This window comes from Amorphus coralli DSM 19760 (genome assembly GCF_000374525.1).
In the GTDB taxonomy this organism is placed as follows: domain Bacteria; phylum Pseudomonadota; class Alphaproteobacteria; order Rhizobiales; family Amorphaceae; genus Amorphus; species Amorphus coralli.
On record NZ_KB894577.1, the window covers coordinates 1 to 57,671 of the forward strand.

Below are 57,671 nucleotides of genomic sequence, written 5' to 3' on the forward strand. Positions count from 1 at the left end.
CTCGTGCCGGTCCTTGCGGCCGGCGACATCGTCATCCTGGACAATCTCGGCTCCCACAAGTCGGCCGCCGTGCGCGAGATGATCCACGACGCCGGCGCCGAGCTGCGCTTCCTGCCGCCCTACTCACCCGATCTCAATCCGATCGAGCAGGCCTTCGCCAAGATCAAGCACTGGATGCGCCACGCCCAGAAGCGCACGATCGAGGACACATGGCGCCACCTCGGGCAGCTCGTCCACACCATCGAACCCGACGAATGCCGGAACTACCTAACAAACGCAGGATACGCTTCCGTCAAAACATGAAACGCTCTAAGGCCGCAGAGCAGATGATGGAAAGATCTGCCCTTTGAGACTGCGTCCGTTCAACTGGTTTCCAGACGGCGCTCATCCCGACGCTTGCGGAACGTCGAAGCAGTAATGACGATAAGGCATATCAGGCTTACCGACACCATGAACCATACGTTGATGAGGAAGATTTGCACCCAGCGGTTCTCATACCGCAGGGTAAACTCGTGCGTTCCAGGCGGAATGGTGACGAACGCCGGCCAGTTTCCCACCCGCTCCCACGCGATGGGCTCTCCGTCCAGATAGGGTCGCAGCGAGGCGTTCGGCCAGAGTTCGTAGACCAGCCGCGATTGCTGATCCCCGTCCACGACAGCCTTTACCTTGGTCGAGAAGTTCGTCGTGAACGATTTGAGCTCGGCACCTTCCGGCCCAGCCTCGAGGCGGACGATGCCGTTGTCTGCGACCACCGTCGAGAACTCCTGAAGGTCGGCGTTGACCTCGCGAACCACGATATTGGTGACCGCGCCGTCGAAGTCAGGGGTCGCCGAAATCCAGAGATCGTTCAGGCCGTCGACGCGGAACGTCTGTCGATGGCGACCGGGCTCCGTTCCCGGGATCGCATCACCCCTTACCCCGCCGAACGCAACATAGAGGGTGCCAGCCGTCGAGTCCTCCACGTCCAGGCGCACTTCGTATTCGGTGCCCTTTTGATGCTTGAGGACGAATCCGAAGTGATTGGCAGTGCTTCCCGGCACCCGGACCATCCGGCCGTCCTCTAAGTTCCAACCGTCGGCAACCTGAAAGTCCCACGTGTCCGGTTGCTCCTGAAGATACTGGGCGAGCACCGAATCCTGGCCCGTGCGTGGCTCCTCCCCATAGACGAGGTGCGTCAGGAAAAAGCCGTCTCCAATCGCGTGCGTCTCTCCAAGACTGACGGTATCGGAGGCCAGCATCGAGAGGCGCGAACGGCTGGCCTCATCCCAGAGGACGAAATTGGCGCCCGTGCGCAGCACCCATTCTCGGTTGTATCGCCCGAACCAACCGCCCATCAGATTATGATAATCCCGCTCCATCGCCAGCACGGCATCGTAGCCGGAAAAAGTCATAACCTTCACGCGGTCGCTGATGAGCCAGCCGCCATTGAGCGGAAAGAAGGTATCCACTTTGTCGGTCAGATAGACGACCTTCGTCAGGAACTTGTGGTCGGGGTACGACGCAAATATCGCCGCGATCCGATCCAACGGGCCGTTCACATAGCCGACCATGTCGTCGAAGACGCCTTCCTGTCCAAACTCGCGCTGAATGTCGAACAACGGATAGGCGGATACCGCGGCCATGGGAACCGCAGCGAACACAAGCGCACGCGATGTGCGCCCCACCAGAATGATGCCGATGGCAATTGCGGAAAGCAGGACTCCGCCGAGCAGAGGATCGATCTCAAAATACTTGGCAGCGGCGGGATCGAAAACCAGCCAGAGACTAAACACCAGCCAGATAAAGGCGGTGGCCCAAAAGCCCCAGCCGCGGACATGGGGTGTAGCATGCTGAACCACGAGCTCGGCCAAGAACGCAAGAGACAACGCGAGCGGCAGACCGGCAAAGAGGAGGTAACGGAAATAGAGGTGCATCCGCCCGAGCACGGGAATGCCGTAGTAGAACGCGTCCGACCCGATCGTATGGGAGCCTAGCGAGATAATGGTGACCAAGATGAACGGGACGAGCATAAGTCCGGCAAAACGAGCCTTGCGCTGCGGGATACTGCCGCGCGCGCTGGCCAGCACAATCACCCCGAGGAGGATGAGCGCAATTGGCACCAGGCCCAGATAATACTGGGTCTCAAAGGCAGCGCCGAACTCGCTGAACTGCGAGATGCCGGCAAGCAGGCTCCGGCCGTTGAAGGTGTCGGCATGGGCGACGCTCGACAGGTTCTTCTGGGGTTCGGCGACTAGCTCGACGTGGTTGATTTGCCCGATATAGAACGGCAGAACCGCGAGAACAGCTAGGCCGGTAGCCAAGAAAGGCATAAACAGACGCTGTAGCGCCACCCGAGTTTTAAGAGGGCGATGAAACCGGTCATAATAGAGGTTTGCGGCAATGAAAAACGCGACCAGTAAACCGCCGAGCATCATGGGCGCATAGCTGGTGAGCATGTAGATGATGAAAATCGGGACCACTGCCACCGTCACCAGCCAGCGCCGCGCGAACAGAAGCCAACAAAGCAGATAGGCGATAACCGGCAGCCACATCGCCTGGAACCAGAAGGGCGTGTAGGCCAGGTAGGTGGACGTCTGGAAGGACAGAACGAAGGCGAGCGCCGCGAACACGCTGGCACCGATACTCAGCCCAAAGAAGTGGCGCGCCAGCAGCACCGTGAAGTAGGTGGCTGCGAGAAAATGCAGAACATGGATGAGTGTAAAGGCGAACACGGCCGTCGACAGGTCGGATACGTCGAAAACCAGATAAGCCAGCAAGTAAGGCGGATAGACCGTCAGCATGTTCGGCCGCAGACCGAAATCACTGGCCCCGCCATGGGTCAGGAAGTCCACGCCAAAGATTCCGCCACCCCAAAACCTGTTGTAACCCTCAACGAACTGGGGAAACCATGCAAGACGAACATCCCCGACCAGCGCGTAGCCTGGCCAGCCGGCGGTGGCTCCCTGAAAGACGCCCAGGACAGGCAGGAAGGCAAACAGCGTTGCGAGGACGGCCGTCGCTGCCGCAACCGCGTGGACGTTCATCCTCGAAGTCAGCGGCGTTCCGGCGGGCCTGCGATACGGATTGGCGACGACTTCCGGTTGCGCCGGCACACGATGGTCGGAACGGACCTCCCCCATCAGGCTTTACCCGCTACGTCCTTAGTCGATTTCAACATCATGACCATGGTGGCGCCTCACGCTGCTCGCGGCTGCCGCCGGCGGCGGCTGCGCGCGGCAGTCACACCAGCTCCCACCACCGCGACCGCGACAACCCCGATCCCGGTCCACACGGTGATCCCGAACAGAGTCGTCCAGATGTTCTCGTAGCGCAGCTTGAAGAAGTGATTGCCTGCGGGAATAGTGACGAACGGTGGCCAGGTCCCGATCATTTCCCATTCCACCGGCTCACCGTTGAGATAGGGCTGCCACGAGGCGTTGGGCCACAGTTCGAAGACCAGTTGCGAAGGCTCGGTCCCTTCCACACTGGCTGTAACCTTTTTTGTCCAGTTGGTGGAAAAAGAGGTCAGTGCGGCGGTACCGGGATTTCCTTCCAGTCGCAGGATACCATTGTCGGCAAGCACAGTCTGCGCTCGCGGAACCTCGCTGCTGATGTCCCGCACGACAATGTTGGTGATCTCGCCGTCAAAGTCCGACGTGGCGGTAATCCAGAAGTCGCCCTTGCCGTCGGACGTAAAGGTCCGCGTGTGAACGCCCGGTTCTTCGCCGGGGAGGCCCTCGCCAGTCGTCCCGCCGAGTGCGACAAACACTTTGCCGACGCTTGAATTGCGGACCTCGACGCTGACTTCGTAGGTCGCGCCCTCAAGCGGCTTGATTGCGACACCCGCGCGCGCCTGCATTCCGTTGTCGGGTTTGACTAGAATTCCGTTCTTGATGTCCCAGCCGTCGATCACGTGCGGTGACCAGCCGATGGGCTCGCCCTCCCGCACCCGAACGAGCGCGCTACTCTGACCAATCCGTGCCGGTTCCGAATAAATCAACTGGGTCAGGTACATGTTGCCCACGGGATGGGTCGCGCCAAAGGTGACTGTATCCGCGGCAATCATCGACAGTTTGTGGCGGCTCGCCTCGTCCCAGAGGATAAAGTCTACACCCGTGCGCAGCACCCATTCGCGATTGTAGCGGCCGAACCAGCCGCCCATCATCGAATGATACGCGTTCTCCATCGCGAGCACGGCGTCATAGCCGGAATAGCTCATGACCTTAATACGATCGCTTAGCAGCCATGGCTCGTTCAGCGGGAAGTAGGTGTCTACGCCCTCGGACAGGCTCAAAACCTTGGTCAGATCCTTCTGTTCCGGGTAATCTCTAAAGATGCCGACAAGCCGGTCTTTCGTCGCATCCTCAAAATCGACGAAGGCCTGGAAAGCGCCGTGCTGCCCATAGAGGCGCTGGATATTGAACATCGGATAGGAAGAAACGAGGACCAGCGGAATCGCGGAGAGTGCTACTGTCAGTGAGGTTCGACCCATGACAAGAATCGCGACGCAAAGCATCGCTAGGAATGCCTCCACCAGAACACTGTCAACAATGAAGTATTTGTGCGCCTCGCCGCTCAGCGCGAGCCAGACGCTGAAGGCACCCCAGAAGATCACCACTGAGAGGAAGATCGCAGTGCGCTGCCTCGCACTCGCCAACCGCGCAATCCAGTCTGCGCAGATGGCGAGGGCAATGGCGAACGGCAGGCCGGCGAACAGAAGATAGCGGACGTACAAGTGCATCCGGCCGAGTACCGGCACGGCGTAGTAGAACGCATCGGAGGCAACAGTCGCAGCGCCAAGGGCTGCGATGGCGAAGACCAGGAATGTTGCAAGCGTGATCGAGAGGACGGTCCGCGAACGCACAGAAGCGCTAAGCCCTCCGGCTAGAAGTGCGAGGCCGCAGACGATCACTAGAAGGGCTGCAAAGCCGAAAAAGAGCCGTGACTCGACAGGCGGTGCGACTGTGGAAAATTGGGACAGTGCCGCGACGATGCTGTGACCGTTCAGGGCATCCATGTGCGCGACGGCGTTGAGGCTTTTGTGCGGCTCTGCGACTAGTCGCATGTAATGAAACTGGGCCAGATAATACGGCGCGACAATAAGGACGGAGAGGACCGAGGCTACGGCCGGTGCCCAGATCCGCGGTGCGGCGGAGCGCCAGCGAAGCGGTCGGATGAAGCGGATGTAGTAGACTGCAAGACAGAGGATCGCAGCGACCGCGAGGCCGCCGACCATCATCGGCACATAGCTTGTCAGCATGTACGTCACGATAACGGGAACGGCGAGCAGCGGTGCGAACCAATGGCGGGCAAAAAGAAGCCAGCACAGGACATAGGCCAGCACCGGCATCAGCATCGCCTGGAACCAGAACGGCGTGTAGGCGATGTAGCTCGAAACGTGGAAAGAGAGCACAAAAGCAATGCTGGCGAACAGGCTTGCTCCACGCGATAAGCCGAGATACCTCCAGCACAGGAGCGAGGTAAACAGGGCCCCCGCAAAGAAATGGAGCGCGTGCAGGCCCGCGAAAACCACACCGGCCGTGGTGATGTCGGAGACATCGAACAGCAGGTAGCTGAGCACGAACAATGGATAGGCGGGCAGCATATTCGGCCTGAGACCAAAGTCGCTTGCCCCGCCGTGCGTTAGAAAATCAACGCCAAAGATTCCACCGCTCCAAAAGCGGTTATAGCCCTCCACGAACTGGGGAAACCAGGCCATGCGGACATCACCGGTCAGCATGAAGCCTGGCCACCCGGCCGTAACGCCCTGGAAAACCCCCAGGACGGGAAGGAACGCGAAGAGCGTCGTCAGCAATGCGACGATTACGGCGACGAGCGGGAACGATCCCCCGTGCGGGGCCAAAGTCGATGTTTTCTTTCGAAAGGGATGCCCGGACGTCACGACAGCCGCAGACCGTCCCGGCAGATCGGCATGGCGCACATTTGTCATGAACGGTCTTCTAAACTCGTACTGGCAACGACTGATCGGGCGGTGATGACGGCGTTTAGCACCTGGAAATTGATCCGACAACGCTATTCACGCCCAGCCCAGGCGGTTGCGATCAAGGTGAAAACCTCTGCACATTGCGCGGAAACGCGCGGCTCGTGACACACCGTTCTGGCAGCAAACTCACCGCGGAATGAAGCGGCGGGGGCTGACCTCGCGCACCAGCTTGAGCGGCACTTCGACGAACGCCAGCCGGGCCCCGATGCCAATCACTAAGTCGGTCTCGTCCCAAAGCTCGTAGGTGTTGGCGATGGTCAGGCCCAGCGGCTCGCGCTCCGAGACGATGCCGCGGCCGCGCGGAAGAAAACCACCGGCGCCCGAGCCGGGCCGAAAGGGCCCTGACCTCCTCGATGGCCACGAGGGCACCGGAACCGACGAAGACCATCGGCGCCTCCGCCTCGTCGATGACGTCGACATCCACCGACCGTTCCGGCCAGACGGCCAGAGGACCGGCGAGATCGACGGGCGCGCGGGCCGAAGACTGCTCCCACGGCATCTCCAGCGCCGCCGGGCCGCGGCGCATCGATCCATCTCCTGAAACTCTCGGCCCATCTGCATGTGACCAGGCTCGGATGGTCAATCCGGCCGATCCGCCTGGTAAGCCCCCCACAGCGTGGCGAGTTGGTCGTACATCTCGTGTAGGTGCCCCCTATCCTTGCCCAGGAACGGACTTGGCACCTGACCGGTCAGGCAGAGAACCGGCTCGTTGGCGCTCTGTGCGGTCACCAGCGCGGCACCGGCTTTTAGGATGCCCGGTCACGGAAACAACGAGTAGACACCCAGCCGACCACTGGCGCGGGCATAGCGGAACGCCATGTAACCGCACGCCTGCTCGTGCCGCGCACCGATCGTCCGGATGGCGTTGGAGCGCGCCAGCGCGTCGAACAGGCCGTAGATCTGCGCACCAGGCAGGCCGAACAGCGTGTCGACGCCGTGCAGCTCCAGTTCGCGGACGATCGCCTCGCCACCGGTCATGTGCGGCATGTCGGGTTCCTCTCCATACGGGGCGTACCGCTTGGGGTGAGGCATCTGGTGGGAGCGACAGCGGAGCCTTGCCGCCAGCGGTTGTCAATGTGCAGACGGCAGGGACCGCTCAGACGGCGCGGGCGCGGGTGCGCAGCTCGAACTTCTGGATCTTGCCCGTCGATGTCTTCGGCAGCGGCCCGAACACCACCGCCTTGGGGCACTTGAAGTGGGCCAGCCGCTCCCGGCAGAAGGCGACGATCTCGTCTTCGGAGGCCTCCACACCGGGCCGCAGCTCCACGAAGGCGCACGGCGTCTCGCCCCATTTCTCGTCGGGCTTTGCAACCACCGCCACCGAGGCCACCGCAGGGTGGCGGTAGATCACGTCCTCCACCTCCACCGACGAGATGTTCTCCCCGCCGGAAATGATGATGTCCTTGGAGCGGTCCTTGATCTGCAGATAACCGTCGGGATGCACCACGGCCAGATCGCCGGAATGGAACCAGCCGTCGGCGAAGGCCGCCTCCGTCGCGGACGGGTTCTTCAGGTAGCCCTTCGCCACCACGTTGCCGCGGAACATGATCTCGCCGACGGTCTCGCCATCGTGCGGCACGTCTTCCAGCGTCTCGGGAAACTTGACCTTGAGATCGGCGAGCACGTGGTAGCGCACGCCCTGGCGCGACTTCAGCCGGGCGCGCTCCTCAGCCAGTTCGGCGTCCCATTCCCCATGCCAGGAACAGACCACGGCCGGTCCATAGACCTCGGTCAGCCCGTAGACATGGGTGACGGCGAAACCGGCCTTCTCCATGGCCTCCAGCGTGGCAGCAGGCGGCGGCGCTGCGGCCGTCATGACCTTCACGGGGTGCGGCAGCTCGGTCTCCTGCGATAGGACCGCGTCGACCACCATGGAGAGAACGATCGGCGCGCCGCAGAAGTGGGTCACCCCCCGCTCCCGGATCGCGTCCAGGATGGCCGCGCCGCTCACCTGGCGCAGGCAGACATGGGTGCCGGCCAGCGCGGCGATGGTCCACGGGAAGCACCAGCCGTTGCAGTGGAACATCGGCAGGGTCCAGAGATAGACCGGGTGGTGCGCCAGATCCCAGGCCAGCACGTTGCCCATCGCCGTCAGGTAGGCACCGCGATGGTGGTAGACGACACCCTTCGGATCGCCCGTGGTGCCAGACGTGTAGTTCAGCGCGATGGCCTTCCATTCGTCCTCGGGCGCGGTCCAGGCGAAGTCCGGATCGCCGCCGGCAAGGAAGGCCTCGTAGTCCGTCTCGCCGATCTGATCGTGCCGGTGGGCGGCCAGCCCGTCATCCACGTCGATCACCGGGATGTCCCGGCCCAGGCGCTCCAGCGCCTCCGCCATCACCGGCGCGAATTCCGTGTCGCAGATGATGAGCCTCGCTTCGCCGTGATCGAGCATGAAGGCGATCGCCGCCGCATCGAGCCGGATGTTGAGCGCGTTGAGCACGGCTCCGGCCATCGGCACACCGAAATGGCACTCGATCATTTCCGGCGTGTTGGCGAGCATCACCGCGACCGTGTCGTCCTCGCCGATGCCGCGCGCGGCAAGCGCCGAGGCCAGCCGGCGCGAGCGCTCATAGAGCTGTGCCCAGTTGTAGCGCCGCTCGCCGTGCACGACGGCAAGCCGCCCCGGATAGACGCTCGCCGAGCGCTCCAGGAACCCGAGCGGAGACAGGGAGGCGAAGTTCGCCACGCGACGGTCCAGATCCTCGGCATACGCAGCCATTCCCATGTCAGGCTTCTCCCTGTTTCCTTCGCTGCCGGAGCGTGTGCGAGGCCGACTCGCTTCACCGTCGAGCCGGACACATTCCAATTCCTCCGGTCGCTCCGGATCAAGCCCGTCTCAATTGCGGGTTGACCCGGCGCACCCGGTTCCGCAGCCTTTCGCCGTCCAGTGGGCATTCGTCGGTCGGGGCGATCATCCTCCCCCAATACGGCGACAGGGGGGACTTGCATCGTGGAAACGCTTGCGCTGGTCGTGCCGGTCTTCGCCGTCATGCTCACCGGCTTCGCCATGGTTCGGCTGGGTATCCTGCCGGCCACGATCGCGGGACCGCTGGTCCAGTTCGTCTACCGCGTCAGCCTTCCGGCGCTGATGTTCCGCATCGTCGCGGAAGACTCCCTCTCCTCCATTCTCGACTGGAAATTCTGGCTCGCCTTCGGCGGCGGCACGCTCCTTCTTCTGATCCTGGCCCGGCTTGTGGCCGGCCGCTGGCTGGGCGATAACGCCGGTCAGCGCGCGATCCTGTCCCTTTCCGCCGTCCAGACCAACACCGGCTTTGTCGCGCTGCCGATCCTGCATTCGCTTTTCGGCGCGGCGGGCGTCCCCCCGGCAGCGGTGGCCAACATCATCATCGCCGGCGTGTTCTTTCCCATCGGCGTGGCCATGCTCGTGGCGGCGCGCGGTTCGACCGGGACCCGACCGTCATGGACCCGGATCGGCCGCGACGTGCTTCTCAGCCCGCTGGTCTGGCCGACGCTGCTGGGCCTTGTCTTCGCGAGCTTCGCCATCCCGATCCCGGCCATCGTCGACGACTACCTGGCCATCCTCGCCGCAGCCCTGACGCCCGGCGCCCTGTTCGCCATCGGCGCCTCGCTGGATCTGAAGGCCATCCGCTACGACATCGTCCGCATTGCCGCCCTCAGCGTGGTCAAGCTGGCGGTCTTGCCGGCCCTGGTCTTCGCCGTCGCCATGGCCCTCGACATGGCGCCGTTCACGATCATAGCGGTGACGATCTGCGCTGCCGTGCCGACCGCCAAGAGCGTCTACTTCCTCGCCGAGGAATATGACGTGGCACAGCGCGACGCCGCCGCCGTGATCTCCGCCACGACGCTGGCCTCGGTGGTGACGCTGTCCCTTTGGCTGGTTGCCCTGGCCGAGGTCTTCCCGGAGGCCTTCCACTCCAGGATCGCGGGGTGAGCGTTTCCAGGCAAAGAGGAAACCCGTTCGCCGTCCGGAAACTTGTCTAAAGGCCCGTCACAGCCGCCTGCCGCTCTCCGCGTCGAACAGCTTGGCCTTCGCCATGTTCACCTCGAAGGCGAATGGCTGCCCCACCTGCGCCCTGTCCTCCGGACGCACGCGCGCAATGAGTTCCTCGCCGCCCAGAGAGGTGATCAGCATCGTATCGGGTCCGGTGGGTTCGATGACCTCGATCCGGCGTTCGAAGGCGAAGAGATCGGCCACGCGCTGCTGGCCATCACGGCCGGTGATCGTTTCCGGACGCAGGCCGAGCTTCACCGACCGCCCTGCCGCCCCGGCGACAGACCTGGCCAGCGGATCCGGCAACGGGAAGCGGACAGGGCCGGCCTCATCGGACACCTCCACCGCCAGGCCGCCCTCATCGACGATTCGACCGGAAAGGATGTTCATGGGCGGCGAGCCCATGAAGGACGCCACGAAGAGGTCGGCCGGGTTCTCGTAGATCTCGTCGGGCGTCGCGAACTGGCGCACGTGACCCTGGTCCATGACCGCGATCCGGGAGGCAAGCGTCATCGCCTCGATCTGGTCGTGGGTCACGTAGATCACCGACTTCTGGATGCGCTGGTGCAGCTTCTTGATCTCCGTGCGCATCTCGATGCGAAGCTTGGCGTCGAGGTTGGAGAGCGGCTCGTCGAACAGGAAGAGGTCGGGGTCCCGCACGAGGGCACGGGCCATGGCCACGCGCTGGCGCTGGCCGCCGGAGAGTTGCGCGGGCTTGCGGTCAAGGAGCGGCTCGATATGCAGCAGCGCCGCAACGTCCGCGACGCTCTTGTCCTGTTTGGCCTTGTCGACGCCGCGCATTTCCATGCCGAAGGTGATGTTCCGGCGCACAGACTTGGTCGGGTAGAGCGAGTAGGACTGGAACACCATGGCGATGTCGCGGTCCTTGGGCGGCACGTGGGTGACCACCCGGTCGCCGATCCGCACCTCGCCCTCTGTGAGCGTCTCCAGCCCGGCCACGATGTTGAGGAGCGTCGACTTTCCGCACCCCGAAGGGCCAACGAGCACGACGAACTCGCCCGGTTCGAAGGCGAGGTCGATCCCCTTCAGCACCTCCGTGGTGCCGAACCGCTTCCAGACATTTTCCAGCGTGACGCCCGACATGGCTACCCTTTGACTGCGCCTGCCGCCAGACCGCGCAGGAAGTAGCGGCCAGCGACGACATAGACGAGGAGCGTCGGCAGGGCGGCGATGATCGCGGCCGCCATGTCGACATTGTACTGCTTCACCCCGGTGGACGTGTTGACGACGTTGTTGAGCGCGACGGTGACCGGGTTTGAATCGCCCACCGTAAACGCCACGCCGAACAGGAAGTCGTTCCAGATCTGGGTGAACTGCCAGATCACCGTGATGCCGAAGGTCGGGATCGCCATCGGCACCAGGATGCGGAAGAAGATGGCGAAGAAGCCCGCGCCATCGAGTTTGGCGGCGTGCACCAACGCATCCGGGACGCTGACGAAGAAGTTGCGGAAAAACAGGGTGGTGAAGGCCAGGCCGTAGACCACGTGCACCAGGATCAGGCCGGCCAGTGTTCCGGCGATTCCCAGGAAGCCGAGGGTCCGCGCCATTGGCAGCAGCACCACCTGGAACGGAATGAACGCACCGAACAGCATCAGCGCGAAGATGATGTTTGCCCCCCGGAAGCGCCACTTGGTCAGCGCGTAGCCGGCGATGGCGCCCAGGAAGGTGGAGATCGCGACGCCCGGTATGGCGATCAGCACGGAATTCCAGAAATAGGGCTGCAGCCCGTCGCAGCGCACGCCGACACAGGCCCCGCTCCATGCCTCCACCCAGGGCTGGAGATTGAGGCTCGAGGGCAGGCTGATGAGCGAGCCCGTGCGGATCTCGTCCAGCGTCTTCAGCGACGTGGCGAGCATCACGAAGAAGGGCAGCAGATAGTAGAGCGCGAACAGGATAAGCAGCGCAAACAAGAGGATCCGCAGGAAGCGTGATCCCGCTCCGCTGGCGCGCACGATGCCGTCTGTCGCCCCGCTCACCGGTCCTTCTCCCGAAGCTCGGAGTAGAGATAGGGCACCATGATCGCGAGGATCGTGGCAAGCATCATCACAGCGCTTGCCGCTGCCATGCCGAGCTCGCTGCGCTGGAAGGCGTAGGCGTACATGAAGGTCGCCGGCACGTCGGTGGCGTAGCCGGGCCCACCGCCGGTGAGTGCGATGATGAGGTCGAAGCTCTTCACCGCGAGGTGGGTGAGGATGATGACGGCGGACAAGAGCACCGGCCCCAGCATCGGCAGGATGATGCCGGCGTAGGTACGGATCGGGCCTGCCCCGTCTATGGCGGCCGCCTTGAGGATGTCGTCGTCAACCGAGCGCAAGCCTGCCAGGAACAACGCCATCACGTATCCGGACGACTGCCAGATGCCGGCGATGACAACGGTGTAGATTGCCATCTCCGGGTTCACCAGCCAGTCGAAGGTGAAGTTCGGGAAGCCCATGTCGCGCACGAGCTTCTCGATGCCGAGACCCGGGTTGAGGATCCATTTCCAGGCGGTTCCGGTGACGATGAAGGACAGCGCCATCGGGTAGAGGTAGATGGTCCTGAGCACGCCTTCCGCGCGGATCCGCTGGTCGAGGAAGATCGCCAGCAGCAGCCCGATGAGCAGGCAGCCGAAGATGAACAGACCGCCGAAGACGAACAGGTTCTCCAGCGCCACGTGCCAGCGCGGCGTGGCCCACAGCCGCTCGTACTGGGCCAGGCCGATGAACTCGTAGACCGGCAGCATCCGCGACTTGGTGAAGGAGATGTAGACCGTCCAGGCGATGAAGCCATAGACGAAGAACAGGCTCAGCGCGAAGATCGGCGAGACCACCAGTTGCGGCAGCCAGCGCTCCAGCCGCCACCCCGCGGCGCGCGGTTTCACACTGCCCTCGACCGAACTCATGAACCCTCCACCCGGTGCCAGAGCCGATGGGAGCCGCGCGGACGCGGCTCCCGGACGGCGTCTATCAGAGCTGCGCCCGCTCGATGGCGGAGGACAGCGTCTCCACTGCGTCCTGCGAGCTCATGTCGGAATTGAAGAAGTTCGTGACGACGTCCATGAACTCGCCGCGCACCGTCCGCGGCACGGCCATCTCATGGGCCATCGATGGCAGCAGCGCATCGGCCTCGATCGCCGCTTCAAGGTCGGCCCGGGAGCGCTGGGCGCACTCGTCGAAAGCGTCGAGCGCCACGTCGGTGCGGGCCGGGATCGAGCCCTTGGCGAGGTTGAAGCTCTCCTGGAAGTCCGGCGACATGATCAGGCTGGCGAGAACCTTCTGGCCTTCCTGCTGATCGCCGTCGCGGACATTGAAGAAGGCGATGGAGTCGGAGTTGAGCAGGAAGCCGTTGCCCGGCGCCGCTGCGCACAGGAAGTCCTTGCCCGGCACCTTGCCCGCGGCCAGGAACTCGCCCTTCGCCCAGTCGCCCATGATCTGGAAGCCCGCCTCGCCGTTCATCACCATGGCGGTGGCCAGGTTCCAGTCGCGGCCCGAGAAGTTCGGGTCGACGTAGCCGCGCAGCTTCCGCAGCTGGTCGAAGACGTCCACCATGGTCTGGCTCTCAAGCGCCTCCTCGTTGAGGTCGACGAGCGCCGAGCGGTAGAAGTCCGGCCCGCCGATGCCCAGGACCAGAACCTCGAAGAGCGTTGCGTCCTGCCAGGGCTGGCCGCCGTGGGCCAGCGGCGTGATGCCTTCCGCCTGAAGCTTGTCGGCAACCGCGTTGAACTCCTCCCAGGTGGTGGGCATTTCTGCGTCCACCCTGGCAAGCACTTCCGGGTTGGCCCAGAGCCAGTCGACCCGGTGAATGTTCACCGGTGCCGCCACGTACTCGCCCTCGAATTTCATGATGCCAGCCAGCACCTCCGGCAGATGCTCGTCCCAGCTGTTTTCGCCGGCAACATCCTCGACGCTCGCAAGCGCTCCCTGGTCCGCCCATTCCTGGATGCCGGGACCCTTGAGCTGCACGGCTGCGGGCGGATTGCCCGAGACCACGCGGGCGCGCAGCGCCGTCATCGCCGCGTCGCCGCCGCCGCCGGCGATCGGGGAATCGATCCACGTGCCGCCCTCGGCCTCGTAGGACTGTTTCAGCTCGCCGACAGCCGCAGCCTCGCCGCCGGAGGTCCACCAGTGCAGGACCTCGACCTCGCCCTGCGCCTGCACGGCCTGGGATGACAGAAAGAGACCGGCTGCGCAGGCGGCAGCCATGAACCAGCGTTCGGACCGCATGTCATTCTCCTTGGAAGCCGGTGCACTCGGAGGGAGGCCCGGCGTTTCTGGTGCGTCCGAAGCGACATCGATCCGGTCGAGTTGTGAACGGCGGTCCGGGTCTTTCCACAGCGCAGCCGCGCCATTGACCCGGAACGGCCGCCCCACCGGTTGCAGCAGCTTCGGCGTTTCGTCCCTGAAGGGAGAGTGGCGGCAAGGGTAGAGCCCCGTCAAGGCCCCGGTCGCAGCCCTTTCAGCCGGTGGGGACCGGGCCGATTCCGCCCATTTCGAGGCACCGGGCACCGGCCTGTGACAGACCGTTACAGGACCGGCACAACTTCCGACGCGTTGCCACGCCGGTGCGACACGAGCGCGACATTGGCTCCCCATCTCCCTTCTCGTCGGAGGGCGCAGCGACGCTCAGCCGACCCCGTTCAGCCGGCAGTGCCGGCGCGGTCCGAGAGGGCCGGGAGATGGAGGCCACGATGAAATGCAGTCACCTGTTTGCCGCAGCGGCGATCGCCGCCATGCCGCTGGCACCGGTCGACGTGCTCGCAGCCGCCACGTCGGTGGCCACGGCAAACGTCAACATGCGGGCGGGGCCGAGCACCACCTACCCGGTGGTCCGGATCGTCCCGGCCGGATCAACCGTGGCGACCTATGGCTGCGTCGCCGACTACTCCTGGTGCGACGTCAACTTCGGCGGAGCCCGGGGTTGGGTGTCGTCCAGCTACCTCACCACGGTGGTCCAGGGCACGGCGGTGGTGGTCAGCCCGACGGTGGGCTTCCCGGTCGTCACCTACACGCCGGCCGCCTACTGGGACCGCCACTATGTCGGCTACCCCTGGTACGCCCGCGGACCGGCCTACTACGGCCCCTACCGCGCACCGGCCAGGGTCTATGCCGCACCACCCCGCTACCGGGCCCCGTACCGCGGCGCCTGCCGCGACGGGTGCAGCGGCTCCGCAACCGTCACCGGACCGAATGGCGGCAGCCGTTCCCGGTCCTGGTCCGTCAACCGCTGACGGCGGCCGTTCGCCCCGTCCGCTCCTGGAGAACTCGAACCATGCATCGTCCCATTGCCGTCGTCGCATCCGCCGCGGCCGTCGTCGGCGCTCTGGCAACTGCCACGGCAGCCATGGCCCAGGCACAGAGCCCGCAGATCAGCCGCGCCGAGATGCGCACCATCGCCCAGGCCTGCAAGGCCGACGTCCAGACGCTCTGCGCCGGGGTCGAACGCGGCGACGGCCGCATCGGCCAGTGCCTGAAGGATAACGCCGCGCAGGTCTCAACACCCTGCAAGCAGGCGCTCACCGAAGTCCTTGCGAAATAGGGCGCGCGGCGCGGAGGACCGCCACGGCCGATCCGTTTCGGATCGGCCGGCCGGCCTCGCCAGGAGCACCCCGCCCCGGTTCTCCGGCGAAAGTCGGCAGGCGGTCACCCGCCCAACTCCGCGCCGTCGCCCGCCTCGCAATCGACCAAAAAGAACTCTGTCTCTTCTCCATCCATCACTTGTCCCGGTCCGCCTGTGCGGGCCGGGATTTTTCGTGCCCACGGCGTCGCGCCAGGTCCGCCGGTCAGGCCACGTGGAAGCGGGGCAGACTGACGATGAAACGTGCGCCGCCGGTAGGGGCATCGCCGATGGTGAGAGTACCGCCATGGGCTTCCACCAGGCTGCGCACCACGGCAAGGCCGAGGCCCGCGCCGCCCGTCAGGCGGCTGCGCGAGGCTTCCATCCGCACGAACGGCTCCAGCAGGGCCGCGCGCTGGTCTTGCGGCACGCCCTCGCCCTCGTCGTCGACCACCAGCATCACGACATCCGCGTCGGCGTCCACCGAGAGGTGTGCCGCGTGGCCGTAGCGCAAGGCGTTGTCGACGAGGTTCGCGATGATCCGCCGGAGCGCCAGCCGGTCGCCCAGCACGCTGACGAGGCGGGCATCTTCGGCGATCCGACCATCGATCGCGGCACCGGCGGCCTTGCGGTCCTCCACCTCCTCCTCGACCAGCAGCGCAGGCTCAAGCAGCTCTTCGGAGAGCTCACCCGCCCCGGCCTTGCTGGAGATCAGCGCGTCATCGAGCAGCCGGATCATGTCGGCGATGTCGGCAATCGCGCGTTCGCGGCCCGGCCCATCGGGCAGTTCCTCCACACGCAGCCGCAGCCGCGTCGCGAAAGTGCGCACGTCGTGGGAAATTCCGCCGAGCATCGCCATGCGGGCCTTCAGGAGACCGGCGAGGCGGGTCTGCAGGCGATCGAAGGCCTCGATCAGCGAGCGGATCTCCGGCGCCGTGGACCCGACGCTCGGTAGCTCGACCGGGTCACCGGACAGGTCGATCCGGTCCGCCGCTGCCGCCAGCCGCCGCAGTGGCCGCGTTTCGCGGTGCATGATGACGAGCGCGATCAGGGCGATCACCGTGCCAATGAGACCGGCCCCGAAACCCACCGGCAAGCCCAGCCGGGACACCAGCAGCGGGGTGCGCATGTCGACCACCAGGATCTCGCCCCCGTCGAGCGCGATCCGGAACTCGACTGCGTTGACGGCCTTGCCGAACACGTAGGGAAAGGTGTCCTGCACCCCGCCGTGGGGCAGCACCTGCAGGGAATAGCGATGGCCTTCCAGGACGGACCTGTAGCGCTCGGCGAGGGCCGCCACCCGCGGCGTCTCCGACGCGAACGGCGCCTCCTCCGCCGGCAGGATCCGGATCTGAAGTCCGGGCGTGTCGATCGCCCGGACGATCAGCGCGCGCTCGCGCGGCGAGGCCATCTCGGCGAGTTCGAGAATCGCGGCCAGCGTCTCGGGCGGAATCAGCGCCTCGGACTGCGCGTCCCGATCGCGGATATAGTAGGCGGCCAGAGCCAGCAGCCAGACAACCAGAAGGGTGATCAGAACGGTGACCGTGATGCGCGCGGAGAGGGAGACGCGCACGCTCAGGACACCGACTTCACCGGGGCGACGAACAGGTAGCCGCCGTTCCTGACCGTCGTGATCAGTTCGGCCCCCGGGCTCACCCCGTCGAGCTTCTTGCGCAGCCGCGAGACCAGCATGTCCACCGTACGGTCGAACGGGTCGGCCGAACGACCATGCGTCCACTCCAGGATCTGGTCGCGGGTGAGAACCCGCCGTGGACGCTGCACGAAGCACGCGAGCAGGTCGAACTCGGCCGTGGTGAGCGCCACGTCACGGCCGTCCTCACGGTTCAGCTGACGGGCGTCCAGATCCACCACGAAGGCATCGAAGGAAAACCGCCGTGACGGCGGACTCACGGCTCCCCCCTGCCCCCGGCGCAAGATGGCGCGTACCCGGGCCAGGAGTTCGCGCGGGCCGAACGGCTTCACCAGATAGTCGTCCGCGCCCATCTCCAGGCCCAGCACCCGATCGATCTCGTCGCTCTTGGCCGTCAGCATGAGGATGGGCATGGAATCGCGGGCCCGGATCCGACGGCAGATGGAAAGCCCGTCCTCGCCCGGCAGCATCAGGTCCAGGATCATCAGGTCCGGCCGGCAGCGCGCAAGCACGGCGTCCATTCCGCCGGCATCCTCCGCCTCCTCGACCGTGTAGCCCTCGCGGCGCATCATCTCCACCACGAGACTGCGGATCTCGGGATCGTCCTCGACGACAAGAAGGGTGGTGCCGGGCGCGCTCATGACCGCAGTTTTCCGGGATTCACGACAGGCGCGCAAGCCATGCCGCCCGCCGTTGCCGCCGCGTTACCAATTGTGACCAAGCGATACCGACCGGATACGCGCGCCTCACATTCGCTTCCCAGATCTCGGGATGTGGACCGCCGAGCGCGGCCCCTCACCGCGCCAAGGACGCAAGCGCACTATGTCCGCAGCTATCGACTTCGATCCGTCAATCATCTTCGGGCCGCACCCCGCAGCTCCCCGGCCGCGCGCGAAACCTCCGGGTTTCTTCACGGCCTACCGGGCAATGCGAGACAACCCGATCACAGCGCTGTCGGAGCGCGCCTTCGAGCAGCCCTACGTGAGGCTCTCCCGGCCGGGCGGCGTGCTGCTCCTGTCCGAGCCGGCCGCGATCGAACACGTGCTTGTCAGCAACGCCGCCAACTACCGCAAGAGCCGGCAGCAGCAGCGCCGCCTGCAGCCGGCCCTGGGCGAGGGCTTGTTGACCGCGGAGAGTGATGTCTGGCGGTCGACGCGGCGCATCACCGCGCCGCTGTTCAGCCCGACCGCGATTGCCAACGTCTACGCCGACATGGAGGCCGCCGCCGCCGACATGCGGGACCGCTGGCTGGAACAGTGCTGGCAGCCGACCCCCATGGATCTCGCCGACGAGTTTCAGCGGCTGGCCTACGACATCGTATCCCGCACCTTTTTCTCAGGCGCGGTGGACCGTGACAGGATGCTGCTGCACGCCGGCATGGCCGTCTACTTCGACACGCTGGGGCGGGTCGATCTGGCAACCATGCTGAACCTGCCCACCTGGTTGCCGTCGCCCGACCGGTTTCGAGCCCGCAAGGCGGTCGCCCTCTTCCGCTCGACGGTCGATGCGGCGGTCCGCAATCGGGTGCATGGTACGAATGGCGAGACTGACGACCTGCTGGACCGGATGATCACTGCGGTCGACCCCAAGACAGGGCGCGGGCTGGACACGAATGCGGTGGCGGACAACGTCCTGACATTCCTGGCAGCCGGCCACGAAACCACCGGCAACGCGCTGGCCTGGATCTTCTACCTGCTGGCCCTGCATCCGGAGGACGAGGACGAAGTGCGGATCGAGATCGCCAGGGCATTCGACGGTGGTCCCGTCAACCGGGACGGTCTGGACAAGCTTGTCTACACCAAAGCGGTGATCAACGAGGCACTGCGCCTTTACCCGCCCGCTCCCTTTATCGGTCGCGAAGCCATCGAAGAAGACCGGTTTGCCGGGACGCATGTCCGCAAGGGAGGCCAAATCCTGATCTCGCCCTGGGTCGTGCACCGCCACAAGGCGCTCTGGTATGCGCCGGACGAATTCAGTCCGGTCCGCTTCCTGGGCGATGCGGCCAGCCGCATCCAGCGCGGTGCGTTCCTGCCGTTCGGCCTGGGGCCGCGGATCTGTATCGGCCAGCGCTTCGCCATGCAGGAGATTCTGACCGTCCTGGCAACGGTCCTCCCGGCGATCCGCTACAGTCTGTCTGATCCGCAGTCGGTCTTTCCCCAGGCGCGGATCACGCTCGCGCCGCGCAACGGACTACAGGCTTTCGTGCGCCCCGCGACCCGCTGATCGGACCCGCCCCGGCAGGGGCGGGTCTCCTCCTGCTTGCGTGGTTTCCATGAATATGCATAGATTTTCGCCGCGCCGCATTCTGCGTCAGTCCGGCGGCGAACAGGGGAACCAGAAACTTGCAAACAGCGGTTGTCGGCGGAGGAAACGGGTCGTTCGCGGCCGCGGTGGACATCACCCTGAGGGGCCATTCGGTCCGTTTCTGGCGACGTGACCCCGCCGCGCTGGAGCCGACCAGAGCGGCTGGCGGCATCGAGCTGAAGGACTTCGAGGGCACCCGGATGGTGCCCATCGACACCATCACGGCCGACATCGGCGAAGCGGTGTCAGGCGCCGATCTCATCGTCGCGCCGATTCCCGCCTTCGGCCAGGCCGAACTGGCGAAGGCGCTCGCCCCGCACCTCGTCGACGGCCAGGTGATCTACCTGCCGCCGGGCACCTTCGGCAGCTACGTCATGATGAAGACGCTGCGCGACGAAGGCTGCACCGCCGACGTCGCCATCGCCGAGACCGGCACGCTGCCGTGGCTCTGCCGCAAGCACGGCGACAACCTCATCGCCGTGACCACGCGCGCCACCCGGCTGCCCACCGGCGTCTTCCCAGCGCGCCACACGGATCGCGCGCTGGAGATCATCTCCGCCGCCTTCCCGGGCGCCATCGAGCGCTGCGAGGATGCGCTATCCGGTGCTCTGATGAACGCCGGCCCGATCATCCATCCGCCGCTCATCATCATGAACGCCGGCCCGATCCAGCACTTCGATCACTGGGACATCCACAACGAGGGCACCCAGCCGGCCATCCGCAGCGTCACCAACGCCCTCGACGGCGAGCGCATGGCGGTGCGCGAGGCGCTCGGCTATGCCGCGCCCCATTTTCCCCTCGCCGACCACTATTCCTCCGATGGCGACGAGTGGATGTACGGCGCACTCGCCCATGACAAGCTCACCGACTCCGGCGACTGGCGCGAGCATCTCGACCTGCAGACCCACCGCTACATGCGCGAGGACCTGGCCCTCGGCCTCGGCTTCATCGTGTCCGTCGGTCACTGGATCGGCGCGCCGACGCCGGTGGCCGCCGGCCTGTTCGCCCTTGGCGGGGCCATCGTCGGCGAGGATCTCGCCGCCACCGGCCGGACGCTCGAGACGCTGGGCCTGTCCGACCTCACGCCGGCGCAGATGGCCGAACTTCTGCGGGAGGGTCTTTAGCCATGGCACCCCGCGTCTGTGCCGTCGGCGCCGGCCGGATGGGCCGGGGCATCGCCCACGTCTTCGCCTACGCCGGCTCCGAGGTGGTGCTGCTCGACGCCAAGGACCGTCCGGCGGAGGACTTCCCGCGGCTTGAGGCCGATGCGCTTGCCGAGATCCGCGCCGGTCTCGAAACCCTGGCCGGCCTCGGCCTGTTCGACGCCTCCGATATCGACCGGATCATGGGCCGCGTGTCCGTCGCTCCGCGCAGCGCCGTTGCCGAGGCGCTGGCCGGCACCGCCTTCGTCTTCGAGGGCGTGCCGGAAGTGAAGGAGGCCAAGGCAGACGCCTTCGCCCTGATCGATCCGCACCTTGGCGAGGACACCGTCGTCGCCTCGACCACCTCGACCTTCCTGGTGGACGAACTCATCGACATGGTGTCCCGGCCCGGCCGGTTCCTGAACGCCCACTGGCTGAACCCGGCCTACCTGGTGCCGCTCGTGGAACTGATGCCGTCGGAGCGCACCGACGAGGCCTCCGTTGCGGCGCTGGAGGGACTGCTGGAACGCATCGGCAAGGTGCCGGTCCGCATGAAGGCCTCGCCCGGCTACATCGTGCCACGCATCCAGACGCTCGCCATGAACGAAGCGGCGCGCATGGCCGAGGAAGGCATCGCCACGCCCGAGGCCATCGACAAGGCCCTGGTCTACGGCTTCGGCTTCCGTTTCGCCGTGCTCGGCCTTCTGGAGTTCATCGACTGGGGCGGCAACGACATCCTCTACTATGCCAGCCGCTACATGACCGACGCGATGGAGTCCGACCGCTTCAAGGCGCCGGACATCATCGATCGCAACATGAAGGAAGGCCGCAACGGCCTGCGCGACGGTACCGGCTTCTTCGACTACCGCGACCGCGACGTGGCAGCCTACCGTGAGGAACGGCTGGGCCGCTTCGTCGACCAGCTGCGGCTTCTGAACCTCGTCCGTCCGCCTGCGTGAGGAGACGCGGGCGGCCGGACGGCAACGACAACAAGAGACTTCGCCTGCCGACCATCCATGCCGGGCGCCGGGGCGCCCGCATTCCGAGGGAGAACTGCATGACCTTTCACCCGCTGATGAAGTCCGTCGCGGCGGGCGCCCTTCTCGGGCTGCTCGCCATCGCGCCGGCAAAGGCCGAGGAAGTCGTCCTCAAGGCCGTCACCGCCTTCCCGTCCTCGCTCGACTTCGCCCAGAGCTTCCTGCGCTTCGTCGACAAGGTGAACGAAGAGGGCAAGGGCGTCGTCAAGATCCAGTATATGGGCGGCCCGGAGGTCGTTCCGCCGCCGCAGCAGGCCCAGGCCGTGCGCCGTGGCGTCATCGACATGCAGTACGGTCCCGGCACCTACTATCTCGGCGACATGCCGGAAGTGGACGCCTGGGTCGGCTCCACCGTCAACGCCATGGAAGCGCGCGCCAACGGCGGCTTCGAGATCATGCAGAAGGTCTACGAGGACAAGCTCGGCGCCTACCTGCTCGCCCACATCGACACCGGCGTCGACTTCCACATCTACCTGACCGAGGAGCCGAAGCGCACCGAGGACGGCGGCATCGACCTGAGCGGCCTGAAGCTGCGCAGCCAGCCGATCTACCGGGAGTTCTTCGACGCGCTCGGCGCCACCAGCGTCTCCGTGCCGGTCCCGGAAGTGTACACGGCGCTGGAGCGCGGCGTGGTCGACGGTGTTGGCTGGCCGCTGGTCGGCATCCAGGATCTGTCCTGGGACAAGTTCCTGAAGTACCGGGTCGATCCGGCCTTCTTCCAAACCGACCTCTGCATCATCATGAACGTCGACAAGTGGGCGGGCCTTTCGGACGAGGCAAAGGCCATCCTGACCAAGGTCGCCACCGAGCACGAGCAGTCCTCCTTTGACCACTACCAGACGGTCATCGAGGAGACCGACAAGGCGGTCCAGGAAGCCGGCATGCAGGTGATCGACATCACCGGCGACGCCCGCCAGGAGTATCTGGAAATGGCCTTCGAGACGGCCTGGAGCCGGCTGAAGTCCAGCGGCAGCGACCAGTTCGACGCCCTGCGCGCGGCCTACTACGACCGATAGGTCCGGTTCGCACCGAAACGGTGGGCGGGATGCCTCCTCTCGAGGCTTCCGCCTGCCGTCCTGACTGCCGCCTCGCCAGGATCCGGTAAGCCGATGCGTCCCCTCGCCCGAGCCTACGACTTCCTCATCATCGGCTTCGCCGTCTGCGGCGCCGCGGCGCTCGCCGTCTCGACCGTCCTCATCGTCGTCGATGTGGTGCTGCGCAATCTCGGCCTGCCGCCGGTCCAGGCGGCCAGCGCGCTGGTGGAATACGCCATGCTCGCCGCCACCGCCGCAGGCTCGCCCTGGCTGGTGCGCCGCAAGGGCCATGTCGCCGTGGACAGCCTGATCGAGCAGCTTCCCCGGCCCGTCTACCGGGCCTTCGTGGTCGGCGGCATGCTCCTGTCCATTTTCGTCTGCACCTTCCTCGGCTGGCGCGCCGCCATGCTCGCCGCCGATGCGATCGCCCGCGGGGCGACCGACATCCGCTCCATCGACATCCCCGGCTGGGTGGCCTACGCGCTGCTGTCCGTCGGGCTCGTCCTGTGCGCCACGGAATTCCTGCGGCTCCTCATCCTGCGCGGCGGCGATGTCGAAGCGCAGCACGGCAACGGGGCCTGACCATGGATTGGCCCCAGGCTGCGCTCATTCTTCTCGGCGGGATTGTCGTCCTCATGGCGGCGGGCGTCCCCGTCGCCTTCGCCTTCCTCGCCATCAACATCGTCGGCGTGCTGATCTTCATGGGCGGCATGGCGGGCATCGACCAGCTGGTCGACAACGCCTCCGGCACCATCACCACCTTCACCCTGGTGCCGGTGCCGCTGTTCATGATCATGGGCGAGTTGTTTTTCCACACCGGGCTCGCGATGCGGGTCTTCGATGCGCTCGACAAGTGCCTCGGCGGCATCCGCGGCCGCCTCTCCTACCTGACTGTCGGCGGCGGCACCCTGTTCGCGACCCTCTCTGGCTCGTCCATGGCCAACACCGCCATGCTCGGCTCGCTGATGATGCCGGAGATGCTGAAGCGCGGGTACAAGAAGCACATGATCATGGGGCCGATCCTGGCCACCGGCGGCCTCGCCATGATCATCCCGCCATCCACCCTCGCCGTGCTGCTCGGCTCGCTCGCCCGCATCGATGTCGGCGCGCTGCTGATCGCCGGCATCGTGCCCGGCCTGATCCTCGCCGTCCTCTACGTGGTGCTGATCCGGCTCCAGATCGCCCGCGACCCCGACGCCGCCCCCGGCTACGCCGCCGAGCGCGCACCGCTCAGCGAGATCGCGAAGGCCTTTGCCCTCAACGTCCTGCCCATGGGGCTGATCGTCTTCTCGGTGATCGGGCTGATCCTGCTCGGCTGGGCGACGCCGACAGAAAGCGCCGCCTTCGGCGTACTCTCGGTGGTGATCCTGGCGCTCTGCTACCGGGCGCTCACGTGGACGGCCATCGTCAAGGCACTGACGGAATCGCTGGCCGTCACCGCGATGATGTTCCTCATCATCCTCGGATCCTCCACCTTCTCCCAGGTGCTCGCCTTTTCCGGCGCCACCACCGGCCTGCTCGGCTGGGCCACCAGCTTCGACGCCAGCCAGGCCGTGATCCTGCTGGCCATGCTTTTGACCCTCGTCGTCCTCGGCATGTTCATGGACCAGCTCTCCATGATGATGCTGACGCTGCCGATCTTCATGCCGCTGGTGCAGTCGATGGGTCTCGACCCGATCTGGTTCGGCGTGGTCATGCTGCTGGCACTGGAGCTCAGCCTGGCGACGCCGCCCTTCGGCATGCTCCTGTTCCTGATGGTCGGCGTCGGCCCGCCCGGCACCACGCTGGGCGAGGTGGCGCGTGCCGCGGCGCCCTATATCGGCTGCACCCTGTTGTTGATCTTTCTCCTCGCCCTGTTCCCGGGGATTGCGCTGTTCCTCCCCGATCTGATGAACTGAGGAAGCGGGAGCGGATCGGATGAGCGACGGGTCGGCGGAGAAGACGAAAGACGAGACCGGCGCTCCGCCGACCTTCTCCGAGATCGGGCTGGAGGGCTTCGCCCCCTACCTGTTCAACCGGATCTCGGAGCGCTGGAACACCACCATTCGCGAAGCCCTCAAGGGTTCCGAGCTCACCACCGTGCGGATGCGCGCGCTGGCCACGCTGTCGGCCCGTCCCGGCCTGACCATCAACGAGCTGTCGGTGCTGGCTGTCTGCGAACAGTCCACCATGAGCCGCAATCTCGACGCCCTCGAAGAGGCCGGCTACGTCCGCCGGGTGCCCAAGTCGGACGATCTTCGCGCCCGCGAACTCTACATCACGCCGGAAGGCCAGCGGGCACTGGACGCGTTCTGGCCGGCCATGCATGCCCATCACGAGGCCCTGCTGTCCGGCCTGGAAGAGCGCGAGCGCGAACAACTCCTGGCGCTCCTCAACAAGGTGCTGCGCACCATCCGCCAGAACCCGTACTGACGCCCCGCTCTTCGACCTCGACCGGTCCACATGTTAATTTGACACATTCCAGATGCCGCGCAATTATATGCATTTGCAGATAAATAGAACGCACGGAGTGCGCCAATGGCGGAACGGTCCTTTGCCAGGGAAGTGGAAAAGCTGAGGCTGGGCGCCGGGGAGGATTTCTCCGGCGAAGGCATCCTCGCCGTTACCAAGGCCCTGCTGCAGTCCGGCGTCGGCTACGTTGCCGGCTATCAGGGCGCACCGATCTCGCACCTGATGGACGTGCTGGCCGACGCGCAGGACATCCTCGGCGAACTCGGCGTGCGATTCGAAGCGAGCGCCAGCGAGGCCACCGCCGCCGCGACCCTCGCTGCCTCGGTCCACTACCCGATCCGCGGCGCCGTCACCTTCAAGTCCACCGTCGGTACCAACGTCGCCTCCGACGCGCTCGCCAACCTCTCCTCCGGCGGGGTCCTGGGCGGCGCGCTGGTCATCGTCGGCGAGGACTACGGCGAAGGCTCCTCCATCATGCAGGAGCGCATCCACGCCTTCGCGATGAAGTCGCAGATCTGGCTCCTGGACCCGCGCCCCAACCTGACCAGCCTCGTCGACATCGTGGAAAAGGGCTTCGAGCTGTCGGAGGCCAGCAACACCCCCGTGATGCTGGAGATGCGCATTCGCGCCTGCCACGTGCACGGCCACTTCACCGCCAGGGACAATGTCCGTCCGACGATGACCACGGCGGAGGCGCTGGCGAGCCCGCGTCGCGACACCAACCGCATCGTGCTGCCGCCGGCGAACTTCGCCCACGAGCGCGAGAAGATCGAGGCGCGCTGGCCCGCGGCCATCGACTACATCCGCCGCGAGCGCCTCAACGAGCACTTCGGCCCGGCCGACGGTAAGATCGGCATTGTCCTGCAGGGAGGCATGTACAACGGTGTCATCCGTGCCCTGCAGCGCCTCGGCCTAGCCGACGCCTTCGGCGAGAGCCAGGTGCCGCTCTACGTGCTCAACGTCACCTACCCGCTGGTGGACGAGGAATTCCTCGAGTTCGCGGCCGGCAAGAAGGCCGTGCTGGTCTGCGAAGAGGGCCAGCCCAACCACATCGAGCAGGCCCTCGGCCTGATGCTGCACAAGGCCGGTTCCGACACCGTTCTCGCCGGCAAGGACCCCTTCCCGGTCGCCGGCGAATATACCGGCACCGTGATGCTGTCGGCCATCCGCAGCTTCATCTCCGGCCACGCCCCGGCGCTTCTCACCGACCGCTATCGCTCGCCCAACGACCCGTCCGGCGCCGGCTTCGAGAAGATCCTTGCCGACAACGTGCCGGTACGCCCCGCCGGCTTCTGCGTCGGCTGCCCCGAGCGGCCGATCTTCGCCTCCATGAAGCTGGTGGAGAAGGAGCTCGGCACCCACCACGTGGCCGCCGACATCGGCTGCCACCTGTTTTCCTCGCTGCCGCCCTTCAACATCGGCGCGACCACCATGGGCTACGGGCTTGGCCCTGCCTCCGCGTCCGCCTTCAACGTCAAGTCGGACAAGCGCTCCATCTCGGTGATGGGCGACGGCGGCTTCTGGCACAACGGCCTGACCAGCAGCATCGGCAACGCCGTCTTCAACGAGAACGACGACGTCATCCTGATCGTCGACAACTACTATTCTGCTGCCACGGGCGGCCAGGACATCCCCTCCAGCCGCGCCGACAACCGCAGCCGCTCCACCAACCACCCGATCGAGCAGGCCGTGCGCGGCGTCGGCGTCGACTGGGTGCGCACCGTCGACCGCACCTATGACGTCACGAAAATGCGTGACACGCTCAAGGAGGCGCTGACCTCTCCGGAGCCCGGCCCGAAAGTGATCGTGGCGTCGTCGGAATGCATGCTCAACCGGCAGCGCCGCGAGCGGCCTCTGGTGCAGAAGGCCATCGCCTCGGGCGAGCGCCAGGTGAAGCAGAAGTTCGGCGTCGACGAGGACGTCTGCACCGGCGATCATGCCTGCATCCGCCTGTCCGGCTGCCCCTCCCTTTCCGTCAAGCGCCTCGACGATCCGCTGCGCGACGACCCCGTCGCCGCCATCGACCAGTCGTGCGTCGGCTGCGGCAACTGCGGCGAGGTCGCCGAGGCCGCCGTGCTGTGCCCGTCCTTCTGGCGCGGCGACATCGTCCACAACCCGACGGCCATGGAACGGCGCATGGCACGCCTGCGCACCAGGGTGATCGGCTGGCTCCAGTCCCGCCGCGCCTCCCGCCGCCTCGCCTTCGCAAAGGCCGCCTGACATGAACGCCATCGACCCTTCCGTCTCCCGCGCCGACGCCGGCGACCTGCGCGTCATCAAGCTCGCCATCCTCGCCATCGGCGGTCAGGGCGGCGGCGTCGTCACCGACTGGATCGTGGCCACCGCCGAGCGCAATGGCTGGGTGGCCCAGTCCACCAGCGTACCCGGCGTCGCCCAGCGCACCGGCGCGACCATCTACTACGTGGAGATGGCGGAGAGCGACGGCCGTCAGCCGGTCCTCGCCCTCTCCCCGTCCCAGGGCGACATCGACATCGTCGTCGCGGCGGAGCTGATGGAAGCCGGTCGCGCCGTGCAGCGCGGCTTCGTCACCCCGGATCGCACCACCCTCATCACCTCGTCGCACCGCAGCTTCGGCGTCCTGGAAAAGACCGCGCCGGGCGATGGCATCGGCGACGCGGAGGCCGTCACCGGCGTTCTGGAGATCGCCGCGCAGCGCCTGCTGATCGCCGACATGGAAAAGATGGCCCAGGAGGCCGGCTCCATCATTTCCTCCAGCCTGTTCGGCGCGCTTGCGGGGTCCGGCACGCTGCCGTTCGATCGCGAAAGCTTCGAGGAAACCATCCGCGAGAGCGGCAAGGGCGTGACGGCCAGCCTGAGGGCCTTTGCCTCGGGCTACGAGGCGGCAAAGGGCGCGACGCCCGCCCCTGCCACGCTGCACGCCCCCGCCGCGACGCCGCTCTTCGATGCCGGCCCGGCGGGGCCCGCCGACCTCGTGGACGCCTACGGCCGGCTGCTCGCCCGCATCGAGGGCGAGTTCGCCCCCCCGGTGCGGTCCATGCTCCGCTCCGGGCTCCAGAAGGTCGTGGACTATCAGGACCTCGCCTACGGCAGCGAGTATCTGGATCGGGTTGCCGATCTCGCCCGTCTCGACGATCCCGCCGGCGAGCACGCACTCAGCATCGCGGCGGCCAAATATGTCGCCAATGCAATGGCCTATGACGACGTGATCCGGGTCGCCGACCTCAAGACCCGGCAGGCCCGCTTCGAGCGCGTCCGCAACGAGACGCGGGCGACTGACGACCAGGTGCTCACCATCACAGAGTACATGCATCCGCGTGGCGAGGAGGTGTGCGGCATGCTTCCGGCCCGCCTCGGTGCGGCCATCGAGGCCCGTCCGAAGCTGCTCGCCTGGCTCGACCGGCGGGTGAACAAGGGCCGGCGCGTGCGCACCGACACGATCCGTTGGTTCCTGACCCTCTATGCGCTCGGCGGCATGCGGCGCTATCGCCGCGCTCTCCTGCGCCACCGTCACGAAACGGCGCACATAGAGGCCTGGATCGAGCAGGTGCGCGCAGTCTCGCCGCGCAATCACGCCCTCGCCGTGGAAATCCTGAAGTGCCGGCGGCTCATCAAGGGCTATTCCGACACCCACGCCCGCGGCGTCTCCAAGTACGACCAGGTTCTGTCGGCCGTGCCGATGCTGGTCGACCGCGAGGACGGCGCCGACTGGTTGCGCCGCCTGCGCGAGGTGGCGCTCAAGGACGAAGACGGGGTGGGCCTGGACGGTTCGCTCAGGATGGTCGCCGAGCTGGACGGCACGACGCAGACCGCCGGCTAGACTGGTTCCGGGCCGGCCTCAGGCGTGGCCGGCCTGGTCGGATACGACGAGCCGCAGCTCCGGCTTCGGCCGGGCATCTCGTTTCGCTTGAATGCCGGCGACCGCGCGTCTGGCGCGGGCACGGGCATGGCCGACCACGCACAGCGCGGCGTTGGGCTTCAGCTCCAGCCGGTGGCAGGCGACATCGGCGAAGCCTGCCTCCCGCATTTCCGCGGCGAGCTCCTCCGCCCCGGCGAGCAGTTCCGCCTCGCTGACCTTGCGCATGCGGGGCTGATAGACCACCGCCAGCCGGCCGCCTTCCGCAAGGAGTTCACCGATCATGTCGAAGGCCTGCATCCGGTCCGGGAGGAAGTGGACGACGTTGACCATGAAGGCGGCGTCGATCGGCCCGTCTTCCGGGTGCAGCGTTTCCAGGCCGCCCAGGCGAAACACGACGCGCCCCGCTGCGGCCGCCGGTCGGTTGCGCCAGTCGGCCTGGCGGATCATCTCGATGGAATGGTCGAGGGCCAGCACCTCGTGCGCACCGGCCTCCACCGCATAGCGCACACCGACGCCCGGCCCGCAGCCGAGCTCCAGCACCCGGTCACCGCGCTGGATGGACAGATGCTCCACGGCCCACCGGTTGCGCCGCCGATTCGACGCACGCATTCCCATCAGCACGCCGAAGAGTTTGCCCACCTTGCCCGTCGGCCGGCGAAACTGGGCGATGATGGCGCGGCACGCCCGTTCGGCCAGGTCGTCAAGGCCGAGCGTGCGCGGCACGAGCCGCAATCCTCCCGCAACGCGACACTGCATATCGTCACCTTCCCCGGACGAAATCGCACTTTCGATACCGCCCGGCCCCCGGCAGCCCCTCGCTGCCGTTCCAGACCCTCTTCAGATCAGTTTGGGTGCAACGCGAAAGATTGCCAGCCCAAAAAAGAACCGCCACCCTCGAACCTGTACCGGAAAGCGAGGTCAAACCATGGCAAGCACGACAATTCCGACCATGCGCTATGCCGACGCGGTGGCGATGATCGACTGGCTTTGCTCGGTGATCGGCTTCGAGCGTCATCTCGTCGTGGAGGATGGCGACGGCGGCATCGCCCATGCCCAGCTGGTGCTCGGCGATGGGATGATCATGCTCGGCAGCGCCCGCGACGACCCGTTCGACGCATTCCAGACCACACCGGCCGCCCTCGGCCGGGTGACGCAGAGTGCCTACCTGGTGGTGACGGACGTCGATGGCATCGCAGCCCGCGCGCAGGCCGGTGGCGCCCGGATTGCCATGCCGCTGCACGATCCCGACCACGGCGGCCGCGCCTGCTCCTTCTTCGATCCCGAAGGGCATCTGTGGAACATCGGCACATACGACCCCTGGACCTGAGGGCAGCAGGCTGTGGGCCGGGCGGCGCGCTGCGGCACGCGGTGGCGGACTGACACACGGCTGTCAGACAAGGCTGCTTGAGCAGTAGGCGCCGGTTTCTCTTCCGGTCCCCTCCTGATGCACGCCTGTGCGCCGACGATCCGGTTTGCTGATCTCGGCCGGCGCAGGACTTGTCAAAGGCCTGCCCCGTGAAGACAGTCGATCCCTACGCCCTTGTCGGTGACGTGCGCAGTGCTGTCGCGACCGACGACCGCGCCGCGCTGGCTCGGATCACCCGCACCTACAAGGTCGGGGACTATGTCGAGACGATCGAGAGCCTGACCCGCCAGGAGGCCGCCGCCTTCTTCCAGGCGGTCGAACCGGAAGCCCGGTCCGACGTCTTCGGCGCCATCTCCTACGTCTATCAGAACTACATCCTGCGCTCGCTCCCCGTGGAGCAGTCCATCGAGCTCCTGAAGGACGTGCCCGAGCAGGACCTCGCCAAGCTGCTGCACAAGATGCCCCGCACCCGCGCGCTGCAGATCGAGGAACAGCTGCGTCGTGTCGCGCCGGAGGTCAGCCGGCATCTCGAACAGTATGAGCCCGAGCAGATCGGCCACTGGATGAGCGTGGACTATTTCACCGCCGGCGCCGAGGAAAGCGTTCGCGCAATCTATCACCGGCTGAGGAGCCGCGAGGCCTACGGACAGCCGGTGGTCAGCGTCTACATCGTCGACGAGACCCACCGCCTCATCGACCGGTTGGATCTCGACGAGTTGGTCCGCATCGACCTCGATGCACCGCTATCGGAAGCGGTGGACCGCCAGGTCACGCGCCTGAAGGTGGACGATTCGGTTGAAGCCGCCGTCCACCGCTTCCAGGTCCGCGATGCCATCGAAATGCCGGTGGTGGATGCCGGCGACCGGCTTGTCGGCGTCATCCGGGCCGACGATATCGTTCACCTCAGCCAGGACGCCTTTTCCGACACGCTTCAGAAAATGGGCGGCGTTGCCAGTTTCGACACGCCCTACATGATGTCGTCGATCTGGGAACAGGTCCGCAAACGCGGCGGCTGGCTCGCCATTCTCTTCGTCGGCGAGATGCTGACGGCGACGGCCCTCACCTACTACGAGGCCGAGCTTGACCAGGCCGTGGTGCTCGCCCTGTTCCTGCCGCTCATCCTGTCCAGCGGCGGCAACTCCGGCTCCCAGTCGTCGACCCTGATCATCCGCGCGCTGGCCTTGAAGGAATGCACCCTCGGCGACTGGTTCCGTATCTTCCGCCGCGAGCTCGTCACCGGCCTGATCCTGGGCGCCATGCTGTGCGCCGTCGCCACCGCGCGCATCACGCTCTGGGACACGATGGGCTGGGCCGACTACACCGAGCACGGCAAGTTCTCGCCGGAACTCATCACCTTCACGGTTGCGATCGGCGTTCTCGGCATCGTCACCTGGGGCAACCTGGTCGGGTCGCTCCTGCCGCTCGGCATCCGGGCGGTGCGCCTCGACCCGGCGGTCATCTCGGCGCCGCTGCTGGCAACCTTCGTCGATGTGACCGGCCTGATCATCTATTTCACGGCCGCCCACTACATCCTGTCGCTGCACTGACGCGAAAGGCGGCGGGGACCGGCCCCGTCGCCCCTCGCGGTCGCGCCATCAGCGCGTCCAGCCAGCGAGGATCTTGTCGACAGTGATCGGCAGCTCGCGCACCCGCACGCCGGTGGCGTTGTAGATGGCGTTGCCGATCGCCGCGCCCGTGCCGGCCACGCCGATCTCGCCGACACCCTTCACGCCGAGCGGGTTCACCGCCTCGTCGTGCTCCTCCACGAAGAGAACGTCGATATCGGCGACATCCGCGTGGGCGGGGATATGGTAATCGGCCAAATGGTGCGTCATGAACCGGCCGAGCGCATGGTCGATCACCGCTTCCTCGTGCAGCGCCTGTCCCATGCCGAACACCACGCCACCCATGATCTGGCTGCGCGCCGTCTGCGGGTTGATGATGCGTCCAGCCGCCACCGCGCTGACGATGCGCGTCACCCGTGGCATCCCGATCTCGGCATCCACGCGCACCTCGGCAAACACGGCCGAGTGGGAGTAGCTGGAATAGGGGCTGTCGGACGGGCTGTTGTCGATCTCGACGGAGAGCGGCGCATTGCCGTTGGCGGCGGCCAGTGCCTCCAGACTGACGGCCTCGCTCTCGTCGGCGGCGCGGCGGATGGACCCTGAGGAAAACACCACCTGCTCCAGGCCGACGTTGGCGAGCGGCGAGCCGTCGATCCGCCGGGCTGCGGTCAGTAATGCCTCCTTCAGCTCCTGGCAGGCCTTGAGGATGGCCGAACCGGCCGAGGCCGCCGTGGCCGAACCGCCCTCGACGAACGCCTTCGGCAGGCTGGAATCGCCAATGGCGACTTTCACACGATCCATCGGCAGCCCGAGCGCGTCTGCCGCGATCTGCGCCAGGATAGTGTAGGTGCCCGTGCCGATGTCGGCGGTCGCCGTGGCGACTTCCAGCGAACCGTCCGGCAGCAGGGTTGCCCGGGCGCTGGTGGGAAACAGCATCGCTTCCCACGAGCCCGTCGCCATGCCGAAGCCCACCAGGTCGGAGCCCTCTCGCACCGATCGGGGCTCCGGTCTGCGCCGTGACCAGCCGAAGCGCTCGGCGCCCTGCCGGTAGCACTCCTTGAGCTGCTTGCTTGAGAACGGCTTGTCCTCGTTCTGGTCGCGCTCGGCATAGTTCTTGAGGCGCAGCTCGAGCGGATCCATGCCGAGTTCGCAGGCCAGTTCGTCCATCGCCGTCTCGATGGCGTACATGCCGGTCGCCCCGCCGGGCGCCCGCATGTCCATCGGCGTCACGGTATCGATCTTGGCAAGCCGGTGGGCGAGCCGCACGTCGTCGCACTGGTAGAGCAGCCCGGACCAGTCCACGACCGTTTCGGTGAAGTCCTCGTAGCGCGAGGTGCCGGCCAGAGCATCGTGGATCACAGCCTTCAGCTTGCCGTCCGCCTCGGCACCCAGCGCCACCCGCTGCAGCGTGTCGGGCCGGTAGCCGAAGGTGAACATCTGGTCGCGGGTCAGCGTCACCCGCACCGAACGCTCCAGCACCAGCGCCGCCATCACCGAGAGGAACAGCTGGTACTGCGGCCTGAGGCCCGACCCGAAGGCGCCGCCGACGAACGGCGACAGCACCTGCACCCGGTCCTCCGGCAGACCGAACACGTTCACCACCACGTCGTAGCTGTTTCGCGCGCCCTGGGTCTTGTCGTAGACGGTGAGTCGCCCATCGGCTTCCACGACGGTGGTCGTTGCATGCGGTTCCATCGGGTTGTGATGCTCGATGGCGATCCGATAGTTGCGGTCGATGGAGACGGGCGCCGTCGCCAGCGCATTCTCCGCGGAGCCGCGCACGATATCTCCCTCGCCCTCGTCGGGATCGAAGGCATCGTGCCTTGCTGCCGTCAGATCGGTCTGGTGGGGCGTCACCTCGTAGGCCACGTGCACCAGCGAGGCGGCATAGGTCGCTGTCTCGAAATCCTCCGCGACCACCAGTGAGATGGGCTGGCCGCTGTAGAAGACGCGGGCGTCACGCAGCGGACGGAGCGGCGTTCCGTCCGGCGCCACCATGTCCTTGAAGGCTGAGGTGAACCAGGCCTCGTCCGGTCGGTTCTCGTGGGTGAAGACCCGCACCACGCCCGGCACGGCCTCGGCCGCCGCGATGTCGATCGAGCGGATCGATCCCCGCGCGATGGCCGCATTGACCACAGCGCCGTGCAGAAGTCCGGTCGTGGTGAACTCACCGGCGTAGGGAGCCGTGCCGGTCACCTTCTTGCGGCCGTCGGTGCGCCGCTGGGCGGAGCCGACGAAGCGTTCGGATGTCGTCATGTCTGACCTCTACTGGATGCGCTTGTCGGACTGGCTCTGCGGGGTCCCGGCTGCCGCCTGGGAAAGCGCGCGGATCATCGTGCGGCGCGCGAGCTCGGGCTTGAAGGCATTGCCCGGAACGGTTTCCGCCTCGGCCAGCACGATGTCAGCGGCCTCGGCGAAGGTCGTCTCGACAGCCGGTTTGCCGCGCATGGCGGCTTCCGCTTCCGCGTTGCGCCACGGCTTGTGGGCCACGCCGCCGAGCGCCAGCCGGGCCTCGGCAATCGTGTCGCCGTCCATGTCCAGCGCCGCCGCGACGGAAATCAGTGCAAAGGCGTAGGACAGCCGGTCGCGGATCTTCAGGTAGCTGTAATGGTCGGAAAACCCCTTCCCGGGCAGATCGACGGCCACGACCATCTCTCCGTGCGCGAGCGTGGTGTCGACCTGCGGCGTGTCGCCGGGCAGGCGATGGAAATCGGAGAACGGGATCGAACGGGATCCCTCCGGTCCCTCCACGCGGACCGTGGCGCCGAGGGCCGCCAGCCCGACACACATGTCGGACGGGTGCGTTGCGATGCATCGCTCGCTCGCGCCGAGGATGGCGTGATAGCGCGCGAAGCCGGTCTTCGCCGGGCAACCGCTTCCGGGCTCGCGTTTGTTGCAGGGGGTGGAGACGTCGTAGAAGTAAGAGCAGCGGGTGCGCTGGCGCAAGTTGCCACCGGTGGTAGCGGAATTCCTGAGCTGCGGCGACGCGCCGGCAAGGATCGCGCTGGCGAGCAGCGGAAAGCGCGCGGCCACCTGCTCGTCATAGGCGATGTCGGTGTTGCGCACCATCGCACCGATCGACAGTCCCCCGTCTGCAGTGTTCTCGATCCGGTCGAGCGGCAGCGCCGTGATATCGATCAGGTGCTCAGGGCGCTCGACGTCATATTTCATCAGGTCCAGAAGATTGGTTCCGCCGGCGATGAACCGTGCGCCGTCGTTCGCAGCAAGCGCGGCCACCGCCTCGCCCACGTCGCTGGCCCGGGTGTAGGAAAACGGCCTCATCGCGCCTGCCCTCCCTTGGCCATCACGTCCTCGATCGCGTCGGCAATGTTCACGTAGGCACCGCAGCGGCAGAGGTTGCCGCTCATCTGCTCGCGAATCTCGTCGCGGGTGGTGGCATGACCCTCGTCGATCAGCGCCACCGCGGAGCAGAGCTGACCCGGTGTGCAGTAGCCGCACTGGAAGGCGTCACGCTCGATGAAGGCTTCCTGCATCGGGTGCAGCTCGCCGTTCGTCGCCAGGCCCTCGACGGTGGTCACCTCGGAGCCGTCTGCCATGACCGCAAGACGCAGGCAGGAATTGATCCGTCGCCCGTCGACGATCACCGTGCAGGCGCCACACTGGCCGTGATCGCAGCCCTTCTTCGTGCCGGTGAGCTCCAGCTCGTGACGCAGCAGGTCGAGCAGTGTCGTCCAGGGCGCCACCTCCAGCTTATGTCGATTGCCATTGATGGTGATGGATACCGGCATCCGCTCCGGCGGAGCTGCGGGGTCGGTTGCGCTCACGGGCCATTCTCCGGGATTGTCTGGGTCGGAAAAGCCGGCGTTCGGGCCGGCTGACTGGTTCGTGTAACGCTTCCAAACTGCGGGACGTTCCGGCGGTCCGACCGCTTTCTCGTCCCGGTCGGGACGTGCGGGCTTCCGGCCACCGCCCGCATCGCCTAAAAGCGGGGAGCGAGTTTTCTGCGGCGGAGGGGAGTTGCAGATGGGTACCTGGATCGTCCTCGGCGTGATCGCGCTCGTCGCGGTTTTCGCCATCCTCATCTACAACCGGCTCGTCGCGGCGCGGGCCCAGGTCGACGAGGCCTGGTCCGACATCCAGGTCCAGATGAAGCGGCGCTACGACCTGATCCCCAACCTGGTGGAGACGGTGAAGGGCTACGCGTCGCATGAGCGCGAGACGCTCGAGGCGGTGATCCAGGCCCGCAACAGCGCCGTCAACAACACCGGCTCTCCGGAGAGCCAGGCCGCCAGCGAGAACATCCTGTCCGGCGCGCTGGGCAAGCTGTTCGCGCTTGCCGAGGCCTACCCGACCCTCAAGGCCGACCAAAATTTTCGCCAGCTTCAGGACGAGCTGACCCAGACCGAGGACAAGATCTCCCGGTCGCGGCGCTTCTACAACGGCTCCGTGAAGGCCTACAACGTGATGATCCAGTCCTTCCCGGCCAACCTGTTCGCCCGTTCGCTCGGCTTCAGCGAGCGCGAATTCCTCGAGTTCGACGACCCGCAGGTTGCCGAGCCGGTCAAGGTCGACTTCGGCACAAGCTGATTCCGTCCCCCAGCCCCGCCTGACCGGGAAACTCCATGTCGAGAACCCGCCTCGTCTTCATCGCGATTGCCATCATCATGGTGGTCGGCGCGCAGTCCGGCATCTGGCAGACCCTGCATCAGGTCGCTTCAGGCCCGGCACACGTGGCAGGCAATCCCGATGCGTCCGACACGGTCGCGACAGCGCCTGCTGCAGCGCAGACGGCTGCAGCACCATCGAACGCGGCGCCCCTCGCCACGCCGCCCACGGGCCCGGCGACCGGCCCCGAGCGCATCCGCTATTTCCGCAGCATCATCGACGTGGAGACGACCGGCGCGATTACCGTGGCGGAAACCATCCAGGTCGTCGCCCGGGGCGACCAGATCCGACGCGGGATCTACCGGGTCATCCCGCTGACCCGCACCATGGGTCTCGGTCGAATCCATTCCGCCTTCGACCTGACATCGGTGAAGCGCGACGGATCCGCCTCGCCCTACAGCCTGACGGTCGAGAACGGCCAGGCGGAGATCCGCATCGGCTCGGCGGACACATTCCTGAAGCCGGGCGTCTATACCTACGAAATCGCCTACCGGATGACGAAGCAGGTCGGCTTCTTCGACGACTATGACGAGATCTACTGGAACGCGACGGGCGATGAATGGGGGTTTCCGATCGACCGCGCCGAAGCGGTCGTCACGCCCCCGGGCGGCGCGCGGATCCTGTCCACCTCGGTCTATACCGGCAGCTTCGGCGAAAGCGGCCAGGGTGCAACGGCGACCACGCAGGACGGGAGAGCCTTCTTCGTTACCACCCAGCCGCTTCAGCCGCGCGAGGGCATGACGGTCGCCGTGGCCTTTCCCAAGGGCATCGTGGCCGAACCCTCGCTGCTGCAGCGCCTGCTTGGCGATCCCCTTCAGGCCATCATCGCGGTGCTCGGCGCACTCGCCACGCTCGTCTATTTCATCCTCGCGTGGCGCCGCGTCGGACGGGACCCGGCGCTCGGACCCATCATCCCCGTCTACCACCCGACCGTGCCGCCGCACGCCATGCGCTATCTCGACCGCATGGCCTACGACACCAAGTGCCTGGTCGCGGCCATTCTCGATCTCGCCGTCAAGGGTCATGTCGAAATCGCCGAAAACGACGATGGCGTCCTGACCCTGACCCGGGCCGGACCGCGTCGGCGCGCGCCGAGCCCCGGCGAAGCGAAGGTGCTGGCCAAGCTGTTCTTCGACGAGGGCGACACCATCACCCTCTCGAAGGCCGATTCCGTCGAGCTCGCCAAGGCGAACACGACCCTCAAGACCTTCCTCTCGGGCCGCTTCCTCCGCTCCCACATCCAGCAGAATTTCGGCTGGTGGCTGGGCGGACTGGCCATCGGCGCCGCCACCTGGATCGCCAGCGACCTGGCGAGTGCCGACCCGATTGCCGGCCTCGGCTACCGCCTCTTCGCCTTCGCCGCCGTTGTCGGTCTGATCGTCGCCGTGACGCTCGCGCTGAAGAGCTGGTCGCTCGTCTTTCGGCGCAACTGGACGAGCCTGCCCCAGGCGCTGGTCTTCACCATCTTCACCGTGGTGGCGTTGGGCTTCACCCTCGCGACATCGGTCCTGCTGATTGGCGATGCCGGCCTCGTTCCCGGCCTCGCCCTGGTGGTCACGGCCGCCGTTCCGCCGATCTTCTTCAAGCTGATGGCCAGGCCGACCAGCGCCGGTCTCGACGCCATGCGCGAGATCGAGGGCACCCGGCTCTACCTCACCGTGGCGGAGGCCGACCGGCTCAAGTTCGCCAACGCGCCCGACCGGACCTTCGAGCATTTCGAGGAGCTGCTGCCCTATGCCGTGGCGCTGGGCGTGGAGACCGCCTGGACCAACCAGTTCGCCCACCTGGTGGCCGCCGGCGCCATGGTCGCGCCCGTCTGGTATCACGGTCACCATGGCGGCGGCTGGTCGCCTGCCGCCCTCTCCTCGGTGTCCGACGGGATCGGCTCCGGCATCTCCCGCACGGTCAACCAGGGCGTCGCCTCGATCCGCTCGGCCAGTTCCGGCTCGTCCGGCTCCTTCGGCGGCGGCTTTTCCGGAGGCGGCGGCGGTGGCGGCGGTGGCGGCGGCTGGTAGAAACCATCGGACGGCTTGAACCGCGACAGCCGGGATCCGGGCTGCTATGAGCGACTGCCACACATTGGAATGGGTTCAGCCCGCGCCGCCGGAGTCAGTTGCGTCTGCCATGGTCAAGATCTGCATCGTCATCCCCGCCTACAATGAAGAGCACGCGATCGCCGACACGGTCGAGGACTACGCGGCGCATTTTCCCGATGCGGTGATGGTGGTGGTCGACAACAACTCGAAGGACCGCACCCATGCGATCGTCGAGGAGCACTTCCGGGGCACCCGCCACCTGCTCCTGAAGGAAACCGCCCAGGGCAAGGGCCGGGCGGTCAAGAAGGCCCTCTCCCGTCTCGTCGCCGACGTCTACATCATGGTGGACGCCGATCACACCTATCCGGCCACCGATGCCCGCCGCCTCTGCGACGAGCTGATCCGCGAGCGCCTCGACATGGTCGTCGGAGACCGGGTCAGCCACGGCGCCTACGACAAGCAGAACACCCGCTCGTTCCACGGCTTCGGCAACCGGGTGCTCACCCAGCTGATCTCGTTCCTTGCGAACAAACGCTACAGCGACGTGCTCTCCGGCATGCGGATCATGTCGCGGCCCTTCGTCGACCTCCTCGACGTCCAGAGCCACGGCTTCCAGCTCGAAACCGAGCTCAACGTCATTGCCGCCTACGCCAAGGCCGATGTGCGCGAAGTGCCCATCGACTACCGGGCGCGCAAGGAGGATTCGGAATCCAAGCTCGACACGTTCCGCGACGGCGCGCGGATCGTGATGTTCGCCATCCTCAACGCGATCGCCTTCTATCCGTTCGTGATCTTCGGCGCGGTCGGCGCGCTCTGCCTGCTGATCTCGCTGGTATGGGGCCTGTTCGTCATCTCCACATACCTCCAACTCGGAGCAGTGCCCTACATCGCCACCACCATCGCGGCGGCGACCTTCGGGATGATCGGACTGCAGTCGATCACCTCGGGCCTGATCCTCGGGATCATCGGCGGCGACCGGCGCCGGGCCACCATCGCCGACTTCCTCAAGGGACGCCGGGAGTGGAACGAACGGCTGGACGCGCTGGAAGCCGAGCAGCCCTGATCGCCCTTTCCGCAGACCCGGTGCCTTCAGGCGAGCCGTAGACGGGTTCCCCTGCGCCCCCGGAACCTGCCGGCGGGCGCGCCCCGTGGAATCGACGGCATGAACAGGCCTATCGGCCGTAGAGCTTCAGGTTGAGGAGCGCGAAGGTCACGAAGGCGGCCGCGGCCGAGCCGAAGAACAGCGCCACCAGTGCCGGCGCCTGCATGCCGCCAATCCCGGTCACCAGCACCACGTAGATGCCGGAATTGATCAGGAAGCCCACCACCTGCACGCCGACATAGCCGGCAAGCTCTGCGCTGAGACGCGGCCGGCCCCGGTCGCCGAACGACCACGTCCGGTTCAGGGTCCAGGTCACGAGAAGCGCAGCCGGAAACGACAGGCAGCGCGCGCCGATCGGCCCGATCGCCGTGGTCGCCAGCACCAGGCTGAGAACACCCGCATCCACCAGAAAGCCGGTGCCGCCCGTCACCAGGAAGCGGAAGATCCGCCGCAGCCCGCTGATCGCGCCGTCGGCGGGCGCCGCGGCTGTCTCGGGTGGCGGTGCGGTCATATGCGGTTCTCCGGAGATGAGTGTCGGGCGAATCGCCCGATTTCTGGGCAACCCACCTTGTGCGGGGCCTGCCTACCAACGGGTACGAATCCGTCAAGTCGATGGCAGAAATACCGGTTGGGTACGCGGGGCGGGGCGGTCTGGACCTGCCTGAAGCGGCAATCGTGCCAGATCAGCGCCAGTGACTGGAAAACGGCCAGTCCAGCACGAAGCGGACGGCGACGGGGTGCACCGACGCCTCGTCGACCGGCGCCTCCCGGGCCAGCGCAACGCCGAAATCGACGCTCACCGTCTCCGCTTCGACCGGCCGCAGGAAGAGCAGCCTGATGCCTTCGCCCTGCCCCTTCCCTTCGCGCGGAAACATCCGATACTCGCCGTAATTCTCCAGTGGCTCGCCGCCGTTCACCCGCACCGTGGCCCGGTTCTCGAAGTAGACGTCCGTCCAGCCGGCCGGCGTCCCGTCGAAGTCGATATATTCCAGCGCCGGACCGTCGGAAAAGGCGAGCTCGACACCCCCCTCTCCGCCCGCCGTCACCGAAAGCGGCGGCCGGGCCACCGGATCGACGTTGATACTGAACAGGACGAGCGTCGCGATCACCCCGAAGGCGAGGCCAACCCGGGCGCGTAGCCGCGCGGCTCCGCGTGCCTGGATCGCGTGCACCACGAAATAGGCCGCGAACGCCACGATCCATGGCAGCATCCACTTGAAATAGTGAATGTTGTTGTAGCGGAAGGTGCCGGTCGGCAGTGCGTCACCATAGGAGAAGTAGAGGACGATCTGGAACAGCGCGGCCACTGCCGCCAGCCGGAACACGAGCGGCCGGGCGAACAGCGCCGCGGCCGGCAGGAAGCCGAGACAGAGCGCGTTGATCGGCAGTTCCGTCAGCCAGTCGGCGCCGCGCTCCAGATAGATCGGGTGCGAGGCCACCACCAGCGAGAACAGCTTCTCGAAGAAATCCCCGAAATAGAATCCGCGCGACACCGACAGGGCGAAATAGCCACCCATCAGGTCGCCGAAGACCAGCAGGTTGAACCCGAACATGATGACGGCGCCGGGAACCAGCCCGAGCACGCCGGCCACCGCCGCCCAGAGCGCGCAGCGCCGGCGCGCGGGGTCTCCGCTGAACAGATCGAGGAGCACCAGCACGCCATAACCCAGCGCCACCGGCGCGAGCAGCACGATGTCGCCCGGCCTCAGGGGCAGTTGCAGGCCGCACACGAGACCGAACAGGTAGGCGTTCAGGACATGCGTTCGCAGGCCCCAGCCGCCCTCGCGCCTGGCCCGGTCGTAGCGATCGAGAAGCAAAAGAGCGGCGGCCACAAGCACCGCGGACACGCTGGTGGTCCACGGTATGACCCACTGGAGGCGAATGACATTGAAGACCGCAATGAACGCAAAGCCGATGATCGCCGCCGGCCAGAAACCGATGGCCCGACGCGTCGTGGCGACGAACAGCAGAAAGAACCCCAGCGTCGCGGCAAGATCGACGAAATAGTAGGGGTGATAGGGAAAGACCGGCACGAATGCCGCCCCGATCAGCGGGTAGAGCGGCGGATAGTAATATTCAGCGGGATCGAGGTTCCAGTCGAGGATCGCCTTGGCCGAACGCAGATAGTTGCCCTGGTCGAACCAGCCCCACCAGCCCAGCGGATACTCCGGATTGTTGCCCGGCACCGGCTTCCACGAGATGTAGGTCGTCTGCCAGAGGACGAAGATAACCAGCATGAAAAGACAGAGGACGATCCACTGCTTCGGCGATATGCCGGAAGTCCCATCGGGCGAGGCAGTCGATGCATGCATGCGGAGGCAACCCGGCGGAACGCGGCCAAACTGGAATTGGACCAATCCAATAGTCGGTCCCGGACCGGGTTTCCAGCCATTGGTCGAGAATTGCACCGCGCCACTTGGCCCTGGATGCCGGGATCGGCAGTGATCTGGCCCTAAACCGATCGCGCGACGTTGACACGGCCGCCGATTGGAATGACTAGAGGGGCCAAATCGCAGCGGGAGTTCATGCACATGGTGGTTCCGGTCATTCTGTCCGGCGGATCGGGTACGCGGCTCTGGCCGCTTTCGCGGGCGGATCTGCCGAAACAGCTCGCCCCCCTCTTCGGGGAGGAATCGCTGTTCCAGCACACGGTGCGCCGGGTCGTCGGATCGCCGCTCTACCAGACGCCCGTCGTGCTCGCCTCGGCCGACGGCCGCTTTCTCATCCGTGAGCAGCTTCAGGCGCTCGGGGTCGACGGCAAGATCGTGCTCGAACCGGCCCGGCGCGACACGCTCGCGGCCATCGCCGCCGCGGCTGCCGTCGCCTACGAGGACGACCCCGAGGCGATCCTGCTCATCATGCCGTCGGATCACCTGATCACCGACGCAGACGCCTTCGCCGAGGCCGCCGAGGCGGCAGCGAAGGTTGCGGCCGAGGGCGGTATCGTGACGCTCGGCGTCAGGCCGACCCACCCGGCAACCGGCTACGGATACATCGCGCCCGGCGAGCCCGGACCGGATGGCTCCTTCAAGATCGCCCGCTTCCTGGAGAAGCCCTCGGCCGACGCCGCAGCGACGCTGATCGACGAAGGCTGCCTGTGGAACGCGGGCATGTTCTGCTTCCGCGCCGCATCGCTACTCGACGAGGTTGCTCGGCTGGAGCCGGAAACCCATGCCGCAATCAAGGCCGCCGTCGCCGAAGCCTCCGACGATATCGGCTTCACCGTGCTCGGCCCGTCCTTCGAGAAGGCGCGCGCCATCTCCTTCGACTACGCGGTCATGGAGCGCACCGAATCGTCCTTCGTGGTGCCGGTGACGTTCAGCTGGTCCGATGTGGGCGACTGGAAGGCCTTCTGGGAGGCCACCGACCAGAGCTCCGACGGCGTCACCACCGAGGGCGACGTCGTGGTCCTCGATTCCAAGAATTCCATCGTCCGCTCCGGCGGCCGACTCATCTGCGCGGTTGGTGTTGAGAACCTCGCCATCGTGGAAACGCCGGACGCCGTCCTCGTCGCGGACCTGCAGCAGGCCCAGAAGGTCAAGCAGCTGGTCGGCACGCTGTCCGCCCAGGGCCGCAGCGAGGCCTCCGAGCATGCCCGGGTCTACCGCCCCTGGGGCTGGTACCAGACCATGGACATCGGCGACCGCTTCCGCGTGAAGCGCATCGCCGTCAAGCCGGGCGCCAAGCTGTCCCTGCAGAAGCACTTCCACCGCGCCGAGCACTGGGTCGTGGTGCGCGGCACCGCCGAAATCACCGTGGGCGAGGAAACGAAGATCCTGCGCGAGAACGAGAGCATCTTCATCCCGATGGGCGAGGTCCATCGCCTGGCCAACCCGGGCCGGATCGGCGTGGAGATCATCGAGGTCCAGACCGGCGCCTATCTGGAGGAGGACGACATCGTCCGCATCCAGGACGATTTCGGAAGGCAATGACGCGACTTTTCGTCGACGTCACCGAAGTCTCTGCCCTCGGCCGCAAGGCCGAGGAACTGACCGGGGTCCAGCGGACCTGCCTGGAGTTCGCCTACGAGCTCGTCACGGCGGGCCGCGCCACCGCGGTCGTTCTCAATCCCCTCACCGGCCGCTTCCGCGAGGTCGCTCCGTGGGCTTTCGACCCGGAGCACCTCTACGCCACCGAAACGGTGAAGGAGCGGCTCGGCCTGCTGCCCAAGGTGCGCAGCCTCGGCAAGTATCGCGGCCTCAAGCGCGCCCTTTACGAGGCCGAACAGGCCGCCCTCGGTGCGGCCCGGTCACTCAGGCCCGGACGTCCCGGCTCCGCCGTCGGCGACGTCGTCAGTCTCGATGGCGGCGTGCTTCTCACCCCGGCAAACTTCGAGATCGCCCGCCGCGTCGGTCTGCGCGCCAAGGCGCTGCATCCCACCGTCTCCGTCGTCGCGGTCCTCTACGACACCATTCCCCTGGCTGCGGAGGCCGGCGTGGGCGTAGGTTTCGGCCGGGCCTACCAGTCCTCCTACAGGGCACTTGCGCAGGCGGGCACGCGCTTCATCGCGATTTCGGAGCACACCAGGCGCGACGCGCTTGCGGAGATCGAAAAGGGCGCCCTCGATCCCTCCGTCGCCCCGGAAGCCGCGATCCTGCTTGCCCACGAGTTTCGCGATCCACCGCCGGGTTCACGGGCCGGTGCCTTGCCGGAGCGGCCCTATTTTCTGTCCGTCGGCAGCCCGACGGGCCGCAAGAACGGCAAGCTCCTGTGCGAGGCCTATCGCCGTCTTGCCGGCACGGACGCAGCCGAGGCGCTGCCGCACCTCGTCTTCGCCGGTCGCGTGGGCCAGGACGTGGAGACGCTCCTCGATCGGCTGGGAGACTACCGCAACATTGCGCCGGTGGTCCGCCTCGTTGACCAGCCGAACCATGCCACTTTGCAGGCGCTCTACCGAGGTGCGGAGGCGCTGCTCTTTCCCAGCCTCTATGAGGGATTCGGCCTGCCGGTCGGCGAGGCACTCTGGCTCGGCACACCGGTGATCGCCTCACGCGCCACCTCCATTCCGGAAGCGGGCGGGGCACTTGCCGACTATTTCGACCCCGCCAGCGCCGACGAGCTGGCCGCCCTTCTCTCCCGCGCCGCCACCGAGCCTGGCTGGCTTGACGCCCGCCGGCAGGCGGTTGCCGCGGCCCGTCCGCAACTCAGGAGCTGGGCCCGTGTCGCCGCCGACTATGCCGACCAGGCGGTGACGATACCGGGCTGAGCCAGTCGCTGCTCACGTAAGAAGGGCGCGACGGGAGATCCCGGTCGCGCCCTTGAACTTGGCTCGACTGCGAGTGGGCGCGGCCGCCCTACTCCGCCGCCTCGCCCATTTCGAACTGCAGCATGACGATGCGCTTGTAGTAGTCATTGCGCTCGACCAGCTCGTCGTGGGTGCCCTGGTCGGTGACGTGCCCGCTGTCGATGAGCGCGATCCGGTCCGCCTCCTTCACTGTCGAGAGGCGGTGCGCGATGACGATGATGGTCTTCTTCTTCGCCTGGGAGCGGACATAGTCCTTGATCAACTGCTCGTTCTCGGCGTCCAGCGCCGACGTGACCTCGTCCAGCAGCAGGATCGGCGCATCGCGGATGATGGCACGCGCCATGTTCAGCCGCTGGGCCTGTCCACCGGAGATCATTGCACCCAGCTCGCCCACGTCCGTGTCGTAGCCAGCCGGCTGCGCCTCGATGAAGGAATGCAGGCCGACAGCCTCGCACGCCGCGACGACGCGCTCGTGAGACACTGAGGAGTCCTTGAGGGTGAGATTGTCTCGGATAGTCCCGGAAAAGATGTAGTTCGACTGGCTGACGAAGGCGATTGAGTCGCGGATGTCGCCTGTGTCGAGCTGGCCGACATCGTGACCGAACAGCCGCAGCGTACCGCCGGTCGGTAGGAAGAACTTCATCAGGAGCTTGAACACGGTCGACTTGCCGGCGCCGGATGGACCGACCAAGGCGATCATCTCGCCCTGCTTGATCTCCAGATTCATCCCGTCCAGGACAAGCCCCCCGTCGCCATATCGGAAGTCGACATTCTCAAAGGCGATAGCTGGGACGGCGGGCTCGGCTTCCTCAGAAATCGAGTGGCCGGCCGGCGCGGGCAGCCGGGTCGGACCGCTCTCCTCGTAATCCGTATCATTGAGAAGGCTGTTGACCATCTCGACCGCCATCATGGCGGTCCGGATCTGCACGCGCATCTGGCTGAGCCGGCGCGCCGGATCCGCAGCGAGAAGCAGGGCCGTCAGGAATGACATGAACGTGCCGGGGGAGTAGACCCCCATCGTCAGGCGCCATCCGGCGTAAAGGATGGCAAGTCCCACCGCGACACCGCCGACCGTGTCCAGCAGTGGCAGCGGCGCCGCGTTCAGGGCGGCGATGCGGTTCTTCTGCTGGCGCAGCCCCTCAATGATCTCGCGGCTTTCGCTCAGGAGCGGCTGCTCGAGCCGGAAAGCCTTGATGACAGTGATACCCTGAACCGTCTCGCGCACCTGCCGGTTCAGGTACTGGTAACCGGCCAGTTCCGCGCCCACCAGCCCACGGATACGTCGGAGGAGCCTACTCACACCGTAAAAGACGATCGGGGCAACGAGGAAGGAGCAGATGGTCAGATAGGCATCCTGAAACAGCATCACTCCGAGAAGGGCGACCAGGGTAGCCGCATCGCGAAGCCCGTTCACAAGGACCTGGTTGAGGATCGAGTTGAAGCCCGCCGCCCCCTGGTTGAAGCGCATGGTCAGGTCGTCGGAGCTGTAACGGGAGAAGAACGAAACTTTCTGCCGCATGATGTGCTCGAACATCCGGTTCTGGATGTCGGCGACCAGGGCATTCGAGATCTGGTTCGACAGCACCGACTGGAAATAGAGCGACAGGCCACGAACCAGAAAGACGGCCACAACCGCAAAGAACAGCGGCAGGATCAGAGGAGCCTTCTGATCAACGAACACCGTCTCCACCACGTCCTTCACCATCCAGGCGATGCCGGCGGTGGTGCCCGACACAAACCCGATCAGGATGAAGATGATCACATACTTCTTCCAGAAGATGCGGAAGTAGGTCCGAAAGATGTCAACGAACAGGCTGATGTCGCCCGTCGACGGGATTTTCAGCATCCGCGAAAGCCAGTGCGGCAGCCGGTCCCGGGTTTGAGTGAAAGACATGCGACGAACCTTCGATTACGCGGAGATGATGGGATCAGCGTTGCGCTCTGGCGGGTCCTATCGACCTGCGGCGGGCGTGCAAGCGGAGCCGATCCTTTCTGACAGATCACCGTTCACGAACAGCCCCCGGCTGTGGTCAACGAAGACGCCGGCTTCGGGCATTTGCGTCCGTATCCTCGGCGACGGCTCCCGTGCGCGAGGACAACGGCCCGTCGGCCAGTAGCCGGGACCGACTAGAACTTCCCGCACCGAGCGTCAAGCGGTGGGGGGACGCAGGGCGGAAAAGCACGGCTCCGACCCAGCCACATCTTGACAATGCAGCGTCGATGCCTTGTGAAAGTGTCCTACAAATAAGCCGGGCTGTAATCTCCCAGTCTGGCGGTCGCGAGCCGACCATCTTGGCCCTCGGTCTCTCGACGACGCAGGTTCAGCAAAAGGTTCCCCGGTGACCAAAACGGCATTTATCACAGGCGTTTCCGGCCAGGATGGCGCTTACCTGTCCAGACTTCTCCTTGAGAAGGGCTACCGCGTCGTCGGTGGCATCCGGCGTACGTCTACCGGAATCATTCACCGCCTGGCGGAACTGGGTATCGACAAGGACGTCGAGCTCGTCACCTTCGACCTCAGCGAATTCCAAAACATCCTGCGCCTTCTCGATAAGGTTAAACCGGACGAGTTCTACAACCTCGCGGCACAGAGCTTCGTCGGGTCTTCCTGGGACCTGCCGCTCTACACCGCCGACGTGGACGCCGTCAGCGTCTGCCGAATCCTGGAAGGCATCCGCGACATTGTTCCGCAGTGCCGCTTCTACCAGGCCTCTACCTCCGAGATGTTCGGTCACGTCCGCGAGATCCCGCAGACCGAGGTCACGCCGTTCTATCCGCGCAGCCCTTACGGGGTCGCGAAGCTCTACGGTCACTGGATCACGGTGAATTATCGGGAGTCGTTCGACCTGCATGCCTCGTCGGGCATCCTGTTCAACCACGAGAGCCCGCTGCGCGGAGTCGAATTCGTCACCCGCAAGATCACCCTTGCGCTGGCCCGCATCGCCCAGGGCGAGCAGGACATGCTGTATCTTGGCAACATGGATGCAAAGCGCGACTGGGGATACGCGGCCGAGTACGTCGAGGGCATGTGGCGCATGCTGCAGCAGGACAAGGCGGACGACTACGTTCTGGCCACCGGCAACACCTACACCGTCCGCGCTTTCGTCGAAGGGGCCGGCAGAGCCCTTGGCTACGACATCGCATGGGAAGGTGAGGCCGAGAACGAGGTCGGCATCGACCGCAAGAGCGGAAAGAGGCTCGTCCAGGTCGATCCGAAGTTCTACCGGCCCGCTGAGGTCGAGATCCTCATCGGGGATCCGGCGAAAGCCAAGGCTGGTCTCGGCTGGGAGCCGAAGACCGACCTTGCCGGACTCACCGAGCTGATGGTCAAGGCCGACTACGATCGCGTGAAATCCGGTCGGGTGTTCTTCTAGCAGTCGATCGTTCGCCGCTATCGTTGCGGGATCGGCCAAATGGGCGCCGGCTTCGACGCCCGTTTCACCGATCAGCACACTTAGGTATCCGTAACCGACCATGACCACGGTAATGCGCTTGCTGCCGCCACGGCTCGGAGCCCGGATTGCAGAATTCCGGCAACTTGATAGGCGACGCCGGAAGTACCTCACCACGAAGTACGTTCTGAAGCTGGAGCCCGTCCTTCCCGGGAAGTTTGCCAAGAAGATGAAGCGGCGGCTGGCGAAGTACTCTCCGTTTCCGCAGCCCGCCACCAAACCAGAGTATCCCGGCCGCACCGCCCGGATCCGGCTAATCGAAGCCGACCTTAAGCGCGCGGCGGGACGCATCCCCGGCTGATGCATATTGTCATCGACCTGCAAGGCGCCCAGTGCGAAAGCCGCTTCCGCGGCATCGGCCGCTACTCGTTGCTGCTGGCCAAGGCGATTGCGCGCAATCGCGGCGACAACCGCATCACCATTGCGCTCAATTCTGTCTTCCCGGAGTCCATCGACACGCTGAAAGCGGAGTTCGAGGGCATCCTCGGTCTCGATTGCATCAAGGTTTGGCGCGGGCTCGGCTTCGTGCATGGTCGCGACCCTACCAACGCCTGGCGGCGTCAGGCCTCGGAGAAGATCTACGAGGCGTTCCTGGCCGAGCTTCAGCCGGACATCGTACTGGTGTCCAGCCTGTTCGAGGGGTTCGCGGATGACTCCGTGTCGCGCGTCCCGTCCGCGCACCGGGCGTGGGCAACCGCCGTGATCCTCTACGACCTTATCCCGCTCATCTACAAGGACGCGTACCTGACGTCTTCGGTGGTCTCGTCGTGGTATGCGCGCAAACTTGAAAACCTGCGCCGCGCCGACCTGCTGCTAGCCATCTCCGCATCGAGCGGCATTGAGGCCGAAGAGCATCTACGGTATCCCGCCGATCGCATCGCCAACATCTCCGGCGCGGCCGATCCCAAGTTCCAAAAGATCACGGTCGACCAGAAGGAGGCCGAACGCCTCAAGACAACCTACAAGATAGCGCGCCCCTTCGTGTTGTGCGCCCCGGGTGGCTTCGATCACCACAAGAATGTCGACGGTCTCATCCGTGCCTGGGCGAACTTACCCGATCGGATCCGCAACACCCGTCAGCTCGTCATCGCCAGCCGCATCCACAAGGCGACGGAGCGCCGGCTCGACAAGGTCCGCAAAAAGGCCGGTCTCGGCAGCAAAGATATCGTCTTCACCGGCTACGTTCCCGATCCCGACCTGATCCGTCTCTACAATCTGACTGAACTTTGTGTCTTCCCCTCCCGGCACGAGGGCTTCGGCCTGCCTGCCCTGGAGGCGATGTCCTGCGGCGCTCCCACCATCGGATCCAACGCGTCCGCCGTGCCGGAGGTCATCGGGCGCGAGGACGCCATGTTTGACCCGGAGGACCCTGCGGCATTCGCCCGCCTCGTCGCCGAACTGCTCGAAGCACCGGACCGGCGCGCCGAGCTGTCGCGGTTCGCGCTCGAACGGGCTGAGCTGTTTTCCTGGGACCGGTCGGCCCGGATCGCGGTCGAGGCACTCGAGCGCATCCAAAGCGAACGGTCTGAACGGGTCGAGCCGGCTGTGTCGCGCCCCCACCGGCTTGCTGTAGTCGCCCCGACCTCGGATCTCCGGCTCGGCGCGGCCCATAGGCTGCTACCGCTTCTGCCCGAGCTTGCCTGGCGCTACGAAATCGACGTGGTCGCCGCCTCCGGCAGCGCCGACGCGTCGCACCTGCCGGACGGCGTATCAGGCTGCCTGACGCGCGAGGCCTTTCGCCGCGAGGCCGGGCGGTATGACCGGATCCTCTATTGCCTCGGCGGCGCCGGCGACGCCGACATCGCCGATCTCGCCCTTGAGATCCCGGGCACCGTTATCCTCACGGAGGCCGAGCTCGCCGCCCGCTTGGATCGTTCGCTGGAGCCCGGCGTCCGTTTGCGGCTGCTGCGCGCGTGTCATGGCTTTGCCGATTTCGCAGACCCCGCGGCGGATCCCGCGCGGGCCGCAACTTCCGGCCCGCTCGTTCACGATGTTGTTGCCCGCTCCCTCGGCATACTCGCCGGAAGTGCGGCTGTCGCACGCGCCTCGGCGGATGCCGGCGTCCCGGATGCGGCCGACTGGCCAATCGTTCCCTTCGCACATGCACCCGCCGAACGGCCGCTCCCCACCCGACGGGACGCGCGCACCCGACTGGGACTCGATGACACGACCCCTTCTCTTGTCGTGCTGTGCGATCCGGCCAGCGAAGCGGCGACGCTCGCCGCCGTGAAAGCGGTGGCTGCGGCGGCTCCGGAGGGGACCCGTCTCCTCGTCCTCGCACCGGCACCCGGCGCGGACCGCACACGGCTGGCTAACGCCCTTGCCGCGCGCGGCCTTGGCGCGCCCGACATCATGCTGTTCGACCCCGGGCACGGCCCGGCCCTCGCCGTCGTCTCAGCAGCCGCGGATGCCGCGGTCGCCTTCGGAGCGGCGGTCGAAGCCCATGCCTCGGGGCTGGCGCTCGACCTGGCGGACGCCGGCCTGACCGTGGTCTCCGCCGCCGCAGCTCCCTCGACCGGTGCGGCGGTCGAAGCCGCGCTGGCACAAAGCGGGACGGCGTTCACCGTCAGCGGCCCGGACGGGGAGCCCGACGCTGCCGCCTCCGCCGACCTGCTCACCGCGTCGCTGGAGCGGATCTATTCCAGGTCCGACGTCGGCTTGCGGCAGGCCACAGGCGCCATTGCCGCCCTTGAGCGCACTCCGGACGACCGGGACGACTGGGGCCGGGCCGCGGAAGCGCTGTCCCTGACCTTCCCGGCAACCCGGGCGCCGCGTCAGCTTCTGGTCGATGTCTCCGAGCTTTCGCAGCGCGATGCCCGCTCCGGTGTCCAGCGCGTCGTGCGCAACATCTTGCGCAACTGGCTACAGAACCCGCCAGCCGGCTACCAAGTGCAGCCGGTCTACGCGACCACTCACCACGGCTATCGCTATGCGACCCGCTTCACACTCGACTTTCTCGGCCACCCGGTCGGCGAGGTCGAGGACGATGAAATAGACTTCGCGCCGGGCGACATTCTGTTCATGTTGGACCTCCAGCATCACGTTGCACAGATGCAGCGTGCCTTCTACCAGACTGCCCGCCACCATGGCGTGAAGGTTTACTTCCTGGTGCACGATCTGTTGCCAATCCTGCTGGATGGGATCTTTCCGCCGCAGATGCGCACCCTGCACGAGGACTGGCTGTCCGTTGTGGCCGAGAGCGACGGCGCCTTCTGCGTCTCCCGCGCCGTGGCCCATGAGCTGTCAGACTGGATCCGCGACACCGGCCGGCTGAAACCGCACCCGTTCCGCATTGGCTGGTTCCACCACGGCTCCGACTTCACCGGCTCGAAATCCTGGACCGGCCTTCCGGCAGACGCCGAGGCCGTGCTGGCCACACTGGAGAGCCGCCCCACCTTCCTGATGGTCGGCACGCTGGAGCCCCGCAAGGGTCATGCCCAGACGCTGGATGCTTTCGAGGCGCTCTGGGCGGAGGGCGTCGACGTCAACCTCGCCATCGTCGGCAAGGAAGGCTGGCTCGTCGACGATCTGGCCAAGCGCCTGCGCGGCCACAAGGAGCGTGGCAAGCGCCTGTTCTGGCTGGAAGGCGTCTCGGACGAGTACCTGGAGCGGGCATACGCTGCCAGCGTCTGCCTGATCGCTGCCTCACGCGGTGAAGGCTTCGGCCTGCCCCTCATCGAGGCTGCCCAGTACAAGCTGCCCATCATGGCCCGCGACATCCCGGTCTTCCGCGAAGTCGCCGGCGAGCACGCCTTCTTCTTCTCCGCGTCCGACGGCACGGAGTTGGCTGCCGAGGTGCAGAAGTGGCTTGCGCTCTACCGCGACGGCAGGCATCCCACCTCTGACGCGATGCCGCGGCTCACTTGGGAAGAAACGTCCGCGCGCCTCGCCAGTGCGATCGTGGAGGAGGACTTCCTGATCGAACTGCGCCAACCGAGACCGGAGCCGGTGGCCTAAAGCAATCCCCAGGCAAGGGGCGCGTGCGGTTACCCGCTACCGATCGCGGGGAGGTCGTGGAAATTTACTCACGCAATCAGCCCGGTCGGCCACTCGTAGGGCTCCGAATAGTCCTGATCGAAGACCGTTTCCGCCAGGTAGCGCGCTACCCGCCAGTTCGGTGTGCACTCGTGTGCCAGCCGCCATCCTATCTCTGCCCGGCGCCGGCGCTCCGCGTCGTCGCGCCAGAGCCGCGCCATGGTCTCCGCCAGGTCCTCGCGCCCGTCGAACGCGATTGCCCCCTCTTCCAGGAGGTCCTCGAAGCCCGCGGGGCGATGGGTGAGCGTCGCCACGCCGATGCCGAGAAGCTGGCCGATCCGGTCGGAGGAATAGAGCTTCAGCGAAGGCACCCTGTCGTCGATGGGCAGCGCCGGAGACATGGCGCCCTTGGCCAGTGTCTCGTAGAATTCCAGGCTTCTGAGCTGCACCCCCGTCGCCGCGCGGCCACCGACCTCGAAGCGGAAGCCGTCCGGCAGCTGCCCTTTCAGATAGTCCAGCTGCGCTGCCCGCCCGAGCCGCCCCGTGCCCAGGAACAGCCCGTCCCAGGCCAGCCGGTCCGCCGGCTCGTCGAACACCCGCGCCGTCTCGCAGGCGGAATCGACCATGGTCGCAGGCAGGTAGCCGATCGAGCCCTCGCGCCGGCTGATCGCCTTCAGGGCTGCCGCATCGCCCGTCGTGATGAACCCGACATCGGCGAGCGCGGCCTGTTCGGCGAAGGAGGCCACCGGCCCTGTGTTCACCTGCGGATCGTCGACGCAGAAACGGGCGATGCGCACGCCCGGCGCCCGCTCGCGGATGGCGGCGAAGATCTCCGGGCCCGTCTTGTCGGCGTGGCCCATCACGACCAGGTCGGGCCGGAAGTGCTCCACCGTCTCCAGGAATCGGGCATGCATCCGCCCCACGCCCCAGCGCTTGCCCGGCAGGGGCGAGAGCTCGCGCGCGGTATCGCGGTCGGAAAAGCCCAGCACCAGGTGCCCGAGCCGGATGAAGCCGCGATAGAGCTTCTGGTCGACGTTGTAGAAGAACGTCTGCCTGCGTCGCCGGTCGAAGTTGGCGAACATCAGGATTCTGAGCGGCCGCTGTCGGAGCACCGTCACGGCCGGTCCCCGAGCATGCTCCGCGCCTCGGCCTGATCGATGCGCCCCCACCCCGCCATGGCTATTCCCTGCGCAGCAGACGGTCGACGAGCACGTCGCCCCAGTAGTTCGACTTGAACTGCGAAATCAGCGCCGCGCGGTCATAGCGGGTCTCGATCCAGTCGAGAAAGGCGATTCCCCTAGCTTCCCCGTCGCGCTTGTAGAATTGCAGGAAGGCGTCCAGCACGCCGGTTTTGGAGAATTTCATGTGGCCATAGCGCCAGTTTAGCTGCCGGATGGCATCGTCCGCCGATCCGTTCTGGCGCAGGAGCACGTAGAGTGCAGCGCCCATCCCGGCCCGGTCCGCGCCGGACTTGCAGTGCAGCAGCGCCGGGTACTCGATGGAATCGAACACCGACTTGGCGTGACGCACCGCGTCATGGGTCGGTGGTTCCCGCGAAAACAGCGGCAGGTTGACGAGGCTGAGCCCCTTGCTCTCGCAGGTCTCGCGCATCAGCGGCCAGGCGCCGAAATTGGACGAGTGCCGCAGCGAGATGATGGTGCGCACGCCCTTGCGCCGCGCCCAGCGGATATCTGAGGGAACCGGCTGCGAGGAGCGCCACAGCTCGTCGCTGACCTTGTGGCGGTTGCGATAGAGAAGTCGAACGACCCCGTGATCCTTGAAGAGCGTGCTGCCCCACGCGGCATACCGCTCGGTCTTGGATTCGAGCGGACGTTCCCATCGTCCAAGTTCCTGATCGTCGTTCGCCATCGATACCGTAATCTGTCGTTCGATCGGTCCGCCCGTCCCGTTGCGGCCCGGATTGCTTATCCCAGCGGTGGAGACACTGCAATTTTCCGTGCCCGGAATATGGCGCGCGGCGCCGCGATCACCAGATGATGCCGGAGAACGATGCATTTCACCCGACATGCGGCCGCCCCGCCTGTCTCCAGCATGGGCGCGCCATGTCGTCTGTCCGCCGCCGATCGCCTGCCTCCCGCCCCGTTCCCGGCCTGACGCTGCGTGCAGCCGCGCCGGCGGATCTGGACGCCCTTGTCCGCCTGGAAGAGAGCGCCTTCGCCACCGATCGCCTGTCCCGGCGCAGCCTGCGCACGCTCATGGCCCGCCCGTCCGCGGCGCTGATCGTGGCGGAGGTCGACGGCCGCATCGTGGGCGCGCTGCTGCTGCTTTTCCGCCGGGGCTCGCGAATCGCCCGCCTCTACTCGCTCTCCGTCGCGGCAGAGGCACGCGGCACCGGCATCGGGTCCGCCCTCTTGTCGGCCGCCGACCAGGTGTCGGCCGCCCGCGGAGCCGTCGTCATCAAGCTGGAAGTGCGCACCGACAACGCCGGCGCCATCTCGCTTTACCTCCGTCATGGCTATCGACATGCAGGCGACTGGCCCGCCTACTACGACGATGGCGCCGATGCGCATCGATTCGCGAAAACGCTCTCCCCGCCGCCTCCAGGTCGGGCAGCCGCGCGGAGGCGTTTGCGCTGACAGGCTTGCCCGCCCCGGCGAACGAACCCGGGCACAAAGCGATTGAACAGGGGCCACACCCCGCGAACCCGGTCCTTAACGACCGGGGCGGACACCCTCAGGGAGCCTGACCAGTGAGTGACTGGGTCATTCTCGTCGATCACTACCGGGATTTCGACCAGGCCGAGACCATCCACAAGGTGCTCACGGTCCGGGACTATATCGCCCGGCCGCAAATCTTCGCCGGCCGCCGTCCCATCCTGGTGAACCTGACCCGCAGCTATGCCTATCAGAGCGCGGGCTACTACGCCTCGCTGCTGGCCGAGGCGCGCGGCCACCGCGTGCTGCCCACCGTCCACACCATGATCGAGCTGTCGCGCAAGGCGCTCTACCGCGCCGGCCTGCCGGAGCTCGAGGATGCCCTCAACTCCGACCTGCGCCGCATGAACAATCCGCCAGAGCGTCCGGTCCGTCTGCTGGTCGGTTTCGGACAACCCGACCGGACGGGGTTCGAACGCTTCGCGGCCCTGCTGTTCGACTGGTACCGCGCGCCCCTTCTCGAAGTCTCGCTCGGCGACGGGCCTTGGGCTGCCATCACCCGGATCCGCACGCTGCCGATCCAGAGCCTTGCCGCGGCCGACCGACCGTTCCTCCTCGATTGTTTGGAACGCCATACCCGCCGGCGCTGGCGCACCCCGAAGCCGCGCAAGCCGGCCCGCTACACGCTGGCCGTCCTGCACAATCCGAGAGAAGCGCTGCCTCCCACCAGCCGGCGCTCGCTGGAACAATTCGCCACCGTGGCCGAGCGCATGGGCGTGGCCGTCGAGCTGGTGCAGAAATCCGACCTGACCCGGCTCGCCGAATATGACGCACTGTTCATTCGGGAAACCACCTCGATCGACGACCACACCTACCGGTTTGCCCGTCGGGCCGAGCAGGAGGGCATGCCGGTCATCGACGACACCGTCTCGATGATTCGCTGCACCAACAAGATCTACCTGAAGGAGCTGCTGGAGGCCCACCGGGTGCCGGTGCCGAATAGTCTCGTCCTCGCCTCCCCGGCCGATGCCGCACGTGCGGCCGAGACGCTGGGATTTCCGGTGGTTCTCAAGGTCCCGGACGGGTCCTTCAGCCGCGGCGTGCACAAGGTCCAGACGATGGAGGAGCTGAAGGCCCTCGTCGCGTCCCTCCTGGAGGAAACCGACCTGCTGCTGGCTCAGGAGTACATGCCGACGAGCTTCGACTGGCGCGTCGGCGTGCTCGGCGGCAAGGCCCTCTTCGCCTGCCAGTACATGATGGCCAAGAACCACTGGCAGATCATCAAGCATGAGGACGGCAAGGCGGCCCGCGAGGGCGGCTTCAAGACCTTCGCCGTCGACGAGGCACCCGCCGAGGTGATCGATGTCGCCATGCGCGCCACCGCCGCCGTCGGCGACGGTCTCTACGGGGTCGACATCAAGGTCGGCCCGGACGGACCCGTAGTCATCGAGATCAACGACAACCCGAACCTCGACACCGACGTGGAAGGCGGCGTCCTGAAGGACGAGTTGTGGAAGGCCGTGCTGGGCTGGTTTCTCGCCCGCCTCGAGGCGAAGCACAGCCAGCCCTGAGCCTCTGCACCATGGCGGCAGGCCGGCAACGGCGTCCGGCGCAGGGCGTTCGCTCTGGGCGAGCCGATCCCTTGCGCTCCGATCCGTTCGGGTCTGGTCGAATGCGGTCGGTTCAATCCGGGCTTGCCGCTTGCGGCCCTGATCGCCTGCGATCCCGCCGGCTGTGGCCGGGCGGTCAGGCGGACCTGAAGGGCCCGATCGCACGCGCCCGCCCGTGCAGTCTCACCAGGGAGGCACGCCTGACGACGACGACTGGCCACCCTAACATGAGAAATATTGAATTGGTAGGTTCTGCTCTCGTCAGATTTCACTATGGTGTCGGCGACGCGTGCCGGGGTTTCGCAACCGCGGAACCGGTGGGGGCTTCGTCATGGTGGTGTCATATCGCCTGCATTTAGACCCGCACATGCACGCGCACATTCTGAAAACGGCACGATCGTGCCGCGAATTGGTGTGGGCTTGGGGAACAGGCGCTAACTCTACGGAAAAGCGGCTGCGTTTTTCGGTAGGTTTGCTTTCGACCTCGCAATCTACGCTGTCGTAGAGGGCCTGCCCATCACAGCACGGTCGGCACGAAGCCGGAACGCGCCCCGTTTCGCGGGTGTCCGCACGGTTTCGGCCATCACGAGCTAGCCTGTCCTTTGCCGGCGCCCGGCGCTGCGCGGAGGAGGGTCAGAACGAACAAGGGAAACGTAAATGTCGCGCAATTATATCTTCACGTCGGAGTCTGTCGGCGCCGGTCATCCGGACAAGGTCGCCGATAACGTCTCCGACGCCGTGCTCGACGCCTGCCTGTCCGTCGATCCGCACTCCCGCGTCGCCTGCGAGACGTTGGTCAACACCGGCCTCGTCGTCCTGTCCGGCGAGATCACCACCAAGGCGCAGCTCGACTATTCCGACATCGCCCGCGAGACCATCCTCGACATCGGCTACGACAATCCGGCCTACGGTTTCGACGGCAAGTCCTGCGCCGTTCTTGTTGCGCTGGACAAGCAGTCCCCGGACATCGCCCAGGGCGTTGACGAGGGTGCCGGTCTCGACCTGGAACAGGGCGCCGGCGACCAGGGCCTGATGTTCGGCTACGCGTGCCGCGAGACCGACGAGCTGATGCCGCTCCCGATCCAGCTGGCCCACCGCCTGACGGCGAAGCAG

General features: G+C 66.2%; 45 protein-coding genes and 1 pseudogene (1 of these 46 running past the window's edge). 26 read left to right on the forward strand and 20 right to left on the reverse strand.

Annotated elements, in window-relative coordinates:
• Positions 1 to 303: IS630 family transposase (locus C507_RS0117930; protein ID WP_018697585.1), on the forward strand; the 303-nt coding region annotated here is incomplete at its 5' end.
• 59 nt (positions 304 to 362) lie between these two features.
• Here the strand turns inward: C507_RS0117930 and C507_RS0117935 are convergent.
• From C507_RS0117935 to C507_RS0117955, 5 genes and pseudogenes are all read right to left on the reverse strand, one after another.
• Positions 363 to 3,119 (reverse strand): glycosyltransferase family protein, encoded by a 2,757-nt coding sequence (locus C507_RS0117935; RefSeq protein WP_245559713.1) that lies wholly within the window; start codon positions 3,117 to 3,119, stop codon positions 363 to 365.
• Positions 3,120 to 3,175: 56 nt separating this feature from the next.
• The gene (locus C507_RS0117940) at positions 3,176 to 5,929 is read right to left on the reverse strand and encodes a glycosyltransferase family protein (RefSeq protein ID WP_245559714.1); all 2,754 of its coding nucleotides are present in this window, start codon (positions 5,927 to 5,929) and stop codon (positions 3,176 to 3,178) included.
• Positions 5,930 to 6,109: 180 nt separating this feature from the next.
• The gene (locus C507_RS23515; RefSeq protein ID WP_245559715.1) at positions 6,110 to 6,403 is read right to left on the reverse strand and encodes a hypothetical protein; all 294 of its coding nucleotides are present in this window, start codon (positions 6,401 to 6,403) and stop codon (positions 6,110 to 6,112) included.
• Between the two features lie 159 nt (positions 6,404 to 6,562).
• Positions 6,563 to 7,015, reverse strand: a pseudogene (locus tag C507_RS23635) (thiamine pyrophosphate-binding protein).
• A 64-nt stretch (positions 7,016 to 7,079) separates the two neighbouring features.
• Positions 7,080 to 8,702: an acyl-CoA synthetase gene (locus C507_RS0117955; protein WP_018701109.1), complete on the reverse strand. Its 1,623-nt coding sequence runs from the start codon at positions 8,700 to 8,702 to the stop codon at positions 7,080 to 7,082.
• A gap of 231 nt (positions 8,703 to 8,933) precedes the next feature.
• Between C507_RS0117955 and C507_RS0117960 the strand changes: the two genes are divergently transcribed.
• Complete coding sequence (locus tag C507_RS0117960) at positions 8,934 to 9,896, forward strand: AEC family transporter (RefSeq protein ID WP_018701110.1); 963 nt, start codon at positions 8,934 to 8,936, stop codon at positions 9,894 to 9,896.
• A 57-nt stretch (positions 9,897 to 9,953) separates the two neighbouring features.
• Here C507_RS0117960 and C507_RS0117965 read toward each other — a convergent pair whose 3' ends face one another.
• The 4 genes from C507_RS0117965 to C507_RS0117980 form a co-directional block, all read right to left on the reverse strand.
• Positions 9,954 to 11,060, reverse strand: coding sequence for an ABC transporter ATP-binding protein (locus C507_RS0117965; protein WP_018701111.1), 1,107 nt, complete (start codon positions 11,058 to 11,060; stop codon positions 9,954 to 9,956).
• 2 nt (positions 11,061 to 11,062) lie between these two features.
• The gene (locus tag C507_RS0117970; protein WP_018701112.1) at positions 11,063 to 11,953 is read right to left on the reverse strand and encodes a carbohydrate ABC transporter permease; all 891 of its coding nucleotides are present in this window, start codon (positions 11,951 to 11,953) and stop codon (positions 11,063 to 11,065) included.
• The gene (locus C507_RS0117975) at positions 11,950 to 12,858 is read right to left on the reverse strand and encodes a carbohydrate ABC transporter permease (protein ID WP_018701113.1); all 909 of its coding nucleotides are present in this window, start codon (positions 12,856 to 12,858) and stop codon (positions 11,950 to 11,952) included. The genes C507_RS0117970 and C507_RS0117975 overlap by 4 nt, the downstream gene beginning before the upstream one ends.
• A gap of 64 nt (positions 12,859 to 12,922) precedes the next feature.
• The gene (locus C507_RS0117980) at positions 12,923 to 14,179 is read right to left on the reverse strand and encodes an ABC transporter substrate-binding protein (protein ID WP_018701114.1); all 1,257 of its coding nucleotides are present in this window, start codon (positions 14,177 to 14,179) and stop codon (positions 12,923 to 12,925) included.
• 464 nt (positions 14,180 to 14,643) lie between these two features.
• On the opposite strand from C507_RS0117980, the gene C507_RS21925 reads away from it, so the two are divergent.
• Together C507_RS21925 and C507_RS0117990 are read left to right on the forward strand one after the other, a co-directional pair.
• Positions 14,644 to 15,183 (forward strand): SH3 domain-containing protein, encoded by a 540-nt coding sequence (locus C507_RS21925; RefSeq protein ID WP_156829380.1) that lies wholly within the window; start codon positions 14,644 to 14,646, stop codon positions 15,181 to 15,183.
• Between the two features lie 41 nt (positions 15,184 to 15,224).
• Positions 15,225 to 15,491, forward strand: a complete 267-nt coding sequence (locus C507_RS0117990) for a cysteine rich repeat-containing protein (protein WP_018701116.1) — start codon at positions 15,225 to 15,227, stop codon at positions 15,489 to 15,491.
• A gap of 244 nt (positions 15,492 to 15,735) precedes the next feature.
• Here C507_RS0117990 and C507_RS0117995 read toward each other — a convergent pair whose 3' ends face one another.
• Positions 15,736 to 17,082 carry a sensor histidine kinase gene (locus C507_RS0117995; protein ID WP_018701117.1) on the reverse strand — a complete coding sequence of 449 codons (1,347 nt, stop codon included), beginning with the start codon at positions 17,080 to 17,082 and terminating at the stop codon, positions 15,736 to 15,738.
• A gap of 2 nt (positions 17,083 to 17,084) precedes the next feature.
• Entirely contained in the window at positions 17,085 to 17,801 is a 717-nt protein-coding gene (locus tag C507_RS0118000) for a response regulator (protein WP_018701118.1), read from the reverse strand.
• A gap of 130 nt (positions 17,802 to 17,931) precedes the next feature.
• On the opposite strand from C507_RS0118000, the gene C507_RS0118005 reads away from it, so the two are divergent.
• From C507_RS0118005 to C507_RS0118045, 9 genes are all read left to right on the forward strand, one after another.
• Positions 17,932 to 19,383 carry a cytochrome P450 gene (locus tag C507_RS0118005; protein ID WP_083923658.1) on the forward strand — a complete coding sequence of 484 codons (1,452 nt, stop codon included), beginning with the start codon at positions 17,932 to 17,934 and terminating at the stop codon, positions 19,381 to 19,383.
• A 119-nt stretch (positions 19,384 to 19,502) separates the two neighbouring features.
• On the forward strand, positions 19,503 to 20,588 hold the full coding sequence (locus C507_RS0118010; RefSeq protein ID WP_026319226.1) for an NAD/NADP-dependent octopine/nopaline dehydrogenase family protein: 1,086 nt from the start codon (positions 19,503 to 19,505) through the stop codon (positions 20,586 to 20,588).
• A 2-nt stretch (positions 20,589 to 20,590) separates the two neighbouring features.
• On the forward strand, positions 20,591 to 21,565 hold the full coding sequence (locus C507_RS0118015; RefSeq protein WP_018701121.1) for a 3-hydroxybutyryl-CoA dehydrogenase: 975 nt from the start codon (positions 20,591 to 20,593) through the stop codon (positions 21,563 to 21,565).
• A gap of 98 nt (positions 21,566 to 21,663) precedes the next feature.
• Positions 21,664 to 22,659, forward strand: coding sequence for a TRAP transporter substrate-binding protein DctP (dctP, locus tag C507_RS0118020; RefSeq protein WP_018701122.1), 996 nt, complete (start codon positions 21,664 to 21,666; stop codon positions 22,657 to 22,659).
• Between the two features lie 93 nt (positions 22,660 to 22,752).
• Positions 22,753 to 23,259, forward strand: coding sequence for a TRAP transporter small permease (locus C507_RS0118025; protein ID WP_018701123.1), 507 nt, complete (start codon positions 22,753 to 22,755; stop codon positions 23,257 to 23,259).
• A 2-nt stretch (positions 23,260 to 23,261) separates the two neighbouring features.
• Positions 23,262 to 24,575 carry a TRAP transporter large permease gene (locus C507_RS0118030; RefSeq protein ID WP_018701124.1) on the forward strand — a complete coding sequence of 438 codons (1,314 nt, stop codon included), beginning with the start codon at positions 23,262 to 23,264 and terminating at the stop codon, positions 24,573 to 24,575.
• 19 nt (positions 24,576 to 24,594) lie between these two features.
• The gene (locus C507_RS0118035; RefSeq protein WP_018701125.1) at positions 24,595 to 25,089 is read left to right on the forward strand and encodes a MarR family winged helix-turn-helix transcriptional regulator; all 495 of its coding nucleotides are present in this window, start codon (positions 24,595 to 24,597) and stop codon (positions 25,087 to 25,089) included.
• A gap of 105 nt (positions 25,090 to 25,194) precedes the next feature.
• Complete coding sequence (locus C507_RS0118040) at positions 25,195 to 27,348, forward strand: ferredoxin family protein (protein WP_018701126.1); 2,154 nt, start codon at positions 25,195 to 25,197, stop codon at positions 27,346 to 27,348.
• A 1-nt stretch (position 27,349) separates the two neighbouring features.
• Positions 27,350 to 28,927, forward strand: a complete 1,578-nt coding sequence (locus tag C507_RS0118045) for an indolepyruvate oxidoreductase subunit beta family protein (RefSeq protein WP_018701127.1) — start codon at positions 27,350 to 27,352, stop codon at positions 28,925 to 28,927.
• 18 nt (positions 28,928 to 28,945) lie between these two features.
• On the opposite strand, the gene C507_RS21930 is transcribed toward C507_RS0118045, so the two are convergent.
• Positions 28,946 to 29,689: a class I SAM-dependent methyltransferase gene (locus C507_RS21930; protein ID WP_018701128.1), complete on the reverse strand. Its 744-nt coding sequence runs from the start codon at positions 29,687 to 29,689 to the stop codon at positions 28,946 to 28,948.
• Between the two features lie 202 nt (positions 29,690 to 29,891).
• Here C507_RS21930 and C507_RS0118055 point away from each other — a divergent pair, with 202 nt between their 5' ends.
• Both C507_RS0118055 and mgtE read left to right on the forward strand, forming a co-directional pair.
• Positions 29,892 to 30,293 carry a VOC family protein gene (locus C507_RS0118055; protein WP_018701129.1) on the forward strand — a complete coding sequence of 134 codons (402 nt, stop codon included), beginning with the start codon at positions 29,892 to 29,894 and terminating at the stop codon, positions 30,291 to 30,293.
• Between the two features lie 188 nt (positions 30,294 to 30,481).
• Positions 30,482 to 31,879 carry a magnesium transporter gene (gene mgtE / locus C507_RS22575; protein WP_018701130.1) on the forward strand — a complete coding sequence of 466 codons (1,398 nt, stop codon included), beginning with the start codon at positions 30,482 to 30,484 and terminating at the stop codon, positions 31,877 to 31,879.
• Positions 31,880 to 31,927: 48 nt separating this feature from the next.
• On the opposite strand, the gene C507_RS0118065 is transcribed toward mgtE, so the two are convergent.
• Genes C507_RS0118065 through C507_RS23370 form a run of 3 tightly spaced genes read right to left on the reverse strand, consistent with a single transcriptional unit; the run spans position 31,928 to position 35,646 of the window.
• A complete protein-coding gene (locus tag C507_RS0118065; protein WP_018701131.1) occupies positions 31,928 to 34,153 on the reverse strand; it encodes a xanthine dehydrogenase family protein molybdopterin-binding subunit in 2,226 nt (741 codons plus the stop codon).
• 9 nt (positions 34,154 to 34,162) lie between these two features.
• Positions 34,163 to 35,179: an FAD binding domain-containing protein gene (locus tag C507_RS0118070; protein ID WP_018701132.1), complete on the reverse strand. Its 1,017-nt coding sequence runs from the start codon at positions 35,177 to 35,179 to the stop codon at positions 34,163 to 34,165.
• On the reverse strand, positions 35,176 to 35,646 hold the full coding sequence (locus tag C507_RS23370) for a (2Fe-2S)-binding protein (protein ID WP_018701133.1): 471 nt from the start codon (positions 35,644 to 35,646) through the stop codon (positions 35,176 to 35,178). Before C507_RS23370 ends, C507_RS0118070 begins: the two co-directional genes overlap by 4 nt.
• A 235-nt stretch (positions 35,647 to 35,881) precedes the next feature.
• Here C507_RS23370 and C507_RS0118080 point away from each other — a divergent pair, with 235 nt between their 5' ends.
• The 3 genes from C507_RS0118080 to C507_RS0118090 all read left to right on the forward strand — a co-directional run bounded on the left by C507_RS0118080 (position 35,882) and on the right by C507_RS0118090 (position 39,622).
• Positions 35,882 to 36,445: a LemA family protein gene (locus C507_RS0118080; RefSeq protein WP_018701134.1), complete on the forward strand. Its 564-nt coding sequence runs from the start codon at positions 35,882 to 35,884 to the stop codon at positions 36,443 to 36,445.
• Between the two features lie 35 nt (positions 36,446 to 36,480).
• On the forward strand, positions 36,481 to 38,538 hold the full coding sequence (locus tag C507_RS21940) for a DUF2207 domain-containing protein (protein ID WP_018701135.1): 2,058 nt from the start codon (positions 36,481 to 36,483) through the stop codon (positions 38,536 to 38,538).
• 109 nt (positions 38,539 to 38,647) lie between these two features.
• Positions 38,648 to 39,622 (forward strand): glycosyltransferase family 2 protein, encoded by a 975-nt coding sequence (locus tag C507_RS0118090; protein ID WP_018701136.1) that lies wholly within the window; start codon positions 38,648 to 38,650, stop codon positions 39,620 to 39,622.
• 109 nt (positions 39,623 to 39,731) lie between these two features.
• Here C507_RS0118090 and C507_RS0118095 read toward each other — a convergent pair whose 3' ends face one another.
• Both C507_RS0118095 and C507_RS0118100 read right to left on the reverse strand, forming a co-directional pair.
• Positions 39,732 to 40,172 (reverse strand): GtrA family protein, encoded by a 441-nt coding sequence (locus C507_RS0118095; protein WP_018701137.1) that lies wholly within the window; start codon positions 40,170 to 40,172, stop codon positions 39,732 to 39,734.
• A 172-nt stretch (positions 40,173 to 40,344) separates the two neighbouring features.
• The gene (locus C507_RS0118100) at positions 40,345 to 41,973 is read right to left on the reverse strand and encodes a hypothetical protein (protein ID WP_156829381.1); all 1,629 of its coding nucleotides are present in this window, start codon (positions 41,971 to 41,973) and stop codon (positions 40,345 to 40,347) included.
• Positions 41,974 to 42,192: 219 nt separating this feature from the next.
• On the opposite strand from C507_RS0118100, the gene C507_RS0118105 reads away from it, so the two are divergent.
• A complete protein-coding gene (locus tag C507_RS0118105) occupies positions 42,193 to 43,593 on the forward strand; it encodes a mannose-1-phosphate guanylyltransferase/mannose-6-phosphate isomerase (protein ID WP_018701139.1) in 1,401 nt (466 codons plus the stop codon).
• On the forward strand, positions 43,590 to 44,867 hold the full coding sequence (locus C507_RS22580) for a glycosyltransferase family 4 protein (RefSeq protein WP_018701140.1): 1,278 nt from the start codon (positions 43,590 to 43,592) through the stop codon (positions 44,865 to 44,867). Before C507_RS0118105 ends, C507_RS22580 begins: the two co-directional genes overlap by 4 nt.
• 88 nt (positions 44,868 to 44,955) lie before the next feature.
• Here the strand turns inward: C507_RS22580 and C507_RS0118120 are convergent, their stop codons facing one another.
• The gene (locus C507_RS0118120; RefSeq protein ID WP_018701141.1) at positions 44,956 to 46,800 is read right to left on the reverse strand and encodes an ABC transporter ATP-binding protein; all 1,845 of its coding nucleotides are present in this window, start codon (positions 46,798 to 46,800) and stop codon (positions 44,956 to 44,958) included.
• Positions 46,801 to 47,245: 445 nt separating this feature from the next.
• On the opposite strand from C507_RS0118120, the gene gmd reads away from it, so the two are divergent.
• From gmd to C507_RS21950, 3 genes are all read left to right on the forward strand, one after another.
• On the forward strand, positions 47,246 to 48,280 hold the full coding sequence (gmd, locus tag C507_RS0118125) for a GDP-mannose 4,6-dehydratase (protein ID WP_018701142.1): 1,035 nt from the start codon (positions 47,246 to 47,248) through the stop codon (positions 48,278 to 48,280).
• Between the two features lie 100 nt (positions 48,281 to 48,380).
• Positions 48,381 to 48,659, forward strand: a complete 279-nt coding sequence (locus tag C507_RS0118130; protein ID WP_026319229.1) for a hypothetical protein — start codon at positions 48,381 to 48,383, stop codon at positions 48,657 to 48,659.
• Positions 48,659 to 52,315, forward strand: a complete 3,657-nt coding sequence (locus C507_RS21950) for a glycosyltransferase family 4 protein (protein WP_018701144.1) — start codon at positions 48,659 to 48,661, stop codon at positions 52,313 to 52,315. Before C507_RS0118130 ends, C507_RS21950 begins: the two co-directional genes overlap by 1 nt.
• A 68-nt stretch (positions 52,316 to 52,383) precedes the next feature.
• Here C507_RS21950 and C507_RS0118140 read toward each other — a convergent pair whose 3' ends face one another.
• A complete protein-coding gene (locus tag C507_RS0118140) occupies positions 52,384 to 53,451 on the reverse strand; it encodes a glycosyltransferase family protein (RefSeq protein ID WP_040401403.1) in 1,068 nt (355 codons plus the stop codon).
• A gap of 61 nt (positions 53,452 to 53,512) precedes the next feature.
• A complete protein-coding gene (locus C507_RS0118145; protein WP_018701146.1) occupies positions 53,513 to 54,202 on the reverse strand; it encodes a protein tyrosine phosphatase family protein in 690 nt (229 codons plus the stop codon).
• 194 nt (positions 54,203 to 54,396) lie between these two features.
• On the opposite strand from C507_RS0118145, the gene C507_RS21955 reads away from it, so the two are divergent.
• The 3 genes from C507_RS21955 to metK all read left to right on the forward strand — a co-directional run.
• Positions 54,397 to 54,930: a GNAT family N-acetyltransferase gene (locus tag C507_RS21955; protein WP_051089814.1), complete on the forward strand. Its 534-nt coding sequence runs from the start codon at positions 54,397 to 54,399 to the stop codon at positions 54,928 to 54,930.
• 113 nt (positions 54,931 to 55,043) lie between these two features.
• On the forward strand, positions 55,044 to 56,519 hold the full coding sequence (locus C507_RS0118155; protein WP_018701148.1) for a RimK family protein: 1,476 nt from the start codon (positions 55,044 to 55,046) through the stop codon (positions 56,517 to 56,519).
• A gap of 696 nt (positions 56,520 to 57,215) precedes the next feature.
• A protein-coding gene (gene metK, locus C507_RS0118160) for a methionine adenosyltransferase (protein ID WP_018701149.1) crosses the window boundary here: on the forward strand, positions 57,216 to 57,671 show its start. It continues 723 nt past the right edge of the window; the window shows 456 of its 1,179 coding nt (coding positions 1-456); it begins with the start codon at positions 57,216 to 57,218; the stop codon falls past the right edge of the window.

Coding starts and splice junctions, on each gene's coding strand:
- C507_RS0118070 (WP_018701132.1), bottom strand. CDS start 35,179: ATGAGGCCGTTTTCCTACACCCGGGCCAGCGACGTGGGCGAGGCGGTG.
- C507_RS0117990 (WP_018701116.1), top strand. CDS start 15,225: ATGCATCGTCCCATTGCCGTCGTCGCATCCGCCGCGGCCGTCGTCGGC.
- C507_RS0118040 (WP_018701126.1), top strand. CDS start 25,195: ATGGCGGAACGGTCCTTTGCCAGGGAAGTGGAAAAGCTGAGGCTGGGC.
- C507_RS21940 (WP_018701135.1), top strand. CDS start 36,481: ATGTCGAGAACCCGCCTCGTCTTCATCGCGATTGCCATCATCATGGTG.
- C507_RS0118005 (WP_083923658.1), top strand. CDS start 17,932: ATGTGGACCGCCGAGCGCGGCCCCTCACCGCGCCAAGGACGCAAGCGC.
- C507_RS0118030 (WP_018701124.1), top strand. CDS start 23,262: ATGGATTGGCCCCAGGCTGCGCTCATTCTTCTCGGCGGGATTGTCGTC.
- C507_RS0117965 (WP_018701111.1), bottom strand. CDS start 11,060: ATGTCGGGCGTCACGCTGGAAAATGTCTGGAAGCGGTTCGGCACCACG.
- dctP (WP_018701122.1), top strand. CDS start 21,664: ATGACCTTTCACCCGCTGATGAAGTCCGTCGCGGCGGGCGCCCTTCTC.
- C507_RS0118090 (WP_018701136.1), top strand. CDS start 38,648: ATGGTCAAGATCTGCATCGTCATCCCCGCCTACAATGAAGAGCACGCG.
- C507_RS0118100 (WP_156829381.1), bottom strand. CDS start 41,973: ATGCATGCATCGACTGCCTCGCCCGATGGGACTTCCGGCATATCGCCG.
- C507_RS0118065 (WP_018701131.1), bottom strand. CDS start 34,153: ATGACGACATCCGAACGCTTCGTCGGCTCCGCCCAGCGGCGCACCGAC.
- C507_RS23370 (WP_018701133.1), bottom strand. CDS start 35,646: ATGCCGGTATCCATCACCATCAATGGCAATCGACATAAGCTGGAGGTG.
- C507_RS21955 (WP_051089814.1), top strand. CDS start 54,397: ATGTCGTCTGTCCGCCGCCGATCGCCTGCCTCCCGCCCCGTTCCCGGC.
- C507_RS0118095 (WP_018701137.1), bottom strand. CDS start 40,172: ATGACCGCACCGCCACCCGAGACAGCCGCGGCGCCCGCCGACGGCGCG.
- C507_RS23515 (WP_245559715.1), bottom strand. CDS start 6,403: ATGTCGACGTCATCGACGAGGCGGAGGCGCCGATGGTCTTCGTCGGTT.
- C507_RS22580 (WP_018701140.1), top strand. CDS start 43,590: ATGACGCGACTTTTCGTCGACGTCACCGAAGTCTCTGCCCTCGGCCGC.
- C507_RS0117955 (WP_018701109.1), bottom strand. CDS start 8,702: ATGGCTGCGTATGCCGAGGATCTGGACCGTCGCGTGGCGAACTTCGCC.
- C507_RS0118080 (WP_018701134.1), top strand. CDS start 35,882: ATGGGTACCTGGATCGTCCTCGGCGTGATCGCGCTCGTCGCGGTTTTC.
- C507_RS0118015 (WP_018701121.1), top strand. CDS start 20,591: ATGGCACCCCGCGTCTGTGCCGTCGGCGCCGGCCGGATGGGCCGGGGC.
- C507_RS0117940 (WP_245559714.1), bottom strand. CDS start 5,929: ATGACAAATGTGCGCCATGCCGATCTGCCGGGACGGTCTGCGGCTGTC.
- C507_RS21950 (WP_018701144.1), top strand. CDS start 48,659: ATGCATATTGTCATCGACCTGCAAGGCGCCCAGTGCGAAAGCCGCTTC.
- C507_RS0118035 (WP_018701125.1), top strand. CDS start 24,595: ATGAGCGACGGGTCGGCGGAGAAGACGAAAGACGAGACCGGCGCTCCG.
- C507_RS0118000 (WP_018701118.1), bottom strand. CDS start 17,801: ATGAGCGCGCCCGGCACCACCCTTCTTGTCGTCGAGGACGATCCCGAG.
- C507_RS0118055 (WP_018701129.1), top strand. CDS start 29,892: ATGGCAAGCACGACAATTCCGACCATGCGCTATGCCGACGCGGTGGCG.
- C507_RS0118025 (WP_018701123.1), top strand. CDS start 22,753: ATGCGTCCCCTCGCCCGAGCCTACGACTTCCTCATCATCGGCTTCGCC.
- C507_RS0118045 (WP_018701127.1), top strand. CDS start 27,350: ATGAACGCCATCGACCCTTCCGTCTCCCGCGCCGACGCCGGCGACCTG.
- C507_RS0117975 (WP_018701113.1), bottom strand. CDS start 12,858: ATGAGTTCGGTCGAGGGCAGTGTGAAACCGCGCGCCGCGGGGTGGCGG.
- C507_RS0118105 (WP_018701139.1), top strand. CDS start 42,193: ATGGTGGTTCCGGTCATTCTGTCCGGCGGATCGGGTACGCGGCTCTGG.
- C507_RS0118120 (WP_018701141.1), bottom strand. CDS start 46,800: ATGTCTTTCACTCAAACCCGGGACCGGCTGCCGCACTGGCTTTCGCGG.
- C507_RS0117980 (WP_018701114.1), bottom strand. CDS start 14,179: ATGCGGTCCGAACGCTGGTTCATGGCTGCCGCCTGCGCAGCCGGTCTC.
- C507_RS0118145 (WP_018701146.1), bottom strand. CDS start 54,202: ATGGCGAACGACGATCAGGAACTTGGACGATGGGAACGTCCGCTCGAA.
- C507_RS0118130 (WP_026319229.1), top strand. CDS start 48,381: ATGACCACGGTAATGCGCTTGCTGCCGCCACGGCTCGGAGCCCGGATT.
- C507_RS0117935 (WP_245559713.1), bottom strand. CDS start 3,119: ATGGGGGAGGTCCGTTCCGACCATCGTGTGCCGGCGCAACCGGAAGTC.
- C507_RS21925 (WP_156829380.1), top strand. CDS start 14,644: ATGAAATGCAGTCACCTGTTTGCCGCAGCGGCGATCGCCGCCATGCCG.